General features: G+C 63.9%; 60 protein-coding genes. 44 read left to right on the top strand and 16 right to left on the bottom strand.

Annotated elements, in window-relative coordinates; all coding sequences use genetic code 11:
• The first annotated feature begins 95 nt into the window (after window positions 1–95).
• From rpsJ to B3446_RS24255, 12 genes are all read left to right on the top strand, one after another.
• The gene (gene rpsJ, locus B3446_RS24310; RefSeq protein ID WP_003806903.1) at window positions 96–407 is read left to right on the top strand and encodes a 30S ribosomal protein S10; all 312 of its coding nucleotides are present in this window, start codon (window positions 96–98) and stop codon (window positions 405–407) included.
• 411 nt (window positions 408–818) lie between these two features.
• Window positions 819–1508, top strand: coding sequence for a 50S ribosomal protein L3 (gene rplC, locus B3446_RS24305; RefSeq protein WP_008168945.1), 690 nt, complete (start codon window positions 819–821; stop codon window positions 1506–1508).
• A 4-nt stretch (window positions 1509–1512) separates the two neighbouring features.
• On the top strand, window positions 1513–2133 hold the full coding sequence (gene rplD / locus B3446_RS24300; protein WP_008168948.1) for a 50S ribosomal protein L4: 621 nt from the start codon (window positions 1513–1515) through the stop codon (window positions 2131–2133).
• Entirely contained in the window at window positions 2130–2426 is a 297-nt protein-coding gene (rplW, locus tag B3446_RS24295) for a 50S ribosomal protein L23 (protein ID WP_006216557.1), read from the top strand. Before rplD ends, rplW begins: the two co-directional genes overlap by 4 nt.
• Window positions 2427–3254 (top strand): 50S ribosomal protein L2, encoded by an 828-nt coding sequence (rplB, locus tag B3446_RS24290; RefSeq protein WP_056327037.1) that lies wholly within the window; start codon window positions 2427–2429, stop codon window positions 3252–3254. It abuts the gene before it with no gap.
• Window positions 3255–3266: 12 nt separating this feature from the next.
• Window positions 3267–3542 (top strand): 30S ribosomal protein S19, encoded by a 276-nt coding sequence (rpsS, locus tag B3446_RS24285; RefSeq protein ID WP_006216555.1) that lies wholly within the window; start codon window positions 3267–3269, stop codon window positions 3540–3542.
• A 3-nt stretch (window positions 3543–3545) separates the two neighbouring features.
• Window positions 3546–3875: a 50S ribosomal protein L22 gene (rplV, locus tag B3446_RS24280; protein ID WP_006227021.1), complete on the top strand. Its 330-nt coding sequence runs from the start codon at window positions 3546–3548 to the stop codon at window positions 3873–3875.
• Window positions 3876–3884: 9 nt separating this feature from the next.
• Complete coding sequence (gene rpsC / locus B3446_RS24275) at window positions 3885–4676, top strand: 30S ribosomal protein S3 (protein WP_008168950.1); 792 nt, start codon at window positions 3885–3887, stop codon at window positions 4674–4676.
• A 2-nt stretch (window positions 4677–4678) separates the two neighbouring features.
• Window positions 4679–5095: a 50S ribosomal protein L16 gene (gene rplP, locus B3446_RS24270; protein ID WP_006389610.1), complete on the top strand. Its 417-nt coding sequence runs from the start codon at window positions 4679–4681 to the stop codon at window positions 5093–5095.
• Window positions 5096–5106: 11 nt separating this feature from the next.
• Window positions 5107–5298: a 50S ribosomal protein L29 gene (rpmC, locus tag B3446_RS24265; protein WP_003806912.1), complete on the top strand. Its 192-nt coding sequence runs from the start codon at window positions 5107–5109 to the stop codon at window positions 5296–5298.
• Window positions 5299–5300: 2 nt separating this feature from the next.
• Window positions 5301–5582, top strand: a complete 282-nt coding sequence (rpsQ, locus tag B3446_RS24260; RefSeq protein WP_006216549.1) for a 30S ribosomal protein S17 — start codon at window positions 5301–5303, stop codon at window positions 5580–5582.
• A 352-nt stretch (window positions 5583–5934) separates the two neighbouring features.
• Window positions 5935–6348, top strand: a complete 414-nt coding sequence (locus B3446_RS24255) for a hypothetical protein (RefSeq protein WP_291386211.1) — start codon at window positions 5935–5937, stop codon at window positions 6346–6348.
• Between the two features lie 56 nt (window positions 6349–6404).
• Here B3446_RS24255 and B3446_RS24250 read toward each other — a convergent pair whose 3' ends face one another.
• The 6 genes from B3446_RS24250 to B3446_RS24225 are packed head-to-tail and all read right to left on the bottom strand — an operon-like array spanning window position 6405 to window position 12101.
• Window positions 6405–7472: a branched-chain amino acid ABC transporter permease gene (locus B3446_RS24250; protein ID WP_291386209.1), complete on the bottom strand. Its 1068-nt coding sequence runs from the start codon at window positions 7470–7472 to the stop codon at window positions 6405–6407.
• 11 nt (window positions 7473–7483) lie between these two features.
• Window positions 7484–8494 carry a branched-chain amino acid ABC transporter permease gene (locus B3446_RS24245; RefSeq protein WP_191577524.1) on the bottom strand — a complete coding sequence of 337 codons (1011 nt, stop codon included), beginning with the start codon at window positions 8492–8494 and terminating at the stop codon, window positions 7484–7486.
• Window positions 8491–9243, bottom strand: a complete 753-nt coding sequence (locus tag B3446_RS24240) for an ABC transporter ATP-binding protein (protein ID WP_191577525.1) — start codon at window positions 9241–9243, stop codon at window positions 8491–8493. Before B3446_RS24240 ends, B3446_RS24245 begins: the two co-directional genes overlap by 4 nt.
• Window positions 9240–10007, bottom strand: coding sequence for an ABC transporter ATP-binding protein (locus B3446_RS24235; protein ID WP_291386205.1), 768 nt, complete (start codon window positions 10005–10007; stop codon window positions 9240–9242). The genes B3446_RS24240 and B3446_RS24235 overlap by 4 nt, the downstream gene beginning before the upstream one ends.
• Window positions 10008–10019: 12 nt before the next feature.
• A complete protein-coding gene (locus B3446_RS24230; RefSeq protein ID WP_056571020.1) occupies window positions 10020–11192 on the bottom strand; it encodes a substrate-binding domain-containing protein in 1173 nt (390 codons plus the stop codon).
• 15 nt (window positions 11193–11207) lie between these two features.
• The gene (locus tag B3446_RS24225; RefSeq protein ID WP_291386202.1) at window positions 11208–12101 is read right to left on the bottom strand and encodes an alpha/beta fold hydrolase; all 894 of its coding nucleotides are present in this window, start codon (window positions 12099–12101) and stop codon (window positions 11208–11210) included.
• A 155-nt stretch (window positions 12102–12256) separates the two neighbouring features.
• On the opposite strand from B3446_RS24225, the gene B3446_RS24220 reads away from it, so the two are divergent.
• Window positions 12257–13225, top strand: coding sequence for a helix-turn-helix domain-containing protein (locus B3446_RS24220; protein WP_291386200.1), 969 nt, complete (start codon window positions 12257–12259; stop codon window positions 13223–13225).
• 100 nt (window positions 13226–13325) lie between these two features.
• Here B3446_RS24220 and B3446_RS24215 read toward each other — a convergent pair whose 3' ends face one another.
• Window positions 13326–15497, bottom strand: a complete 2172-nt coding sequence (locus B3446_RS24215; protein ID WP_291386198.1) for a metallophosphoesterase — start codon at window positions 15495–15497, stop codon at window positions 13326–13328.
• A gap of 240 nt (window positions 15498–15737) precedes the next feature.
• Window positions 15738–17165 carry an NAD-dependent succinate-semialdehyde dehydrogenase gene (locus B3446_RS24210; RefSeq protein WP_175124782.1) on the bottom strand — a complete coding sequence of 476 codons (1428 nt, stop codon included), beginning with the start codon at window positions 17163–17165 and terminating at the stop codon, window positions 15738–15740.
• 220 nt (window positions 17166–17385) lie between these two features.
• On the opposite strand from B3446_RS24210, the gene B3446_RS24205 reads away from it, so the two are divergent.
• The 19 genes from B3446_RS24205 to rplQ all read left to right on the top strand — a co-directional run bounded on the left by B3446_RS24205 (window position 17386) and on the right by rplQ (window position 27534).
• Window positions 17386–18138: an aspartyl/asparaginyl beta-hydroxylase domain-containing protein gene (locus B3446_RS24205; RefSeq protein ID WP_291386253.1), complete on the top strand. Its 753-nt coding sequence runs from the start codon at window positions 17386–17388 to the stop codon at window positions 18136–18138.
• Between the two features lie 340 nt (window positions 18139–18478).
• Window positions 18479–18847: a 50S ribosomal protein L14 gene (rplN, locus tag B3446_RS24200; protein WP_006216531.1), complete on the top strand. Its 369-nt coding sequence runs from the start codon at window positions 18479–18481 to the stop codon at window positions 18845–18847.
• Window positions 18848–18858: 11 nt separating this feature from the next.
• Window positions 18859–19179: a 50S ribosomal protein L24 gene (rplX, locus tag B3446_RS24195; RefSeq protein ID WP_008168975.1), complete on the top strand. Its 321-nt coding sequence runs from the start codon at window positions 18859–18861 to the stop codon at window positions 19177–19179.
• Window positions 19180–19191: 12 nt separating this feature from the next.
• Entirely contained in the window at window positions 19192–19731 is a 540-nt protein-coding gene (gene rplE, locus B3446_RS24190; protein WP_008168978.1) for a 50S ribosomal protein L5, read from the top strand.
• A gap of 12 nt (window positions 19732–19743) precedes the next feature.
• The gene (gene rpsN, locus B3446_RS24185; protein WP_006216527.1) at window positions 19744–20049 is read left to right on the top strand and encodes a 30S ribosomal protein S14; all 306 of its coding nucleotides are present in this window, start codon (window positions 19744–19746) and stop codon (window positions 20047–20049) included.
• A gap of 10 nt (window positions 20050–20059) precedes the next feature.
• The gene (rpsH, locus tag B3446_RS24180; protein WP_006216525.1) at window positions 20060–20455 is read left to right on the top strand and encodes a 30S ribosomal protein S8; all 396 of its coding nucleotides are present in this window, start codon (window positions 20060–20062) and stop codon (window positions 20453–20455) included.
• A gap of 12 nt (window positions 20456–20467) precedes the next feature.
• Window positions 20468–21001: a 50S ribosomal protein L6 gene (gene rplF, locus B3446_RS24175; RefSeq protein ID WP_063953645.1), complete on the top strand. Its 534-nt coding sequence runs from the start codon at window positions 20468–20470 to the stop codon at window positions 20999–21001.
• Window positions 21002–21022: 21 nt separating this feature from the next.
• Window positions 21023–21388, top strand: coding sequence for a 50S ribosomal protein L18 (gene rplR, locus B3446_RS24170; RefSeq protein WP_008168985.1), 366 nt, complete (start codon window positions 21023–21025; stop codon window positions 21386–21388).
• A 15-nt stretch (window positions 21389–21403) separates the two neighbouring features.
• A complete protein-coding gene (rpsE, locus tag B3446_RS24165; RefSeq protein WP_008168987.1) occupies window positions 21404–21925 on the top strand; it encodes a 30S ribosomal protein S5 in 522 nt (173 codons plus the stop codon).
• Window positions 21926–21928: 3 nt separating this feature from the next.
• Entirely contained in the window at window positions 21929–22114 is a 186-nt protein-coding gene (gene rpmD / locus B3446_RS24160) for a 50S ribosomal protein L30 (protein ID WP_006216520.1), read from the top strand.
• 9 nt (window positions 22115–22123) lie between these two features.
• Window positions 22124–22564: a 50S ribosomal protein L15 gene (rplO, locus tag B3446_RS24155; protein ID WP_291386188.1), complete on the top strand. Its 441-nt coding sequence runs from the start codon at window positions 22124–22126 to the stop codon at window positions 22562–22564.
• Between the two features lie 13 nt (window positions 22565–22577).
• Complete coding sequence (gene secY / locus B3446_RS24150; RefSeq protein WP_056327063.1) at window positions 22578–23903, top strand: preprotein translocase subunit SecY; 1326 nt, start codon at window positions 22578–22580, stop codon at window positions 23901–23903.
• An 8-nt stretch (window positions 23904–23911) separates the two neighbouring features.
• The gene (infA, locus tag B3446_RS24145) at window positions 23912–24130 is read left to right on the top strand and encodes a translation initiation factor IF-1 (protein WP_003806927.1); all 219 of its coding nucleotides are present in this window, start codon (window positions 23912–23914) and stop codon (window positions 24128–24130) included.
• Between the two features lie 34 nt (window positions 24131–24164).
• Window positions 24165–24278, top strand: coding sequence for a 50S ribosomal protein L36 (rpmJ, locus tag B3446_RS24140; RefSeq protein WP_003806928.1), 114 nt, complete (start codon window positions 24165–24167; stop codon window positions 24276–24278).
• Window positions 24279–24321: 43 nt separating this feature from the next.
• Window positions 24322–24687: a 30S ribosomal protein S13 gene (gene rpsM / locus B3446_RS24135; RefSeq protein WP_008168996.1), complete on the top strand. Its 366-nt coding sequence runs from the start codon at window positions 24322–24324 to the stop codon at window positions 24685–24687.
• 15 nt (window positions 24688–24702) lie between these two features.
• On the top strand, window positions 24703–25104 hold the full coding sequence (rpsK, locus tag B3446_RS24130) for a 30S ribosomal protein S11 (protein ID WP_006216516.1): 402 nt from the start codon (window positions 24703–24705) through the stop codon (window positions 25102–25104).
• Window positions 25105–25115: 11 nt separating this feature from the next.
• Entirely contained in the window at window positions 25116–25739 is a 624-nt protein-coding gene (rpsD, locus tag B3446_RS24125) for a 30S ribosomal protein S4 (RefSeq protein ID WP_175124780.1), read from the top strand.
• A 229-nt stretch (window positions 25740–25968) separates the two neighbouring features.
• A complete protein-coding gene (locus tag B3446_RS24120; protein WP_008169002.1) occupies window positions 25969–26955 on the top strand; it encodes a DNA-directed RNA polymerase subunit alpha in 987 nt (328 codons plus the stop codon).
• Between the two features lie 186 nt (window positions 26956–27141).
• Complete coding sequence (gene rplQ / locus B3446_RS24115) at window positions 27142–27534, top strand: 50S ribosomal protein L17 (protein ID WP_006389635.1); 393 nt, start codon at window positions 27142–27144, stop codon at window positions 27532–27534.
• A gap of 106 nt (window positions 27535–27640) precedes the next feature.
• On the opposite strand, the gene B3446_RS24110 is transcribed toward rplQ, so the two are convergent.
• The gene (locus B3446_RS24110) at window positions 27641–28105 is read right to left on the bottom strand and encodes an HIT family protein (RefSeq protein ID WP_175124779.1); all 465 of its coding nucleotides are present in this window, start codon (window positions 28103–28105) and stop codon (window positions 27641–27643) included.
• Between the two features lie 122 nt (window positions 28106–28227).
• Between B3446_RS24110 and cutA the strand changes: the two genes are divergently transcribed.
• The 3 genes from cutA to B3446_RS24095 all read left to right on the top strand — a co-directional run bounded on the left by cutA (window position 28228) and on the right by B3446_RS24095 (window position 31557).
• Entirely contained in the window at window positions 28228–28575 is a 348-nt protein-coding gene (gene cutA, locus B3446_RS24105; RefSeq protein WP_175136921.1) for a divalent-cation tolerance protein CutA, read from the top strand.
• Window positions 28575–30470 (top strand): protein-disulfide reductase DsbD, encoded by a 1896-nt coding sequence (gene dsbD, locus B3446_RS24100; RefSeq protein WP_409558278.1) that lies wholly within the window; start codon window positions 28575–28577, stop codon window positions 30468–30470. The genes cutA and dsbD overlap by 1 nt, the downstream gene beginning before the upstream one ends.
• 205 nt (window positions 30471–30675) lie before the next feature.
• Window positions 30676–31557 (top strand): DMT family transporter, encoded by an 882-nt coding sequence (locus tag B3446_RS24095; RefSeq protein WP_291386250.1) that lies wholly within the window; start codon window positions 30676–30678, stop codon window positions 31555–31557.
• Between the two features lie 79 nt (window positions 31558–31636).
• Here the strand turns inward: B3446_RS24095 and hemB are convergent, their stop codons facing one another.
• The gene (hemB, locus tag B3446_RS24090; protein WP_175124776.1) at window positions 31637–32653 is read right to left on the bottom strand and encodes a porphobilinogen synthase; all 1017 of its coding nucleotides are present in this window, start codon (window positions 32651–32653) and stop codon (window positions 31637–31639) included.
• Complete coding sequence (yihA, locus tag B3446_RS24085) at window positions 32650–33273, bottom strand: ribosome biogenesis GTP-binding protein YihA/YsxC (protein WP_056571052.1); 624 nt, start codon at window positions 33271–33273, stop codon at window positions 32650–32652. The genes hemB and yihA overlap by 4 nt, the downstream gene beginning before the upstream one ends.
• Before the next feature lie 264 nt (window positions 33274–33537).
• On the opposite strand from yihA, the gene B3446_RS24080 reads away from it, so the two are divergent.
• From B3446_RS24080 to ccsB, 3 genes are all read left to right on the top strand, one after another.
• Complete coding sequence (locus B3446_RS24080; RefSeq protein WP_175124857.1) at window positions 33538–34239, top strand: c-type cytochrome; 702 nt, start codon at window positions 33538–33540, stop codon at window positions 34237–34239.
• A gap of 120 nt (window positions 34240–34359) precedes the next feature.
• Complete coding sequence (locus tag B3446_RS24075) at window positions 34360–36441, top strand: cytochrome c biogenesis protein ResB (RefSeq protein ID WP_291385972.1); 2082 nt, start codon at window positions 34360–34362, stop codon at window positions 36439–36441.
• Window positions 36442–36449: 8 nt separating this feature from the next.
• Window positions 36450–37796, top strand: coding sequence for a c-type cytochrome biogenesis protein CcsB (gene ccsB, locus B3446_RS24070; protein WP_191577534.1), 1347 nt, complete (start codon window positions 36450–36452; stop codon window positions 37794–37796).
• 72 nt (window positions 37797–37868) lie between these two features.
• On the opposite strand, the gene lysA is transcribed toward ccsB, so the two are convergent.
• The gene (gene lysA / locus B3446_RS24065; protein ID WP_291385968.1) at window positions 37869–39161 is read right to left on the bottom strand and encodes a diaminopimelate decarboxylase; all 1293 of its coding nucleotides are present in this window, start codon (window positions 39159–39161) and stop codon (window positions 37869–37871) included.
• The gene (lptM, locus tag B3446_RS24060) at window positions 39158–39325 is read right to left on the bottom strand and encodes an LPS translocon maturation chaperone LptM (RefSeq protein WP_291385966.1); all 168 of its coding nucleotides are present in this window, start codon (window positions 39323–39325) and stop codon (window positions 39158–39160) included. Before lptM ends, lysA begins: the two co-directional genes overlap by 4 nt.
• A 55-nt stretch (window positions 39326–39380) precedes the next feature.
• Here lptM and cyaY point away from each other — a divergent pair, with 55 nt between their 5' ends.
• Window positions 39381–39710 carry an iron donor protein CyaY gene (cyaY, locus tag B3446_RS24055; RefSeq protein WP_175124771.1) on the top strand — a complete coding sequence of 110 codons (330 nt, stop codon included), beginning with the start codon at window positions 39381–39383 and terminating at the stop codon, window positions 39708–39710.
• Between the two features lie 35 nt (window positions 39711–39745).
• Here the strand turns inward: cyaY and B3446_RS24050 are convergent, their stop codons facing one another.
• A complete protein-coding gene (locus B3446_RS24050; protein WP_291385964.1) occupies window positions 39746–42193 on the bottom strand; it encodes a penicillin-binding protein 1A in 2448 nt (815 codons plus the stop codon).
• A 113-nt stretch (window positions 42194–42306) separates the two neighbouring features.
• On the opposite strand from B3446_RS24050, the gene B3446_RS24045 reads away from it, so the two are divergent.
• From B3446_RS24045 to B3446_RS24035, 3 genes are read left to right on the top strand one after another with little or no spacing between them, the layout of a single operon-like run.
• Window positions 42307–42948 (top strand): shikimate kinase, encoded by a 642-nt coding sequence (locus tag B3446_RS24045; RefSeq protein ID WP_175124769.1) that lies wholly within the window; start codon window positions 42307–42309, stop codon window positions 42946–42948.
• Entirely contained in the window at window positions 42945–44021 is a 1077-nt protein-coding gene (aroB, locus tag B3446_RS24040) for a 3-dehydroquinate synthase (RefSeq protein ID WP_291385961.1), read from the top strand. The genes B3446_RS24045 and aroB overlap by 4 nt, the downstream gene beginning before the upstream one ends.
• 24 nt (window positions 44022–44045) lie before the next feature.
• Complete coding sequence (locus B3446_RS24035) at window positions 44046–45173, top strand: deoxyguanosinetriphosphate triphosphohydrolase (RefSeq protein ID WP_175124767.1); 1128 nt, start codon at window positions 44046–44048, stop codon at window positions 45171–45173.
• Window positions 45174–45183: 10 nt separating this feature from the next.
• Here B3446_RS24035 and B3446_RS24030 read toward each other — a convergent pair whose 3' ends face one another.
• Together B3446_RS24030 and uvrA are read right to left on the bottom strand one after the other, a co-directional pair.
• Window positions 45184–45846 carry a glutathione S-transferase family protein gene (locus tag B3446_RS24030; RefSeq protein ID WP_291385959.1) on the bottom strand — a complete coding sequence of 221 codons (663 nt, stop codon included), beginning with the start codon at window positions 45844–45846 and terminating at the stop codon, window positions 45184–45186.
• Between the two features lie 32 nt (window positions 45847–45878).
• Entirely contained in the window at window positions 45879–48734 is a 2856-nt protein-coding gene (gene uvrA, locus B3446_RS24025; protein ID WP_291385957.1) for an excinuclease ABC subunit UvrA, read from the bottom strand.
• 240 nt (window positions 48735–48974) lie between these two features.
• Between uvrA and B3446_RS24020 the strand changes: the two genes are divergently transcribed.
• On the top strand, window positions 48975–50159 hold the full coding sequence (locus tag B3446_RS24020; protein WP_191577540.1) for an MFS transporter: 1185 nt from the start codon (window positions 48975–48977) through the stop codon (window positions 50157–50159).
• A gap of 295 nt (window positions 50160–50454) precedes the next feature.
• Window positions 50455–50870: single-stranded DNA-binding protein (gene ssb / locus B3446_RS24015; protein WP_291385954.1), on the top strand; the 416-nt coding region annotated here is incomplete at its 3' end.

The following is a 50870-nucleotide window of genomic DNA, read 5'->3' as shown; positions in this document are numbered from 1 at the left end:
GTCGCCAAGATCCTGAAGTAATTCGGATCTACTAAGCAGCACCCAACCAGCGAGGGCGTGATCCCGCCCTCGCATCTCGTTCTTTAGGAAACGCCATGAAAAACCAAAAGATCCGCATCCGCTTGAAAGCCTTCGATTACAAGCTGATCGATCAATCGGCCGCCGAAATCGTCGACACCGCCAAGCGCACGGGCGCTGTCGTCCGCGGTCCGGTGCCACTGCCCACGCGTATCCGTCGCTATGACGTCCTGCGTTCGCCGCACGTCAACAAGACGTCGCGTGACCAGTTCGAAATCCGTACCCATCAGCGCCTGATGGACATCGTTGATCCCACCGACAAGACTGTTGACGCCCTGATGCGTCTGGACCTGCCGGCCGGCGTCGACGTCGAAATCGCGCTGCAGTAAGACGCTCCGGGCCTGCTACCTTCGCCGGCAGGTTCGTAAAGAATGGCCGCACTCCCTCGGGATTGCGGCCATTTTGTTTTGGCGTCCCGGCCCGAACGAGCATGTAAGCATGTGCTCACTACCTGCTCAAACGTCGCTGGAAGGCGGCATGCCTGCCAGGCCGCGCAAACCGTGGCAAAAATGCCCACCAAGGCATGGCCCGGATCCGCTAAGTGCTTGTGCCGCTTAGAAAAAACATGCTAATATGCGAAGCTTGCCATTTTGTGGCAAGTCTAACTATGGACAAAGCCCAGACCGCCTTGCTGTTTGAGGGCGCTGCGCCCAGTCCAGGTTGAACATAGTCGTAGGGCAAAGGCCGTTACCTTTTGCCTGATTAGCCCCGACCAATCGCAGTCGGGAATGGAGAAAACGATGTCGAATTCGACACCCACGCCCGCCGCTCACCGGCTGGGGCTGGTGGGTCGCAAGGTCGGCATGACCCGCATTTTTACCGAGGAAGGTGAATCCATCCCGGTGACCGTGCTGGACGTGTCCAACAACCGCGTGACCCAAGTTAAGTCGCTGGAAACCGACGGCTACGCCGCTATCCAGGTGGCTTATGGCACTCGTCGTGCCTCGCGTGTGGCTCAGCCGCAAACGGGCCACTACGCCAAGGCCGGCGCTGAAGCCGGTAGCATCCTCAAAGAATTCCGCCTTGATCCCGCTCGCGCCGCTGAATTTGCGGCCGGTTCCGTGATCGCCGTGGAATCCGTGTTCGAAGCCGGCCAACAGGTCGACGTCACAGGCACGACCATTGGTAAAGGCTTCGCCGGTACCATCAAGCGTCACAACTTCGGTTCGCAGCGCGCGTCGCACGGTAACTCCCGTTCGCACCGCGTTCCCGGCTCGATTGGTCAAGCACAAGATCCGGGCCGCATTTTCCCGGGTAAGCGCATGGCCGGTCACCTGGGTGACGTCACCCGCACCGTTCAAAACCTCGACGTCGTTCGCGTTGACGTCGAGCGCGGCCTGCTGCTGGTCAAGGGCGCTGTCCCCGGCCACGCTGGCGCCGACATCGTTGTGCGCCCGGCCATCAAGGCCCCGGCCAAGAAGGGAGCGTAAGTAAATGGATCTCAAGCTCCTGAACGACCAAGGTCAGGCCGCTGCTACGTTCAGCGCGCCGGACACGATCTTCGGCCGTGACTTCAACGAAGCGCTGATTCACCAGATCGTCGTGGCTTTCCAAGCCAACGCGCGTTCCGGCAATCGTGCTCAGAAGGACCGTACGGAAGTCAAGCACTCCACCAAGAAGCCCTGGCGTCAAAAGGGTACCGGCCGCGCTCGCGCTGGTATGACTTCGTCGCCGCTGTGGCGTGGTGGTGGTCGGACTTTCCCGAACTCGCCCGAAGAGAACTTCAGCCAGAAGGTCAACAAGAAGATGTACCGCGCCGGGATCCGTTCGATCCTGTCGCAGCTCGCTCGCGAAGACCGCATCGCCGTCGTTGAATCGTTTGATCTGGAATCGCCCAAGACCAAGGCTGCTGCTGCAAAGCTGAAGAGCCTGGGCCTGGACTCGGTCCTGATCATCACCGACAGCGTCGATGAAAATGTTTACCTCGCCACCCGCAACCTGCCGCACGTTGCCGTTGTCGAGCCCCGTTATGCCGATCCGTTGTCGCTGGTCCACTACAAGAAAGTGCTGATCACCAAGCCGGCCATCGCTCAACTCGAGGAGATGCTGGGATGAACGCTGAACGCTTGATGCAAGTCATTCTGGCTCCGATCGTGACCGAAAAGGCCACGTTCGTCGCTGAGAAGAATCAGCAAGTCGCTTTCCGTGTCGTGGCTGACGCTACCAAGCCGGAAATCAAGGCTGCCGTCGAACTGCTCTTCAAGGTGCAGGTCGAGTCCGTGCAGGTCCTCAACCGTAAGGGCAAAGTCAAGCGCTTTGGCCGATTCGTTGGCCGTCGCCGTAATGAGCGCAAGGCTTACGTCTCGCTCAAGGACGGCCAGGAAATCGACTTTGCGGAGGTGAAGTAAATGGCCCTCGTAAAAGTTAAGCCGACTTCGGCTGGCCGCCGTGGCATGGTGAAGGTTGTCAGCCCGAACCTGCACAAGGGTGAGCCCTACGCGCCGCTGCTCGAAAAGAAGACCCGTGGTTCTGGCCGTAACAACAACGGTCACATCACGATCCGTCATCGTGGCGGTGGTCACAAGCAGCACTACCGTATCGTCGACTTCCGTCGCGATAAGGACGGCATCCCGGCAAAGGTCGAGCGTCTGGAATATGACCCCAACCGTACGGCGCACATCGCTCTGCTGTGCTACGCCGACGGCGAACGTCGTTACATCATCGCTCCCCGTGGCCTGGAAGTTGGTGCGACCGTGCTGTCGGGCACCGATGCTCCGATCCGCGCTGGCAACACGCTGCCGATCCGCAACATCCCGGTCGGTACGACGATCCACTGCGTCGAAATGCTCCCCGGCAAGGGTGCCCAGATGGTCCGCTCGGCTGGCGCTTCCGCCGTCCTGCTGGCTCGCGAAGGCATCTACGCTCAGGTGCGTCTGCGCTCGGGTGAAGTCCGCCGTGTGCACATCGAATGCCGCGCCACCATCGGTGAAGTCGGTAACGAAGAACACAGCCTGCGCCAAATCGGCAAGGCCGGTGCAATGCGTTGGCGCGGTGTCCGCCCGACCGTTCGTGGCGTTGCCATGAACCCGGTGGATCACCCGCACGGTGGCGGCGAAGGCCGTACCGGTGAAGCACGCGAGCCGGTCAGCCCGTGGGGCACTCCGTCGAAGGGTTACAAGACCCGTCGCAACAAGCGGACGAACAATATGATCGTCCAACGGCGCAAGCGCAAGTAAGAGGCGAACACTATGTCACGTTCGATCAAGAAAGGCCCGTTTGTCGATGCTCACCTGATCAAAAAGGTGGACACGGCCGTCGCGGGCAAAGACAAGAAGCCGATCAAGACCTGGTCGCGTCGTTCCACGATCCTGCCCGAGTTCATCGGTCTGACGATCGCTGTGCACAACGGCAAGCAGCATGTTCCCGTTTATATCAACGAGAACATGGTCGGTCACAAGCTGGGCGAGTTCGCGCTGACCCGTACGTTCAAGGGTCACGCCGCGGACAAGAAGGCGAAGAGGTAAGCGATGGAAACTACTGCCATTATCCGTGGGGTTCACATCTCCGCTCAGAAGACCCGTTTGGTTGCGGACCTGATCCGTGGCCAGAAGGTCGGCCGTGCGCTGGAAATCCTCACCTTCTCGCCGAAGAAGGCTGCCGTCATCCTGAAGAAGGCTGTCGAGTCCGCCATCGCCAACGCCGAGCACAACGACGGCGCCGACATCGACGAACTGAAAGTCACCACGATCTTCGTGGACAAGGCTCAGTCGATGAAGCGCTTCTCCGCTCGCGCCAAGGGCCGCGGCAACCGTATCGAGAAGCAGACCTGCCACATCACGGTCAAGGTCGGAGCTTAAGGAGTCACGATGGGTCAGAAAATTCACCCCACTGGGTTCCGTCTCGCGGTCACCCGTAATTGGTCCTCGCGTTGGTTCGCCGACGACAAGGCCTTCGGCTCGATGCTGGCCGAAGACATTCGCGTTCGCGAGTACCTGAAGAAGAAGCTCAAGAGCGCCTCCGTTGGTCGCGTGATCATCGAGCGTCCCGCCAAGAATGCCCGCATCACCGTCTACTCGGCTCGTCCGGGCGTGGTGATCGGCAAGCGCGGCGAAGACATCGAAAGCCTGAAGGCTGATCTGCAGCGTCTGATGGGCGTGCCCGTGCACGTCAACATCGAAGAAATCCGCAAGCCGGAAACCGATGCTCAACTGATCGCCGACTCGATCTCGCAACAGCTCGAGAAGCGCATCATGTTCCGCCGCGCCATGAAGCGCGCGATGCAGAACGCGATGCGTCTGGGTGCCCAAGGCATCAAGATCATGAGCTCGGGCCGTCTGAACGGTATCGAAATTGCTCGCACCGAGTGGTATCGCGAAGGCCGTGTGCCGCTGCACACCCTCAAGGCCAACATCGACTACGGCACCTCCGAAGCCCACACCACGTACGGCGTGATCGGCATCAAGGTCTGGGTCTACAAGGGCGACATGCTGGCTAACGGCGAATTGCCGCCGGAAACCGCAGCCCCGCGTGAAGAAGAACGTCGTCCGCGCCGCGCTCCGCGTGGTGATCGTCCGGACGGTGCTCGCACCGGTCGTCCGGGTGGTCGTGGCCGCGCTCCCCGCAAGGCGGACGCTGCTCCGGCGCCTGAAGGAGAATAACCATGCTGCAACCCTCCCGCAGAAAGTATCGCAAAGAGCAGAAGGGCCGCAACACCGGTCTGGCGACTCGTGGCACCCACGTGTCGTTCGGCGAGTTCGGCCTGAAGGCTACCGGCCGTGGCCGTCTGACCGCCCGTCAGATCGAAGCTGCTCGTCGCGCCATCAATCGTCACATCAAGCGTGGCGGCCGTATCTGGATTCGCATTTTCCCGGATAAGCCCATCTCGCAGAAGCCTGCCGAAGTCCGTATGGGTAACGGTAAGGGCAACCCGGAGTACTGGGTTGCTGAAATCCAGCCCGGCAAGGTGCTCTACGAAATGGAAGGGGTTAGCGAAGAGCTCGCGCGTGAAGCTTTCCGCCTGGCCGCTGCCAAGCTGCCGATTTCGACCACGTTCGTCGCGCGTCATATCGGTGCTTAAGGAGTACTAACATGAAAGCTAGCGAACTCCGTTCGAAAGACGCCGCCGAGCTCGGCAAAGAGCTCGAAAGCCTGCTGAAGGCCCAATTCGGTCTGCGCATGCAGAAAGCCACGCAGCAACTGGCCAACACCAGCCAGCTGCGCAACGTGCGCCGCGACATCGCTCGCGTCCGCACCTTGCTGACCGAGAAGGCAGGGAAATAAAGATGAGCGAAACTCAAAACACCCAAGTGGCCAAGCGCCAGCGCACGCTGGTTGGCAAGGTCGTCAGCAACAAGATGGACAAGACTGTCGTCGTTCTGGTTGAGCGCCGCGTCAAGCACCCCATCTTTGGCAAGATCATCATGCGTTCCGCGAAGTACAAGGCGCACGACGAATCGAACCAGTACAACGAAGGCGATACGGTTGAAATCGCTGAAGGCCGTCCCATCTCGCGCTCGAAGTCGTGGCGTGTGGTGCGTCTGGTTGAAGCCGCACGTATCATCTAAGTGAAAGCTGCACCTCGGAACGGTTCGCCGTTCTGATATAAAACGGCAAGGGCCAAAACCCTTGCCGTTTTTTTATGTCTTGCATGTGGAAATTCTGTAGGGAAGCATGGTCATCGTCCGCAAATCAGCCGGGCTCGCGATCGCCGCAACGTGCTGGATGGCAATGGCCGCCGGCGCCGCGTTTGCACAGGAGCGAGGCGCGCCCATGCCGTCCGCCGCCAGCGGCGCTCCTGGAGCGCGCGAGGCAGCCGTTCCTGGCACGTTTCCCGCTCCGATGCCGCCAGCAGGCTCTGCTACCGGCGTATCTGGCGCGGGCGCAACCGAGGGTTCACCGCCTGCGGCAGCCGGTTCCATGTCACCGCCGATCGATGCTACGACGCTCGGCAAGCAATTGCTGAACGCCGGGCCGGATCCGCGGGTTCAATTGGATGGAAGATCCAAAGATCATGCCGCCATCTTCGGCACCGAAGACGAGGACGAGCAGGGCTTGCTGGACCAGGAACGCGCACTGCAGGCGCAGCGAGACCAGCTGAAGGTGTTGGAGCGCGTGCTGAACGCCCCGCCGCGGAATGCGGATCCGCACCCACCCGCCATGATTCCGCTGACCCCCGGCGGTCAGATGACCATGCCGCCCTTGATGCCCACGCCGTCGGGTTCTCAACTGGATCGCACCAGAAGTCAGACGCAGCGCAGCGTGGACGACATGCAGCGGCGCGTCGATGAGTTGAGGCGTGGTGCCGATACGCTCAGGCAGGGCGGACGCTAGCCCAGGGCCTTAGGCCGGACGACAGAGGCGCAGCACGCGGTGTTGTCCCGGTCCGCCTATGAGCGCCGAGCAAATTCTCGCAGCCGTCCGGCGACACCGGTCGGAAAGTAATACACCGACAGCACGAACAGAATCCCGAGCCAGAGCAGCCAGCGGTCCGGCTCGAACAGCAGGGCCAGCGGGGGGATTCCTGCCACGACCTCATGCACGGCATGCAGGCCGTCCTGCAGATAGCTCTGCGCGAACACGAACAGGCTCGCACCGACCACTGCGCCGTACATGGTGCCCATCCCGCCGATCACGACCATCAGCAGGATGTTGAGCATGATCTCGAACGACAACGTCGTGTCCGGCCCGTTGTAGCGAAGCCAAAGCGCGTACAGCGCGCCCGCCAGGGTCGCGAACGCCGCCGCGAGGAGGTTCGACAGGCTGCGGTAAAGCACCGTGCGATAGCCGATCGCTTCGGCGCGGAAAGGATTCTCGCGAATCGCCTGCAGCACGCGGCCGAATGGTGAATTCACGATGCGCAGCAGCATCAGGAAGAGCACCACGCAGACCGCCGCGATCAGGTAGTAAGTGATGATCCGTCCGTCGACTGTGACGCCAAACAGGGGCTCGGAAAGCGGACGGAACGCCGGCCGCAACATCTGCGGAACCTTGAAGTTCAACCCGTCCTCGCCACCGGTCAATTCCGACAACTGCGACACCAGTGTCTGAAATGCCGCGGCGACGGCCAAGGTGATCATCGCGTAGAAGATGGCGCGCACGCGCAGGCTGGCCAAGCCGATCAGCAAGGCGAAGGCGAGCGACACGGCCAGTCCGGCCGCGGTGCCCGCAAACACCGCCGTCCAGCCGGGTTCCATGCGTATGCTGGCGATCGCCACGCCGTACGCGCCGATGCCAAAGAACATGGTGTGCGCGAAGCTGACGATGCCGGTGTATCCCAGCAGCAGGTCATAGCTGGCAACCAGGACGATGAAGACGAGGATCTTCGCCGCGACGGCCAATGCCTTGGGGCCGGGAAACAGGAAGGGCGCCGCAGCCAGCGCGGCCACGATTGCCATGAGCAGTAGCGCCAGGACTGCGCTGCGCGGGGGATCGCCGGAAAGCAGGCGAAACGACATGTCGGCGGCTCCTAGCGGTTCGTGACGGGGTACACGCCTTGCGGGCGCCACAGCAGAATGGCGACCATCAGCGCGATGTTCGAGAAGAGGGCGGCCTTGGGCATCAGAAAGCCGGTGTAATTGGCCATCAGCCCGACCAGCAGCGCGCCGATCAGGCAGCCCACGGTGGAACCCAGGCCGCCGATCATGATGACGATGAAGATCAGCACGTTCACTTGTGCGCCAAGCTGCGGCACGATCGATTGCTGGTACATCCCCCACAACACACCGCCCAGTCCGGCCAACATGGACCCGGCGACAAACACCCCGACAAAGAGATGCCGGATCCGGTATCCGAGGCTTTCGACCATCTCGCGGTCTTCGACGCCGGCGCGGATCAGGAGGCCAAGCTTCGTGCGGTTCAACACCCACAGCATGCCACCCAGCACGATCAGGCCGACCACCAGCGCCACCACGCGATACTTCTCGATGGCGGCGTCGCCCAGCAGGAACGCGCCGCGCAGGGATTCGGGCAACGGCAGGGTGATCGTCTGCGGTCCCCACATCATCTTGATGATCTCTTCGCCGATGATCATGCCGCCCATGGTGATGAGGATCTGCTTCAGATGCTGGCCGTAGACCGGCCGCACAATCACGCGCTCAAACGCCAGGCCCACGGCGCCCGCCACCAGCATTCCCACGATCATGGCTGGCAGCACGGCGACCAGATTGGTCCACAGGCTGCCGGACTGCGTCCAGTCCGCCATGGAACCCAGCACGGTGGCCGCCATGTATGCGCCGATGGCAATGAACAGGCCGTGGCCGAAATTGAGCACGTCCATCAGGCCAAATACGAGCGTCATGCCCGACGCGACGATGAAGATGATCATGCCCATCGCCAGCCCGGCGAAGGTCAGCGTGACCCAGGTGGAAAACGACCCGACCAGGGGCAGGGCGATGATGGCCAGCGCCAGCACCAGCAGCACAGGCATAAGATCGGCGCGTGCGCGCGGCAGCGGCGCTTCGATGTCCAGCGTGCTCATTGATGGCTTCCCAGTGACAGGCCCAACAGGCGGGTCTGCAGCGCCTCGTCCGCGGCCAGGTCGGCCATGGCGCCCGCGTGCACGACCTGGCCGTTGTCCATGATCGCCGCGTAGTCGCCAACGCGGCGGGCAAAGTTGAAGTTCTGTTCGACCAGCAGGATGGTGGTGCTGGACTGCTTGAGTTCGATGAACGCGTCGATCATGTTCTGGATGATGGCCGGCGCCAGACCCTTGCTGGGTTCGTCGACCAGCAGCAGGCGCCGCGGCTCGATGATCGCGCGCGCCATCGCCAGCATCTGCTTTTGGCCGCCCGACAGTTTGCCGGCGGGGTGCAGCCAGAACTTCTTCAACGCGGGAAAGAACCCGAAGATCCATTCCAGCCGGGCGGTGTCCAGTTGCGCGGCATTTCTGGCAAGGCGTGCCGCGAGCAGGATGTTCTCCTTCACGGACAGGTCGCCGAAAATGCCCATGTTCTCGGGCACGTAGGCCATGCCCATGCGCGCCATGTCGGGCGGGGAGGTGCGCGTGCCGGGTCCGCCGATCGGCTTGGCGTCCAGGCAGACCTGGCCCCGCGATGCGCGCCACAATCCCATGATGGTGCGCAGCGTCGTCGTCTTGCCCGCGCCATTGCGCCCGAGCAGCATGGTGACCGCCGATGCGGGCACCGACAGGTTCACGCCGTGCAGGATGTGATACGCGCCGATGTGCGTGTGCACGTCCTTCAGTTCCAGCAGCGGTTGCGCCGTCATGCCGCCTCCTGCGCGCTGATGCCCAGGTAGGCCTGCTGCACGATGGGCGATGCGATTACCGTGGCCGGATCGCCGTCTGCCATCAGCCGCCCGTTGTGCAGCACGACGATGCGGTCGGCCAGTTCACGCACGACATCCATCTTGTGCTCGACGAGCAGGATGGTCTTGGAGGCGTCGGCCTTCAGTTCGCGGATGAGGTCCAGCACGATGGGCACGTCGTCCACGCTCATGCCGGCGGTAGGTTCGTCGAACATGAACACCGAAGGCTCAAGCGCGATGAGCATGGCGATCTCCAGTTTGCGCTGGTCGCCGTGGGGCAGGTCGGCGGCGGGTTGGTCGCGGCGCGCGGTCAGCCGCGTGCGTGCGAGCAGGGCATCGGCACGCTCCATGAGATTGCGATCGTCGCGCCACGTGCGCCAGAATCGGATGTGGCGCCAACCCATGCCCTGTTGCCGAGATTGCAGGGCAAGCCGCACGTTTTCGTGAACGCTCAGCCGGGGAAACAGCTGCGTCAGCTGGAATGCGCGCCCTAGCCCCGCGTGCATGCGGGCAGGCGCTGAGAGCGTGGTCAGATCGCGTCCGTTCAACGTCACGGTGCCAGCGCTGGCGCGCAACTGCCCCGAAATCAGATTGAAGTACGTCGTCTTTCCGGCGCCGTTCGGGCCGACGATGGCGGTCAAGGTGCCGGGCGCGTAGGCGCAACTGACGTCATTGACCGCCACGTGGCCGCCGAAGCGCACGGTGAGCGATTGGGTCTCAAGCATGAGCGGCGGAAATCAGCGCTTGTTCTGGATCGGCACGGCCATCTGGTCCGGCGTGATCTCCTTGACCAGGTCCTGGACCGCCCACGGCACCGAGGGATCGTTCTTGATCCGGAAGTGGTACATCGACTGCATGGCCTGGTGATCTTCGGGCCGGAAGGTCATCTTGCCTTTGGGCGTATCGAAGCTCATGCCTTCCATCGCCTTGATGAGCTTGTCGGTATCCGAATCGCCACCGGTCTTGTTCAACGCGGCAACGATCGCAATGCCCGACGCCATGCCGCCCGCGGTGAAGAAATCAGGCGGCTGGCCGAAACGCTTCTGATGCTCGGCCACGAGCCAGTCGTTGACCGGGTTCTTGGGGATGCCGTAGTAGTAATACGTGGCGCCTTCCATGCCCGCCAGGGACTTGAGCGGCGTCATCGCGGTCAGCGTGTTGCCGCCCGTGGCGATTTCGATGCCGTAGCGCTTGGGGTCCAGGTCGGCGATCTTAAACGGATTGCCGGCGCCTGCCCACAGGATGAAGATGATCTTGCGGCCCGGCTTGTCCTTCAGTGCATCGAACAGCCGCTGCGCGCCGGCCGTGAAGTCGGTCGCGTTGGCCGGCAGGTATTCCTCGTGCACGATCTTGGCATTCTTGAGCGCGCCCTTGAAGGCTTTGACGCCGTCGCGCCCAAACGCGTAGTCCTGCGCCAGCATGGCGATCGACGTGCCTTCCTGGTCGAACGCCACGGCGTTCGCGATGGCGTCCTGCGAGGAGTTGCGGCCGGTGCGGAAGATGTACTTGTTCCACTTCTCGCCGGTGATGGAATCGGCCACCGCCGGCTCCACCAGCAGGATCTTTTCGTACTCTTCCGCGATCGGCAGCATGGCGAGCGCCACGCCCGACGACGTGGGACCGACGGCGATGTCGGCGTTGTCGTCGGCATAGGCGGACGCGAGCTGCGCGCGGGCGACGTCGGGCTTGCCTTGATTGTCCTTCTCGATGACACGTATCTTGCGCCCGGCCACCGTCATGGTGCCCTGCGTGGCGTATTCCAGCCCCAGCATCAACCCGTTCTGGGTCTGCTTGGCGTAAGCCTCAAGTGGGCCGGTCTTGTCATAGACATGGGCGACGACGAAGTCCTTTGCCGCCAGCGCGGAACTCATGCACAGGCTGGCCATGGCGGCGAGCAGAATGCGTTTCATGGAAGTCTCCTGGTGTCAGTGGGCGCGCGCGGCCGTGTCGACCGGCCTGGCAAGAAATTGACGGATGGGTTCGATCTGGGCGGGCACGTTCAGCGCAGGGGCGTGCCCGCAATCGGGAAAGTCGATGCGCTGCGCGCGGGGGCCGCGCTGCGTCATGGCGTGGGCAACCTCGGGCAGCAGCAGGTCCGAATCGGCGCCGCGCAAGAGCAGGGTCGGCATGCGCAGCGTGTCGTAACCGGCCCACCGGTCATAGTCGTTCGGGTGATGGCTGAACTGCCCGACGATGGCCGGATCGTAATGGGCGGTGACGCGGCCGTCGGGCAGCCGGCGCACCGACGTTTCCGCCATCCGGCGCCACTGATCGTCGCTCTGCCAGCCATAGGGTTTGTAGGCGGCGCGCAGCCAGGCTTCGAGTTCCGTCACCGTGTCGAATGCCGGCGGGTTGCCGGCATAGGCCAGGATGCGCTCGATGGCGGGCTGCGGCAGTTCCGGTCCGATGTCGTTGACGACCAGGTGCGAAATGCGATCGCGCAACGTGGTCGCGGCCGCGTGCATGCCGGTCGCGCCGCCCATGGACGTTCCCACCCAGCGCACGCGCGCCAGCGACAGGCCGTCCACCAGGGCGCGCGCCAACGTGGCGTAGAAGTCGAGCCGGTACTCGGCGACCGGATCGGGGCTCCATTGCGACAGGCCGCGCCCGATCGCATCGGGACAGATCACGCGGTAGTCGCCGGCCAGTGCCTGCGCCAGTTCGTCAAAGTCTCGGCCGGTTCGGGCCAGGCCATGCCACATGATGATGGGGGGCGCGTCAGAAGCGCCCCAGTCCGTGTAGTGCAACTCGCGTCCCGCGCAGCGCAGATAGCGCGACGCCGGCGTATGGCGCGCGGTTGCCGCCCCTGCCTCGTCCATACGTCTCCTCCCGGTTTGTCCAGGTTGTGTGCTTATCGGGCTGAATATAGACTTGCGGCAAGCGCGCCCACAATGCGCCGGCCACCCCACAGCAGGGTGAGTCAACAATATGTAGACGCAAGATCAATTTGCGCAGCCCCCCAGGAGACCGTGCCATGCCAGATACGGAATTCGCCATTTCGGCCAGCGCCGGCGCCGACCGGCGCGATGCGTGGCGCGCCGCGCTGGCCGATGCTTTCGGGCCGTTCGAGGTGCATGGCGGCAAACCCGGTCACTTCGCGGGCCATGTCCGCTACGCGCGCCGCGCCAGCCTTCAATTCAACGATCTGCATTACCAGGGCCAGCGATTGGAACGCACGCCGGGCAACGTCTCGCGGCTGGATCAGGAGTTCTACACCTTCGGCCTGCCGCTGGCCGGTCCGCTGGCGGTGCGACAAGCGGGCCGGGAATTCCAGGTGGAACCGGGTTGCGTGTACCTGATGAACCAGAGCCTGCCGTATCAGGCGACCGCGAACGGCGCGTCGGGCTACCGCAGCCTGAGCGTCTCGTTTCCGCGCAGCGCGCTGTCGCAGCGGGATTCACGCATCGGCGCCTTCTACAAGCTACGTACTGACGACGGGTCGCCGCGCGGGGCGCTGTTGGCCGGCTACATGGATCACCTGTTCAAAGGCATGGAGGGCTGGTCCGAGACTGAGGCCGCCGAGCTGGGCGAGCGCCTGATCGACCTCATCGTGCTCTTCCTGGTGCAGCCGGGACAGGGACAGGTCTCGGAGGCGGACAGCAGCGTCACCGTGGCGCACAGAGCGCGCGTGCTGGCCTATATCCGCCAGCATCTCGCCGACCCGGATCTGTCGCCCGCGCGGGTGGCGCAGGGCTGCGGTGTGTCGGTCGCCTATCTGCACCGCATCCTGCGCGCGGGCGGTTTGTCGGTGGAGTCGTTCATCTTCGAGCAGCGGCTGGACCGGTGCCGCGAACTGCTGCTGGACGCGCGCCACCGGCATCGCGGCATCGCCGAGCTGGCGTACCAGGTGGGTTTCTCTCATCCTTCGCATTTCAGCCGGCTGTTCAAGCAGCGCTTTGGGGTGACGCCGCGGGACCTGCGCGCGGGCGGGCGCGCCGCCTAGCGGAGCGCGTCCGGACCCTCGCCCCGCATGTCGTGCCACCCACGAAAAACGGCCCGCTCGATCAGCGGGCCGTTGGCCATTCACGGCGCGCGATACCGGTTTAGAACGGCGAAGGCTGGTTGGACAGGTTGACGATGCTGTTGGTCGTCAGGTCCAGGCGGATGTGCTCGGACGGCGCACCGTTGGCCAGCTTCAGCATGATCGCCATCAGCGGCTTGAAGCGCGCCTTGAACAGGTCGGCGGGCGTGTTGGCGTCGCTGACATTGTTGCCGTTCATCTGCACGGCGGCGTGGGTCTGGTTCAGTGCTTGAGCCAGCAGCTTGTACTGGCTGGCGCGCTGCGCCGGGATGTCGGTGAACGCGAGGTCGCCGGCATTGGCCAGGCGCACGAAGTCGCCGGCCATTTCCAGCGCCGTCCACTGCGCGAAGTCCGCCAGTTGCATGCCGTTGGCCTGGGCCAGCGCTTGCGCGCGCGATTGCGCGTTGGCGGCATCCGCGGCATGGGCCGGATTGCTGGCGCCGCTGCCGCCGCCGTCAGACAGGCACGCAAAGAACGCGGGCGTCAGGTTGTTCTGGTTACCGGTGTTCGCCAGTTCCTTGAGCGTGACCGTCGTCTGCAGTTGCGACAACATCAGCAGGTCGGCACCCGTCAGCGGGCTCTTGACCAGTTCGCGCATCTCGCAACGCCAGTCGTCGTTCAGCAGACGCAGGCGCACCAGTTCGCTCATGTAGCGGTAGGTGAAGTCGCCGTAGTCCTTGGCGTCCAGGATGGAGACGTCCCAGCGCGGCGGCACGGTATAGGCGTTTTCCGCGCGGTAGAGATCGAACAATTCATCGAAGCGCGGCACCTTGTCCAGGCGGATGGTCTGCACTTCGATCTCATCGGCGCTCTGCAGCGTCATGAGCTTGTACGCGGGCACATAGGCGGCCATGGAGGGCGCCTGGATGTTGAAGAGCGCGTGGTCGCCGCCGTAGTTGCGCAGCGCCATGTCGTTGAAGTGCATGTGGCCGCCCACGTGCACCTTCAAACCGGTCTCGGCCAGCGCGCGCGTGGTGTTCTCGGCGGGACGGCGGATCATCTGCATCTTGTTCGCGCCCAGCAGCGCTTCGATGTCGTCGGACGCGCCATTGAAGAACTCGGACATCGGGAAGTGGCTGAAGGCAATGACCTGCTTGCCCTGCGCCTTGCCGCGCGCCACCACGTCGGCCAGCCACGTGATGACGTGCGCCTTGTGGGTCAGCATTTTGTTGTAGCCCTGGTCACCCGACCCGGTGAAGTCGTTGGCGCCCGGACCCGTCGGCACGTAGACGTTGGCATCCAGGCCCACCAGCCACACGCCGTCGACGGGCTCGACCACGTACGACGTGTCGGGCACCATCTTGCACAGCGTGTAGTTCTGCGGCTTGTTCGGTCCGCCGGTGCCTTCGGCGCAGATCTCGTACTGACGGTTGATCCAGTTGGCTTGCGAGACCGCCGTCGCGTAATCGTAGTCTTCGTACTTGTAGGTGCTGTACGGGGTTTCGTAATACACGTTCTGCGGCTGCGGCATGAAGCCATGCTGCTCGAGCGCGGTCGTGATGCCCGAATAGCCCATGTGCAGGACTTCCTCGGTGCAATACGTGTTGCCGATGCGCGTCCAGTCGCCGCTGTAGGCGGTGTTGCACACGTTGGCGCCGCGGCTGTAGATCGGCTGCGAGAAACCGATTGCGCCCGTCACGGGATCCAGGCCAAGGTAGTCGCCCTTGCCCGCGGGCTGGTTGAAGGGGCGGTTGGGGTCATGGTTGCCTGGCGCGGCAAAGAACTGGATGCCGTGCTTCTTCGAATAGTCGTCCATGATCTTGACCAGGCCGCGCATGTGCACAGGCTGGCCGTCGTCCGAAAAGTCGCCCGGCAGCGCGATGTACTTCACGCCTCGCTTCACGGCGTCGTCCAGCGCGGCCAGGAAGGCGAAGTAGTTCTCGTTGAAGAGGCGCGTGGACGTCAGCTGCGCGTACATCGTGCGGATGGTCGCGTTGTCACCGGCCTTCGGATTGGGGATGCCGGGGAACGAGCCGTCCTTGAAGTCCGCGTAGACGTCGTGAAAGTGGATGTCGGGCATGAACGCAACCTGCACGGGCGCGGGCGGCTGCGCGGGCGTTTCGGCCGGGGGCGGCGTCTCGGCGACAGGCGGGGGCGTGTTGTCGTCGTCCTTGTCGCCGCCGCAGGCGGCGAGCAGGGCAACGAGCAGCAGGGAGGCTGCGGCGCGGACGGGGCGGGAAGGGCGAAGCGTCATTGGGGGGCGGGATCCTGGATTCAGTGCGGCGGCGGTCGCGCATGGGCGTTGGCCATGCCGAAGCGGCAGCCGCGGGTCAGCTAATTGGGTCAGCTGCCTGGGTCAGCTGCTTGTAAGCGGGCCCAATGCTCACTGAGCCGCATGACAGCGTCATGAATCCCGAAGCGGCCCGCGTCACGCGACGGCAAAAAAAAACCCCGCACGCGAGGTGCGAGGCTTTGCGACGCGATGGGCGCCGGATCAGACGTGCGTGATGAACTTGGTGACCAGATAACCCTCGAAGGTCTCTGTGCCGCCTTCGCTGCCGATGCCGCTGTCCTTGATGCCGCCAAAGGGCGTCTCGGCCAGGGCGCTGCCGAAGTGGTTGATGTTGACCATGCCGGCTTCCAGGCCGTTGGAGACCTTGGTCGCGGTCTTCAGCGAATTCGTGAACACGTACGAGGACAGGCCGAAGGGCAGGCTGTTGGCGCGGCGCAGCACCTCGTCGGTGTCCTTGAAGCGGACGACGGGCGCCACGGGGCCGAACGGCTCTTCGGTCATCAGCATGGCGTTGTCGGGCAGTTCCGTGACCACGGTAGGCGCAAAGAAGAAGCCCTTGCGGTCCAGCGGACCGCCGCCCACCACCACTTTGGCGCCGTGCTTCTTGGCGTCGTCGATGAAAGCGCTCATGGCGGGCACGCGGCGTTCATGCGCCAGCGGCCCCATCTCGGTGCCGGCTTCCAGGCCATCGCCAACCTTGATGTTCTTGAGGACCTCGGAGAAGCGCGCCAGGAACTGCTCGTACGCGCCGTCCTGCACGTAGAAGCGGGTGGGCGACACGCAGACCTGGCCGGCGTTGCGCACCTTGAACTTGGCCAGCATCTCGGCGGCGCGGTCGATGTCCGCGTCGTCGAACACCAGCACGGGCGAGTGGCCGCCCAGTTCCATGGTGACGCGTTTCATGTGCGCGCCTGCCAGCGCCGCAAGCTGCTTGCCGACCGGAACGGAGCCGGTGAACGACACCTTGCGCACGATCGGCGAACGGATCAGGTAATCGGAGATGGTGGCGGGTTCACCCCAGACGATGTTCAGGCAGCCCTTGGGCAGGCCGGCGTCATGGAACATGCGCGCAATCGCCATGACCGCGCTGGGCGAATCTTCAGGGCCCTTGAGCACGACCGTGCAGCCGGCGCCGATGGCGGCGGCGATCTTGCGGATGGCCTGGTTGTACGGGAAGTTCCAGGGCGTGAAGGCGGCGCAGACGCCGATGGGCTCGCGCACTACGATCTGGCGCACGTCGGGATTGCGCGGCTGGATGACCCGGCCGTAGATGCGGCGGCATTCCTCGGCGTGCCAGTCGGCATGTTCCGCGCAGGAGGTGACTTCGCCCACGGCTTCGGCCAGCGGCTTGCCTTGGTCCAGCGTCATGTTGCGGCCGATCTCCTGGGCGCGCTCTCGCGACAGCGTGGCGACCTTGCGCAGGATCGCCGAGCGGTCCATGGGCGAGGACTTCTTCCACGATTCGAAGGCGCGCTGGGCAGCGGCAAGGGCGCGGTCCAGATCGGCTTGCGTGGCGTGAGGCAGCTGGCCCAGCACCTCGAGCGTGGCCGGGTTGATGACGTCCTGGGTGCGCCTGCCCTCGCCGGCGACGAATTCGCCGTCGATATACAGCGCCAACTGTTCATACATGCCTGTCGTTCCTTGCGTAATAGGAATGGGTAGCCAAGGGCGAGAGCGACCGCTGTCGCCCACGGCAGTCTAAACCAGCTTCCCCGCAGCGGAAGGAGCCAATCCCCGCCGCGGGCTTGGGTCCATTGGCCCGCCAAGTGCCGGCATGCGTGCCACCGTGGACAAGCGCATCGCCGTGGACAAAAATGAGGAATCTTCGGCTGTCATCCGTATATCCATCGTGCAACCCGTCGATGCGCGTCCGGCCGCCAAGCCCAGCCTCTATTCGCGGATTGTTTTCCGCTTCATTGACTGGCTGCGTCAGCGCATTGCGCAGGCCTCGCTGGTCGGCGACAAGCCGATATTCCAGAACAGCCAGTTCCCGTGGGTTGCCACCCTCGAAGCGCGGGCTCCTGCCATTCGCGCCGAATTGGTGGACCTGCTGGCCGACCGCTACGCGTTACCGGCCTTCCACGAACTCTCCCCGGATGTTGGCATGATCACGTCCGACGACAAATGGAAGACGTTCGTCTTTCTGGGCTACGGCCTGCGCTCTGAACGCAACCTTGCCCGTTGTCCGTCCACCGCGCGCGCCCTGCAGGACATCCCGGGCCTGCGCACCGCCTTCTTCTCCATCCTGGAAGCCGGCAAGCGCATTCCGCTGCACACGGGGCCGTACAACGGCGTGCTGCGCCTGCATCTCGGCCTGGTCGTCCCCGACCCGCCCGAACGCTGCTGGATAGAGGTCGGCGGCCAGCGCTATAGCTGGCGCGAGGGAAAAGCCGTGGTTTTTGACGACCTGTATCCCCACGAAGTGCACAACGACACGGGCGGCGTCAGAGCCGTGCTTTTCGTGGATTTCGAACGCCCCTGCCGAGCTCCTGTAAAATGGCTAAATCGCCTTGTGCTCATGGCCGCGCCGTTCACGGACGAAATCCGTCGCGGCAAGGCAAATCATGACGCCTGGGAGAAGGGCTACTACCGTCAGAAATAGGGGCGGATGGCCCGCCAAACCAACCCCCTTGACAGGGGGCGTGGTCTTTTGTGCGCAATCCCAACAAAGTGCTTGCGCTCAAAAATTAACCACGTTAGAATTATCAGCTTTCCCAGATTGTCGATTCACTTAGCCGAAGGTTAGGTGAGCGCGTCGGGGGGAATACCCGCAGGATTTCAACCCAGGGTCGTTGCGTTGCCACCAGTTGCTGGTCCAGATAGTACGGACTTGCCGACAAAAAAGCAGGGCGGCTGACCTGACGGGACCAAAACTGGCAGGAATTGCAGTGTTCCCTTGTTGGGAAAACCGTATTTCCAGTTAAGTTGGAACAGGAAAAATCATGATCCAAATGCAGACCACGCTGGACGTGGCCGATAACACTGGTGCGCGTCATGTCATGTGCATTAAGGTGCTCGGTGGCTCCAAGCGCCGTTATGCCGGTATCGGCGACATCATCAAGGTGAGCGTCAAAGATGCGGCTCCGCGCGGACGCGTCAAGAAAGGCGAAATTTACAATGCCGTGGTGGTTCGTACCGCCAAGGGCGTGCGCCGTAAAGACGGTTCGCTGATTCGTTTCGGTGGCAATGCCGCCGTGTTGCTCAACGCCAAGCTGGAGCCTATCGGCACCCGCATCTTCGGACCCGTTACGCGTGAACTGCGTACCGAGAAGTTCATGAAGATCGTGTCGCTGGCCCCGGAAGTGCTGTAAGGAGCCCTACGATGAACAACATTCGTAAAGGCGACGAAGTCATCGTCCTGACCGGCCGCGACAAGAAGCGTCGTGGCACGGTGCTGGCCCGCGTTGGCGCCGACCACGTTCTGGTCGAAGGCGTCAACGTTGCCAAGAAGCACGTGAAAGCCAACCCGATGGCTAACAACCCGGGCGGGATTGTCGAAAAGACCATGCCGATCCACATCTCGAATGTGGCGCTCTTCAACCCCGCAACCGGTCGTGGCGACCGCGTGGGCGTTCAAGAAGTCGAAGGTCGCAAGGTCCGCGTGTTCCGTTCCAATGGTGCCGTTGTCGGCGCCAAGGCGTAAGGGGCGATAGACATGTCTCGTTTGCAAGATTTCTACAAGAGCAAGGTCGCTGGCGACCTGCAAGCCAAGTTTGGCTACAAGAGCGCAATGGAAGTGCCGCGCATCACCAAGATCACCCTGAACATGGGTGTCTCGGAAGCGGTCTCCGACAAGAAAGTCATCGAGCACGCTGTGTCGGATCTGACCAAGATCGCCGGCCAGAAGCCCGTCGTGACGAAGACCAAGAAGGCTATCGCCGGTTTCAAGATCCGCGAAAACTACCCGATTGGTTGCATGGTCACGCTGCGTGGTCAACGCATGTACGAATTCCTGGATCGCCTGGTGGCGGTTGCGCTGCCTCGCGTGCGCGACTTCCGCGGTATCTCGGGTCGTGCGTTCGACGGCCGTGGCAACTACAACATCGGGGTGAAAGAGCAGATCATTTTCCCCGAAATCGAGTACGACAAGATCGACGCGCTGCGTGGGCTGAACATCAGCATCACCACCTCCGCCAAGACCGACGAAGAAGCCAAGGCGCTGTTGACGGCCTTCAGCTTCCCGTTCCGTAACTAAGGGGCTGATGACGTGGCTAAACTTTCCCTCATCAATCGCGACATCAAGCGCGCCAAGCTGGCTGACAAGTTCGCTGCCAAGCGCGCTGAGTTGAAGGCGATCATCGACGACCAGTCGAAGACCGACGAAGAACGTTACCAAGCTCGGCTCAAGCTGCAACAGCTGCCGCGCAATGCCAACCCGACGCGTCAACGCAACCGTTGCGTGGTCACCGGTCGTCCTCGCGGCGTGTTCCGCAAGTTCGGCCTGACGCGCCACAAACTGCGTGAAATGGCGATGAAGGGTGAAATCCCCGGCATCACCAAGGCCAGCTGGTAGGAGAAACAATATGAGCATGAGCGATCCCATCGCCGATATGCTGACCCGCATTCGCAATGCGCAGCAAGTGGACAAAGTTACGGTGAGCATGCCTTCCTCGAAGCTGAAGGCGGCAATTGCCGCTGTGCTGAAAGACGAAGGCTACATCGACAGCTTTGAAATCAAGGGCACCCAGGCCAAGCCTGAGCTCGAGATCACCCTGAAGTACTACGCTGGCCGTCCGGTCATCGAGCGCATCGAACGCGTCTCGCGTCCTGGTCTGCGTATCTACAAGGGCCGTACCAGCATTCCTCAGGTCATGAACGGCCTGGGCGTGGCTATCGTTTCGACCTCGCGCGGCGTCATGACCGACCGTAAGGCTCGCGCCAACGGCGTCGGCGGCGAAGTGCTGTGCTACGTGGCCTAAGGAGAAATTCGAATGTCACGTATCGCTAAGTATCCGGTCGAACTGCCCAAGGGTGTCGAAGCTGACATCAAGCAGGATCAGATCACTGTCAAGGGCCCGCTGGGCTCCCTGACCCAACCCCTGACTGGCGACGTCACGATCTCGCTGGACGGTGGCAAGCTCACGTTTGTCGCTGCCAACGATTCCCGTCACGCCAACGCCATGTCGGGCACCGTGCGCGCGCTCGTGGCCAACATGGTCAACGGCGTGAGCAAGGGATTCGAGCGCAAGCTGAACCTGGTCGGCGTGGGTTACCGCGCCTCGGTTCAAGGCGACGCCGTTAAGCTGCAGCTCGGTTTCTCGCACGACGTTTTGCATCAGTTGCCGGCCGGTATCAAGGCCGAATGCCCCACCCAGACGGAAATCGTCATCAAGGGCTCCAACAAGCAAGTCGTCGGTCAGGTGGCCGCTGAAATCCGCGCGTACCGCGAACCCGAACCCTACAAGGGCAAGGGCGTGCGTTACTCGGACGAACGCGTCGTCATCAAAGAAACCAAGAAGAAATAACGGCGCACGCAAGGACGAATCATGGACAAAAAAGTTTCCCGTTTGCGTCGTGCGGTTCCGACTCGCCGGAAGATCAACGAGCTGCGCGTTCATCGCCTCTCGATTTTCCGCTCGAACCAGCACATCTACGCCAACATCATTTCGCCGGAAGGCGATCGCGTTCTGGTCAGCGCCTCGACGGTGGAAGCCGAAGTGCGTGCGCAACTGGCCGGCCAAACCGGTCAGGGTGGCAACAAAGCCGCTGCGACGCTGGTTGGCAAGCGCGTGGCCGAAAAGGCCAAGGCTGCCGGTATCGAACTGGTCGCTTTCGATCGCTCGGGCTTTCGTTACCATGGCCGCGTCAAGGCGCTGGCCGATGCCGCGCGTGAAGCCGGCCTGAAGTTCTAAGCGAGGATCTGTCAAATGGCTAAAGTACAAGGCAAGAACGCCGCGGAAAAAGAGAACGATGACGGCCTCCGCGAAAAGATGATCGCGGTCAACCGCGTGAGCAAAGTGGTCAAGGGTGGTCGCACCATGAGCTTTGCCGCGCTGACCGTGGTTGGCGATGGCGATGGCCGCATCGGCATGGGTAAGGGCAAGGCGCGTGAAGTGCCGGTGTCCGTTCAGAAGGCTATGGAACAGGCCCGTCGCGGCATGTTCAAGGTCGCTCTGAAGAACGGCACGCTGCACCACACCGTGGTCGGCAAGCATGGCGCCGCTACCGTGCTGATTTCGCCCGCTGCTGAAGGTACTGGCGTTATCGCCGGCGGCCCGATGCGCGCTATTTTCGAAGTGATGGGTGTGCGTAACGTGGTTGCCAAGAGCCTGGGCTCGAGCAACCCCTACAACATGGTTCGCGCCACGTTGAACGGCCTGCGCGCCTCCCTGACCCCGGCCGATGTTGCTGCCAAGCGCGGCAAGACGGTCGAAGAGATCCTGGGGTAAATCATGGCTCAGAAGCAGATCAAAGTGACCCTCGTGCGCTCGGTGATCGGTACCAAGCAATCGCACCGTGATACGGTTCGCGGTTTGGGCTTGGGCCGCATCAACAGCAGCCGCGTGCTGGTCGATACGCCCGAGGTGCGTGGGATGATCCGTAAGGTGGATTATCTCGTTTCCGTCTCGGAAGCCTAAGGAATCACCATGTCGGATATGCAACTTAATACGCTGAAGCCCGCCGAGGGCTCCAAGCACGCCAAGCGCCGCGTCGGCCGTGGCATCGGTTCGGGTCTGGGTAAGACCGCCGGCCGTGGTCACAAGGGTCAGAAGTCGCGCTCGGGCGGTTTCCACAAGGTTGGCTTCGAAGGCGGTCAAATGCCGCTGCAACGTCGCCTGCCCAAGCGTGGTTTCACCCCGCTGGGTCAACACCTGTATGCACAAGTTCTCTTGTCGGACCTCCAGGCCCTGCCCCTCGATGATATCGATGTGCAAGCGCTGAAGGCGGCCGGCGTGATTGGCCAGGCGGTTCGTTACGCCAAGGTCATCAAGTCTGGTGAACTCTCGCGCAAGGTCGTGCTCAAGGGCATTACCGCGACGGCCGGCGCTCGCGCCGCCATCGAAGCCGCGGGCGGCTCGCTTGCTTGATCAGAGGTGACGAGTGGCTAACGCGCAGGCATTGGGCAAATCCGGAGCACGATACGGCGATCTGAAGCGCCGTCTGGTGTTCCTGGTGCTCGCCCTGGTGGTTTACCGTTTGGGTACACACATCCCGGTTCCGGGTATCAACCCGGACGCGCTGGCGGACTTGTTCCGTCAGAACCAGGGCGGGATCCTGGGCCTGTTCAACATGTTCTCGGGCGGAGCGCTCTCGCGTTTCTCGATTTTTGCCCTGGGGATCATGCCGTACATTTCGGCATCCATCATCATGCAGTTGATGTCGGTGGTGGTGCCGTCGCTGGAAGCGCTCAAGAAAGAGGGCGAATCCGGCCGTCGGAAGATTACCCAATACACCCGCTACGGCACGGTCGTGCTGGCGCTGGTGCAAGCCGTGGGCATTTCGGTGGCGTTGGAGTCTCAGCAGGGACTGGTGATCGATCCGGGCATGCTGTTCCGCTTCACGACCGTCGTAACTTTGGTCACTGGCACCATGTTCGTCATGTGGCTGGGTGAGCAGATTACGGAACGCGGTCTGGGCAACGGGATTTCCATCCTGATCTTCGCAGGTATCGTGGCGGGTCTTCCCGCGGCGCTGGCTGCACTGTTGGACCTGGTCCGCACCAACGCGATGTCTGTGCTTTCGGCGCTGTTCATCGTGGCTCTGGTGGTGCTGGTTACCGCTTTTGTGGTGTTCGTGGAACGCGGACAGCGCAAGATCACGGTGAACTACGCCAAGCGTCAGGTCGGCAACAAGGTCTACGGTGGTCAAAGCTCGCATTTGCCGCTGAAGCTGAACATGGCAGGGGTGATTCCGCCGATCTTCGCGTCGTCGATCATTCTGTTCCCGGCCACGATCACGAGCTGGTTCTCCAGCAGCGAGAACATGCGCTGGCTTAGCGACCTGGCTGCGGCCCTGTCGCCTCGTCAACCGCTCTACATCACGCTGTACTCGGTCGCGATTATTTTCTTCTGCTTTTTCTACACGGCTCTGGTTTTCAACAGCCGCGAAACGGCGGACAACCTGAAGAAGAGTGGTGCGTTTGTTCCGGGCATCCGTCCGGGCGAGCAAACGGCGCGCTACATCGACAAGATCCTGATGCGTTTGACGCTCGCAGGTGCCATCTACATCACGTTGGTGTGCCTGTTGCCGGAATTCTTGGTGATGCGCTGGAACGTTCCCTTCTACTTCGGTGGTACGTCTCTGTTGATCATTGTGGTGGTGACGATGGATTTCATGGCGCAGGTTCAGGCCTACATGATGTCTCACCAGTACGACTCGTTGCTCAAGAAGGCCAACTTCAAGGGCGCGGGTTTGCCGATGCGGTAAGCAAAAGAATGTCCAAGGACGACGTCATTCAGATGCAAGGTGAGGTTCTTGAGAACCTCCCGAACGCGACATTTCGCGTCAAGCTCGAAAACGGCCACGTGGTGTTGGGCCATATTTCCGGCAAGATGCGTATGCATTACATCCGGATCCTGCCGGGTGACAAGGTCACAGTGGAGCTCACGCCCTATGACCTGACGCGAGCCAGGATTGTTTTCCGCTCCAAGTGAGCGAAACCGGATTACGGAAAATTAGGAGTCAACCATGAAAGTAATGGCATCGGTTAAGCGGATCTGCCGCAACTGCAAAGTTATCAAACGTCACGGCGTGGTGCGCGTTATCTGCACCGACCCGCGTCACAAGCAGCGTCAAGGCTAACTCGGGTTAGCGACTACGCAACGGATTTATTCAAGGAACAGTCATGGCCCGTATTGCTGGCATTAACATTCCGCCGCAACAGCACGCCGAGATCGGCCTGACCGCCATTTTTGGCATCGGTCGTACGCGCGCTCGCAAGATTTGCGAAGCGGCAAACGTACCCTTTGACAAAAAGGTCAAGGATCTGAGCGACGCTGAATTGGAACGCGTCCGCGAACATGTTGGTTTGTTCACGGTTGAAGGCGACCTGCGTCGTGAAGTACAGCTCTCGATCAAGCGTTTGATCGACCTGGGAACCTACCGCGGTATGCGTCACAAGCGCGGTTTGCCCGTGCGCGGCCAGCGCACTCGCACCAACGCCCGGACCCGTAAGGGCCCGCGTCGTGCTGCTGCGTCCCTGAAGAAATAATCGAGGAACAGGATTATGGCGAAAGCTTCCACCAGCGGCGCTTCGCGCGTGCGCAAAAAGGTCAAGAAGAACGTCTCGGACGGCATCGCGCACGTTCACGCTTCGTTCAACAACACCATCATCACCATCACCGATCGTCAGGGCAACGCACTGTCGTGGGCCACGTCGGGCGGTGCTGGCTTCAAGGGTTCGCGCAAGTCGACCCCGTTTGCCGCGCAGGTTGCCGCTGAAACGGCTGGCCGCGTTGCGCTCGAGTACGGCATCAAGACGCTGGAAGTCCGCATCAAGGGCCCCGGTCCTGGCCGCGAGTCGTCGGTCCGTGCGCTGAACGCGCTGGGCATCAAGATTTCGTCCATCGCCGACATCACGCCCGTTCCGCACAACGGCTGCCGTCCGCCGAAGCGTCGTCGTATCTAAAGGGAATCCACATGGCACGTTATATTGGACCCAAATGCAAGCTCTCGCGCCGCGAGGGTACTGACCTGTTCCTGAAGAGCGCCCGCCGCTCGCTGGATTCCAAGTGCAAGCTGGATTCCAAGCCTGGCCAACACGGCCGCACTTCGGGTGCCCGCACTTCCGACTACGGCCTGCAGCTGCGCGAAAAGCAAAAGCTGAAGCGCATGTACGGCGTGCTGGAAAAGCAATTCCGCAAGTACTTCGCTGAAGCCGAGCGTCGCCGTGGCAACACCGGCGAAACGCTGATCCAGCTGCTGGAATCGCGTCTGGACAACGTCGTCTACCGCATGGGCTTCGGCTCGACGCGCGCCGAAGCTCGCCAGCTGGTGAGCCACCGCGCCATCGAACTGAACGGCCACACGGCTGACATCGCTTCGATGCTGGTCAAGGCTGGCGACGTCGTCTCGGTTCGTGAAAAGGCCAAGAAGCAAGGCCGTATCAAGGAATCGCTCGACCTGGCCACCAGCATCGGCATCCCCCAGTGGGTGGAAGTCGACGCGGCCAAGCTGACCGGCACGTTCAAGTCGGCCCCCGATCGCGCTGACGTCGCTCGCGACATCAACGAATCGATGGTCGTCGAACTGTACTCGCGTTAATCACGCCTGCCGGCGCCTCCTTCGCAAGGTGCTGGCAAGCTGGTCACGCGACCCGGTTGACCCGTTAGCAAGTCCCGCAGCAGCCCGCTTTCGCCATTTGGTGGAGCGGGCTTTGCGGTAAGTATCGGGCAGCGTTTTTGCGCCGCCCATGGTTTGAGCATCACGTCTCACCCTGTCCATCAGCCTTATCGGTGTAACGAGCCGAGGGTATTGAAAAGGAACACAGTAAATGTCCACTCAAGGTTTCCTGAAGCCGCGCTCCATTGAAGTCGAACCGGTCGGCACGCACCATGCCAAGATCGTGATGGAGCCGTTCGAGCGTGGCTACGGTCACACGCTGGGCAACGCCCTGCGCCGCATCCTGCTGTCTTCGATGACCGGCTACGCGCCGACCGAAGTCCAGATGACGGGCGTGGTGCATGAATACTCGACCATCCCGGGCGTTCGCGAAGATGTCGTCGACATCCTGCTGAACCTGAAGGGCGTGGTCTTCAAGCTGCACAACCGCGACGAAGTGACGCTGGTTCTGCGCAAGTCCGGCGCCGGCACGGTGCTGGCCAGCGACATCGAACTGCCGCACGACGTCGAGATCATCAACCCCGGCCACGCCATCTGCAACCTGACGGAAGCAGGCAAGCTGGAAATGCAGATCAAGGTCGAAAAGGGCCGCGGCTACGTGCCGGGCAACGTGCGCGCGCTGTCGGAAGACCGCACCCACACGATCGGCCGCATCGTTCTGGACGCTTCGTTCAGCCCGGTCCGCCGCGTGAGCTACGCCGTTGAAAGCGCCCGCGTTGAACAACGCACCGACCTGGACAAGCTGGTCCTGGACATCGAAACCAACGGCGTGATCTCGCCCGAGGAAGCGGTGCGCCAGTCGGCCCGCATCCTGATGGACCAGATCTCGGTCTTCGCCGCCCTGGAAGGCGCTGGCGATTCGTACGAAGCCCCGGTCCGCGGCACGCCGCAGATCGACCCGGTGCTGCTGCGTCCGGTCGACGACCTGGAGCTGACGGTGCGTTCGGCCAACTGCCTGAAGGCCGAAAACATCTACTACATCGGCGACCTGATCCAGCGTACCGAAAACGAGCTGCTCAAGACCCCGAACCTGGGTCGCAAGTCGCTCAACGAGATCAAGGAAGTGCTGGCTGCACGTGGCCTGACCCTCGGCATGAAGCTCGAGAACTGGCCGCCCCTGGGCCTGGAGCGTCCGTAAGTCTTGAAAGGGTGCCGCCCCTGAATAGGGGCGTCTCCCGCAGCGCCCGGCCTCACCGCCGGGCAGTTTGCGAAATCGTCGTAAAATGCCCCGTTTTCTACCGGACCGCAGCCTGATTGCAGGCTGATAGAAGAGCCGGCAACCCGATGGCGGAAACGCCTTCTTTAGATTCAAAGGAAACTTATCATGCGTCACGGTAATGGCTTGCGTAAGCTCAACCGCACCAGCAGTCACCGTCTTGCCATGTTCCGCAACATGGCCGTTTCGTTGATCACCCACGAAGCCATCAAGACCACGCTGCCGAAGGCGAAAGAATTGCGCCGCGTCATCGAACCCCTGATCACGCTGGGCAAGGAGCCCACGCTCGCGAACAAGCGTCTGGCTTTTGCCCGTCTGCGCGATCGCGATGCGGTTGTGAAGCTGTTTGCCGAAATCGGCCCGCGCTACGCGGCCCGTAACGGCGGCTACACCCGCGTGCTGAAGATGGGCTTCCGTCAAGGCGACAACGCTCCCATGGCTTTCATGGAACTGGTTGACCGTCCGGAAGTCGATGAAGCCGCTGAGGACAGCGCCGAGTAATTTCGGCAGCTAGATAAGCGACAAGGGCGGGTCTTCGGACCCGCCCTTGTTTTTTTGGGTAGCACGATCGGGCGCTGCGATTCACGATGGGACGCGAATGCACCGATCAGGCGTTGCCCGCATCCTCGCGTTCGCGCCCGCCGCGCAACTGCCCCCGCAGCTCCGCGGCCGTGGCGGCCAACACATCCTGGGGCGGCTGAGGCGGCATCCTGAAAGTCAGGTCCTGCTGCTCGATGTACTGCGTCGAAGTCACGTCCTGCGGGTGATGCATCGGAACGACATGGGCATGCGCATGCGCGACGTGGATGCCCGTGAACGCAAACCCCACGCGCTCGACGCCGTAGAGGCGTTTCATCTGGCGGCCCAGCCGCTGGCCCAGGTTGACGATACTGGCGGCCAGGTCGGCCGGCATGTCTTCGTAGTAGGGATAGTGCTGCTTGGGAATGATGAGCGTGTGCCCGGGGCGCACGGGCTGGATGTCGAGGAAGGCCAGCAGACGATCGTCTTCGTGGATGACGTGCGCGGGAATCTCGTGACGGGCGATGCGGCAGAACAGGCAGTTGTCGGACATGCTTGCCTCGGCGTGTAAGAGGGCGGCGCGGCGGCCTGGCGCGCGGCGGTTCCGGGAAGGTGGCCGCAATACCGATAAAATACCGCGAGTTACATCCCACGCGGGTATCCCAAGGAGGCTCCATGTTGCGCGATGACGACGTCGTGCTGGTCATCAGCAATGCGCCGGACCTGTTGCTGGCCAAGCGCATTGCGCACGTGCTCGTCGAAGACGGACTGGCCGCGTGCGTGAACCTCGGCGCGCCCGGGTTGTCCATCTACCTGTGGAACGGAGAGGTCGAAGGAACGGAAGAAATCCCCATCCAGATCAAGACGACCTATGCGCGGCATGCCGCCGTCGTGCAGGCCTTGTCGAAAATGCATCCCTACGACGTTCCCGAGATCATCGTGCTGCCGGTCATCGCCGGCGCGGCGCCATACCTGGACTGGGTGCGAGAGCAGACGGCCATTACGCAGAACAAGAGAAACTGATGTTGCAACTTGCCGGTACGGTCGGCGCGCCCGGGCGCGCCGAGAGCGCGACCTCCCCCTTTGTCAGACACTGCCTGATGCTGCTGGCGATGGCCATCCTGCTGTTCGGATGGCAGACTGCCGCGCGCGCGGATACCGAGTTCCTGGAGCCTGAAAAGGCGTTCGTGTTCAGCGCCAACATGGCGTCGCCGGACACGCTGGCGCTGCACTACAAGGTCGCGCCCGGCTATTACATGTACCGCGAGCGCTTCGCCATTGCCATCAGCCCCGCCGACGCCACCACGCTGGGCGAGGCCGTTTATCCCAAGGGCGAGGTCAAGTACGACCCGACCTTTGAAAAGGACATGGAAGTCTTCCACAAGGACGTGACGATCCGCGTCCCGGTGGGAGCCGGCGGACAGCCGTTCACGCTCACGCTGACGGGCCAGGGCTGCGCGGATGCCGGCCTTTGCTATCCGCCGATGGACAGCACCGTGAAGCTCACGCCCGTGGCAGGCGGATACGCCGTGGCGGGCACGGGACTTGGCGGGGCGTTGGCGCCGCAAGCGGCTTCCGGCGGCTTGTCTGCGCTGGTCAATGCCGGTGACACGGGCCTGGCCGACGCGCTGGGCGGTCTGGGATGGATCAAGACGGCGGGCGTGTTTCTGGTGCTGGGCCTGTTGCTGGCCTTCACGCCCTGCGTGCTGCCCATGATCCCCATCCTGTCGTCCATCGTGCTGGGCGGCGCCCAGCAGGAGCGACCCAGCCGCGGCCGCGGATTGGCGCTGGCTGCCACCTACGTGCTGGGCATGTCGGTGGTGTACACCGCGCTGGGCGTGGCCGCCGGCCTGAGCGGCGCGGGGCTTGCGGCCTGGTTGCAGACGCCGTGGATCCTGACCCTCTTTGCCATTCTGCTGACCGTGCTGGCGCTGGCGATGTTTGATGTCTTCACGTTCCAGATGCCGTCGGGTGTGCAGGCGATGCTGTCCGAGCGCTCGTCACGCGTGCCGGGCGGACGCTACACCGGCGCCCTGGTCATGGGCGCGTTGTCGGCCCTGATCGTCGGCCCGTGCGTGGCCGCGCCGCTGGCCGGCGCCTTGCTGTATATCTCGCAGACCGGGGACGTGCTCCTCGGCGGATCGGCGCTGTTTGCGATGGCATGGGGGATGGGCGTGCCGCTGTTGATCGTCGGCGCGTCGTCGTCCGCCTTGCTGCCCAAGGCCGGAGCGTGGATGGACGGCGTGAAGCGGTTGTTCGGCATGCTGCTGCTGGCGACCGCCTGGTGGATGCTGATTCCCGTCGTGCCCACGTGGGTCCAGATGACGGGTTGGGCGTTCCTGGCTGTCGTGTCGGCCGTAATGCTGCGCGCCTTCGATGCCTTGCCGCAAAACGCGGGCGCCGGGCGCATGTTCGGCAAGGGCCTGGGCTTGTTGCTCGCCCTGGCGGCCGCGGCGTGGCTCGTCGGTGCGGCCAGTGGCGGGCGCGACGTGCTGCAGCCGCTGTCGCACCTGGCCGCGCGCGGCGATGCGCCGGCTGCCGGGTCCGCCGCCCCGGGCGAGGTCCATTTCACGCGTGTGCGCAGCAATGCCGAGCTGGACGCGCTGCTGGCGCAAAGCACCCGGCCGGTGATGCTGGACTTCTATGCGGACTGGTGCGTGTCGTGCCGCGAAATGGAGCGCTTCACCTTCACGGATCCGGGCGTCGCGCAGCGCATGGCGGGTATGGTGCTGGTGCAGGCGGATGTGACTGCAAACAATGCCGACGACCGCGCGCTGCTCAAGCGCTTCCGGCTGTTCGGCCCGCCGGGCATCATGTTCTTTGAGCCGGGCGGCAAGGAAATCGCGGATGCGCGCGTGGTGGGCTTTCAGGACGCAAAGCGCTTTACGGAATCGCTGGACCGCGTGCTCGTGCGTTGAGGGACGGGCGGGCTGGCGGTAGGGAGGGCGCCATCGTCTGATGCGCGCAACGGGGCGATGCTTGCGTTGAATCAAGAAAGGGCGCGATATACCATGATCGCTTCGCCGCCCGCGCGGCGCATCCCACTCCCTCCAGGCCGGCGCCGTGACGTCCCCCACCGTTGATGCAAGTCAGGACCGGAACGGTCTGATTTATCTTCAATTGATGTTCGTCATGGCCACATGGGGCCTGAACATCGTCTCCATCAAGTATCTAACCCAGCACATGGACATCCAGGCGCTCGCCGCCGTTCGGATCGTCATTGCGTTCATCACTGTCACCCTCATCATCAAGGCGCGCGGCGGCCGTATCCCGAAGTTGGGTAGCGCGCAGCTGGGCTGGGTGGCGCTTGCCGGCTTTCTGGTGGTGTACGCGCACCAGGTGGCGTTGGTGTCGGGCTTGCGCGTGTCGTCGGCGGCCAACGGCACGCTGATCATGGCCACCAGCCCATTGCTGTCCGCCTTCCTGGCCGCGATCTTCTACCGCGAAAAGCTCACCACGACGCGCATCGCCGGCGCGCTGCTCGGCCTCCTGGGCGTCGGCATGGTGGTGGTGGGCAGCGGCGCGCAGCTCGGGTTGACTGGCTGGGGTGACGCGGTGGTGTTCGTGGCCGTGCTGGTGTTCGTGTTTGGCGGCCTCGTCATCCAGCGGATGTCGCGCATGATGGACCCCCTGGGAATGCTCTGGTACATGTACCTGGCCGGCGGCGTGATGCTGGTGGGACATGCCGCGTTGACGCCTTCCTCGTATTACGCGGAAACGTGGCAGATGGCATGGTGGCCGTGGGCGGTGCTGATGTTTTCGGCGGTGGTCGCATCCGGTGTCAGCAACATCGTGTGGAACGCGGGCATCGCGCGGCTGGGGATCAGCCGCGCCGCGCTGTTCGTGAACTGGCTGCCGATCTTCGGGCTGCTGTTCGCGGCCGTGTTCCTGGACGAGCACGTCACGCTGACGCACGTCGTCGGTCTGGGCTGCGTGCTGGGCGGGACGTGGCTGGGACTGCGCCGCGGCGCGCAGCCGGCGCGGGCTGCCGCCGCAAAGGCTTGATGGCGGGGGATTGCCGGCGTCCTGGCCAGCGGGAGGCGCCGAGCGCAGACGGCCAAAGCCGCCGCGCCCGGAGGTCTTGCTAGCGCTGGCTTTTCAGCAGCTTGGCCGCTTCGATGGCGAAGTACGTCAGGATGCCGTCGGCGCCGGCGCGCTTGAAGGCCAGCAGCGCTTCCATCATGACCTTGTCGTGATCCAGCCAGCCATTGGCGGCGGCCGCCTTGATCATGGCGTATTCGCCGCTGACCTGGTAAGCGAAGGTCGGCACGCGGAACGTGTCCTTGACCCGGCGCAGCACGTCCAGATAAGGCATGCCCGGCTTGACCATGACCATGTCGGCGCCTTCCTGCAGGTCGCCGGCCACTTCGCGCAGCGCCTCGTCGATGTTGCCCGGATCCATCTGGTAGGCCATCTTGTTGGACTTGCCCAGATTGGTGGCCGAACCTACGGCGTCGCGGAAGGGACCGTAGAACGCGCTGGCGTACTTGGCCGAATACGCCATGATGCGCGTATGGATGTGGCCATTGGCCTCGAGCGCGCGACGCACCGCACCGATGCGGCCGTCCATCATGTCGCTGGGGGCGACCATGTCGACGCCGGCTTCAGCCTGCGTGAGCGCCTGCTTGACCAGGATCTCGACGGTGGGTTCGTTGACCACGTAGCCGTCCGCGTCGATGACGCCGTCCTGGCCGTGGCTGGTGTACGGGTCCAAGGCCACATCGCACAGCACGCCCAGTTCCGGGAAACGCGACTTCAGCTCGCGGACCACGCGCGGGATCAGACCGTCGGGATTGGTGGCTTCGATGCCGTCCGGGGTCTTCAGCGACGGGTCGATGGCGGGAAACAGCGACAGCACGGGGATGCCCAGCGCCACGCATTCTTCGGCCACGGGCAGCAGCGTGTCCAGCGAATAGCGGACCACGCCGGGCAGCGAGGCCACAGCCTGCCGCAGGCCGGAGCCTTCAGCGACGAAGACGGGGTAGATCAGGTCATTGACCGTCAGTGCGTTCTCGCGCACCAGACGGCGGGTGAAGTCGTCCCGGCGCAGGCGGCGGGGGCGGGAAACCGGAAACTCAGGGGTGATGATCTGCGGGTTCATGGTACGACCTTGGGGGAAATCCAATTTTCGATGTGGGCGCCGGCTTCTTCCAGGCCGATGCGCTCGGGCGCCGAGAAGGGAATCGTGTGCAGCGCGCCGATGTCGGCCAGATCCTTGCGGACCGAGAACACGGTGCGCATGCGCTGTCCGTACGGCAGCTTGTCGGCCTTGGTCAGCAGCGCCAGCACCGGGCGGCCGGTGGGGGCAATGAAGTTCGCCAGACGCCGGTCCAGTTCGGTCACGCCGCGACGGATGTCGATGAGGAGCACGATGCCGACGAGCGACTCACGGTCGCGCAGGTAGCCGCCCAGGATGTCCGCCCACTTTTCCTTCTCGTTGCGGGCCACGGACGCATAGCCGTAGCCGGGCAGGTCGACCAGATAGCCGATGTGGGCTTCCGGGTCCAGCGGGTCCGGCAGGCCGAACATGTTGATCAGACGCGTGCGGCCCGGCGTCTTGCTGGAGAACGCAAGACGGCGCTGGTTGCACAGCACGTTGATGGACGTGGACTTGCCGGCGTTGGAGCGGCCGACAAAGCAGACCTCGGGAGCGCCGGCGGGCGGCAACTGGTCGAGGCGAGCCGCGGAAGTGAGGAAGGAGGCGCGATGTAGGAGGGACACGGATGGCTTTCGATACGGTTGGTTTCGAGCCCTATTGTATAATCCGGCGTTTGCTACAGTGGTCCCCGTGCGCGGAGCCGTCTTTTTTGCTTACTGTTTAGCTGCCATCCAGCCAATAAAAGCCCCTTTCGGGCAGCGCTGATGCAGCTTCGCAGAAAGATCGCAAGCAGGACAAGCAAAACAGGTTCGATACGGTTTTACTGCGAGTGCGGGCAGGCGTGGGCGCCTTTTTGCGCCTTGATCGATGTGATCGTCGAGGTCTTCATGAAGCGTGTGCTGTCCCGGATGTTGGTTGCGAGCGGGCTGTTGCTCGGCGCCTCCGCCCTCTCTGCTACGAGTTTCGCCGCCAATGGCGCTGCGGGCCCGGCCAAACCAGATGCCGCCAAGGGCGGTCAGCTGTTTGACCAAGGCGACGCGGCCCGCGGCATCATTGCCTGTGCCTCCTGTCACGGCGCGGCGGGTAACAGCACCATTCCGGTGAACCCGAACCTGGCCGCGCAGCCGCACGAATACCTGGCCAAGCAGCTTGCCGACTTCAAGGTGAAGGAAGGCGCCAAAGCGCCTGTTCGCAATGGTCCGGGCGGCAATCCCAGCCCCATGACGGTCATGGTGCAAAACCTGACGCCGGCCGACATGCAGAACATCGCGCTGTACCTGGCAACGCAGCCGCTCAAAGAGCCCGCCACGGCTGGCCATGAGAACCTGGTTGAGCTAGGTCAAAAGATCTGGCGTGGCGGTTTGCCAGACCGCAACGTCCCGGCTTGCGCGGCATGCCATTCTGCCAATGGCGCCGGGATTCCCGGTCAGTACCCCCGTCTGTCGGGCCAGTTCCCCGTGTACATCGAAGAGCAACTGAAGCTTTTCCGTAGCGGCGACCGCAAGAACGACGTCATGCATGCCATCGCGGACCGCATGTCGGACGCCGACATCAAGGCGGTGTCGGATTACGCGGCCGGCCTTCGGTAAAACGATCGGCCGCAACGTGCGCGGCCGGTCCGCGTTGATGCAACTTGCGCGCGCCGGAACCTCGTTCCGTCACGCACTGTCTATGAGGGGGGTAGCCGATAGCGCGGCCCCCCTTTTTTCATGAATTCGACTCGAACCCACTCCCGCCCCTCTCTGCGCAGCCTGCCAGGCGATCTCTTTGAACTTCTGGGTTCGATGCGTTTTGCCGTCAGCCTGCTGATGTTCATCTGCGTGGCCAGCCTCGTGGGAACGGTGCTGCAGCAGAACCGCTCGTCCAACAACTACATCGACCAGTTCGGCCCGTTCTGGTTTGAAGTGTTCGACAAGTTCTCCATCTGGCACGTCTACAACAGCTGGTGGTTCCTGCTGATCATGGGCTTTCTGGTCGTGTCGACCTCGGTGTGCCTGATCCGCAATGCGCCCAAGATGCTGCGCGACGCCCGCTCGTTCCGCGAGCATGTGCGCGAAGGCAGCCTGCGCGCGTTTCCGCACCGCGTGGAAACCAACGAGCCCACCGGCGTGCCGCAGACCGTGACCGGCTTGAAGGCGCTGCTTGGCCGCATGGGGTATGCGGTGCGCGTGCGCGAGGACCAGGATGGCGTCCTGCTGGCGGCCAAGAAGGGCAGCGCAAACCGACTGGGTTATGTGTTTGCCCACGCGGCCATGGTCATCATCTGTATCGGCGGCCTGCTCGACAGCGAGTTGCCGGTGCGCCTGCAGGTCATGTTTGGCGGCAAGCAGCCCATCGTCGACAACATGCTGATTTCCGAAGTGCCGGACAGCGGGCGCCTGTCGGTCAACAATCCGAGCTTTCGCGCAAGCGTCCTCGTGCCCGAGGGCGGCCAGGCCAGCACCGCGGTCGTGATGGTGGGCGACGGCGCCCTGGTGCAGCCGATGCCCTTCACGCTCAAGCTCAAGAAGTTCGTCGTCGACTACTACTCCACCGGCATGCCCAGCCGCTTCGCCAGCGAAGTCGAGGTCACGGACCCGGACACCGGCAAGACCTTCGATTCCACCATCGAGGTCAACGAACCGCTGCGCTTCAAGGGCATGACGGTCTATCAATCCAGCTTTGACGATGGCGGCAGCACGGTCGCGCTCAAGGGTTATCCGCTGGTGGGCGCCAACGACGCCACGTTCTCGGTCGATGGTACCGTCGGCAAGACCAGCGAGCTCACCGCGCAGACGGCCAAGGGGCTGCGCAGCATGGGCATCGAGATCACGGCCATGCGTCCCATCAACGTCGAGGACCTGACCCGCGGCGACCCCAAGGGCGCCGACCAGAGCTTTGCGGATCATGTGGCGTCGGTTGCCGGCAGCGCGGCCGGCAAGAAGAACGAGAACCTGCGCAACGTGGGGCCCAGCGTCGAGTACAAGCTGATCGACGATGCGGGCCAGGCGCACGAATTCCAGAACTACATGCTGCCCGTCGAGCTGGACGGCGCGGCCGTGTTCCTGGCCGGCGTGCGCAACAACGCGTCCGAGCCGTTCCGCTATCTGCGCATTCCGGCCGACGACGACAGCACCATCGCTGAATTCATGCGGCTGCGCGCCACCCTGGCCGATCCGGCCGCGCGCAAGGAAGCCGCCCGCCGCTTTGCCGAACGCAACAGCCCATCGGGCGCGGACCGCCAACCGCTGGAGACCGCGGCAGAGCGCGCGCTTGACACCTTTTCCGCCGGCGGCCTGCAGGCCGTTGCGTCTTTCCTGCAAGCCAATACGCCCGCCCAGGATCTTGAGCGCGCGGCCGATGTCGTGATCCGCCTGATCGGCGCCAGCATGAACGAATTGCGCGCCATCGCGCGCGAACGCGCGGGCCAGCCGCCCGTCCCCGTCGAAGGCCAGGAGGGCGAACGCGCGGCGGTGTGGTCGCGCCTGGCAGTGGCGGCGCTGTCCGACCTGACCGTCTACCCCGCGCCGGTGTTCCTGTCGCTGGCCGACTTCAATCACGTGCAGGCCAGCGTGTTCCAGGTCAGCCGCACGCCGGGCAAGAACACGGTCTATCTGGGCAGCCTGCTGCTGGTCCTGGGCGTGTTCTCCATGTTCTACATTCGCGATCGTCGTGTCTGGATCTGGGTCAAGCCGCAAGGCGGCGGCAGCAGCGTCCTGGCGGCCATGACGTCTCAGAAGCGTACACTTGACTTCAATCAAGAGTTTGAACGCTTCAAGCAGGCGCTGCTGCGCCAGAAAAAAGGGTCCTGAGGTTATTTATGTCCACGACGACCACCACGCAACCCCCGTCGCCTGACACGCTCTGGCAGGACGCCTTATCCGAAACCGGCGACAACCGCGCGCAACGCGGCAAGCCCGACTGGACCGACATCGTCTTCTTTTTGCTGCTGGCAGCGGGCGCGGGATTCGCGTTGACCCGCTACGGGCACGCGATGGACTACTACGAGAAGATCATCCTGTGCGGCACGGTGCCGGCAGTCGCCTGGCTGGGCTGGCTGTGGCGGCCGCTGCGCCGATTGATGATCGCCTGTGCGATCTCGTCGGGTCTGGCGCTGATGCTCTATGGCACCGATCTCGCCCGCGCCGAGCAGGTGTTCTTCCTGAAGTTTCTGTTTTCTTCGCAGTCAGCCATTCTTTGGATGAGTGCGCTGTTTGCGCTGTCGATGGTGTGCTACTGGATCGGCCTTTTCAGTCCGACGGCCGCCTGGCTGGGCACGGCGCTGAACTGGGGTGCGGTGTTTGCCGGCGTCACGGGTCTGCTCGTGCGCTGGCGCGAGGGCCATCTGATGGGTCCGGACCTGGGTCATATCCCGGTCAGCAACCTGTATGAAGTCTTCGTGCTGTTTTGCCTCATCACGGCGCTGTTCTATCTGTACTACGAACGCAAGTACGCCACGCGCGCGCTGGGCGGCTTCGTGATGCTGGTGGTCACCTCGGCCGTCGTGTTCCTGCTCTGGTATTCGTTCACGCGCGACGCGGGACAGATCCAGCCGCTGGTGCCCGCGCTCAAGAGCTGGTGGATGAAACTGCACGTGCCTGCCAATTTCATCGGCTACGGCACGTTCTCGCTGGCGGCGATGGTGGGCTTTGCGTACCTGGTCAAGCAGCACGGCCAGACCACCTCGTGGGCCAAGCTTGCGCCGCTGTTCATCCTGGGCGTGTTGCTGTGCGCCGAGCCGATGGTGTTCCGCACCGATGGCCTGTCGGCCACCTGGATGCTGTACTTCGGCGTGGGCGCGGTGATCGTGGGCGCCATTCTTCTGGGCCGCCGCCGCATCGCGGAGGCGCTACCCTCGTTGGAAGTGCTGGACGACATCATGTATCGCGCCATCGCGATCGGGTTCGCCTTCTTCACGGTGGCCACCATTTTGGGGGCGCTGTGGGCGGCCGACGCGTGGGGCGCTTACTGGCAGTGGGACCCGAAGGAAACCTGGGCGCTGATCGTCTGGCTGAATTACGCGGCCTGGCTGCACATGCGGCTTATCAAGGGCCTGCGTGGCGCGATGGCTGCCTACTGGGCGCTGATAGGCCTGTTGATCACGGGGTTTGCGTTCCTGGGCGTGAACATGTTCCTGTCGGGCCTGCATTCGTACGGACAGCTTTAACGCCGCAAGTTTCCCGGCAGACGAACGAAGGCCCCTGCATGCAGGGGCCTTTGCCTTTTGCGCGACGTCCGTTCAGGGTAGCAGCGATTCGCCGCGAAGCTGGTCCGCCAGGGTTTCGCGCTGGCGCACGACATGGTATTTGTCGCCGTCGACCATGACCTCGGCCGGGCGCCCGCGCGAGTTGTAGTTGCTGGCCATGGTCATGCCGTAGGCGCCGGCCGATTCCACCGCCAGCACGTCGCCCTGGCGGATGGTCAGCAGGCGCTGCTTGGCGAGCCAGTCGGCGCTTTCGCACACGGGGCCGACGAGGTCGTATTCAGCAGGATCGCCGGCGCGCGGGTGCAGCGGCTGCACGCCATGGAACGCGTCATAGAGCGCCGGGCGCAGCAGGTCGTTCATGGCTGCGTCGACGATGGCGAAATTGCGGGCTTCGGCGTGCTTGATGTACTGGACGGTGGTGAGCAGCACGCCGGCATTGCCAACGAGCGAGCGGCCCGGTTCCAGCACCAGTTGCAGATGACCTTGGCCCCGCGCGTTCAACCGTTCAAAAACGCGGTCGAGCAGGGCGCGGGGGGAAGGCGGCGTCTCGTCCAGGTAGCGGATGCCCAGTCCACCGCCCAGGTCCAGGTGTTCGATAGGGATGCCCGCCTGTTGCAGGCTTTCGATCAGGTCCAGCAGCTTTTCGAGGGCATCGAAGTAGGGACTGATGTCGGTAAGCTGCGAGCCGATGTGGCAGTCCACGCCGACGATCCGAAGACCGGGCAGCGACTGCGTGGTGCGGTAGGCCTCGAGCGCGTCGTCGATGGCGATGCCGAATTTGTTTTCCTTCAGGCCGGTCGAGATGTACGGGTGCGTGCGGGCGTCGACGTCGGGGTTCACGCGCAGCGACACGGGGGCGCGCAGGCCCATGTGCGCCGCGACGTCGGACAGGCGGTGCAGTTCGTCGACCGATTCGACGTTGAAGCACTTTACGCCAGCGCGCAGCGCATCGCGCATCTCCCAGGCCTGCTTGCCCACGCCTGAGAACACGATGCGGGAAGCATCGGCGCCCGCGGTAAGCGCGCGATGCAGTTCGCCGCCGGACACGATGTCAAAGCCGGCGCCCAACCGCGCAAACTCGCCGAGCACTGCCAGATTGGAGTTGGCCTTCATGCCATAGCAGACGAGCACCGGACGCGGTCCGATGGCGCTGCAATAGGATTGCCACGCGGCTTTCAGCGCCGCGCGGGAGTAGACGTAAAGGGGTGTTCCCAACCGTTCGGCCAGATGGTCAAGCGGCACATCTTCGGCGTACAACACATTATTGCGGTACTGGAAGTAGGGATGGCCGGCCAATTCTGGCGGAGTGGGGAACGGGGGCGTCATGGCAGGGTCGGTGCGGGAGGGATCTGCACCGCCGGCGTGGTCTGCTGCGTACTGGCCGGCGCCTTGCTGCCTGCAGGGGGCGGGGGCATGGAGAGCGGCCCCTTGTACCCGCAGGCCGCCACGATGCCGGTCGCCATGAGCGTGGCTACAATGCGAAGAGCCATGCGGCTATATGCCAATTGGAACACTGGGAACTCCGTAATTCTTGCAGGCTCGATTATGACCGAAACCGAATTTCTTGCGTTGATCGACCAGGTGCTGGACAGCATCGAAAGCCAGGCCGATGACTGGGCGGCTTCGCTCGACGTCGACGTCGAAACCAGCCGCAGCGGCAATGTGCTGACCATGGTTTTCGAGGACAACACCCACGTCGTGGTGAACAGCCAGGCCGCCATGCAGGAGCTGTGGGTCGCTGCGCGCAGCGGCGGCTTCCACTACCGCTTTGATGGCCAGCATTGGAACGATACCCGGGGCGGGCCGCAGCTGCCGGACGCCCTGTCTCAGATCTGCTCCGCTGCCGCCGGCGTCCCCGTGACGATCCGGCTGTAAAAAAAAGGCCGGCCCAATGGGCCGGCCTTTTTGCATCAGAACGGAATCTTCTGCGACCAGGGCGTGGTGGTTTGCGTCCCCACGCCAGGCGCGACCTTGATCCGGGTGTCCTCGCTGGAGCTGCTGCTCAGACCATTCAGGAATTCACCCAGGGTATCGGCCTCGGGCAGTCCGAGGCGCGCCACAGCCTGTCCCGGCGGAAACTCCGAGAAGTAGAACTCGCCGTTCTCGACGAGCAGGCCGTCCGGACGCGGACGCTGCTTTTCTTCCGGTACGCCCTTCAGCACGCTCTGCATGTAGTCCACCCAGATCGGCATGGCGACGCCACCGCCGGTTTCGCGCGAACCCAGCGACTTGGGCTGGTCAAAGCCCAGCCAGGCGGTTGCCGCCAGCGTCGGCGTGTAGCCCGAGAACCAGGCGTCCACGGATTCGTTGGTCGTGCCCGTCTTGCCGGCGATGTCGCCGCGCTTGAGGAGCGCCCGGGCGCGCGCCGCGGTGCCGTACGTGGTGACGCCGCGCAGGATGTCGTCCATGACCCAGGCGGTGCGCGGGTCGATGGCGCGGGCTGCCGCGTCGCCGGCGACGACCGGCTTGGATTGCATGATGACCTTGCCGTTGCTGTCGGTGACGCGGTCGATGAGATAAGGCGTGACGCGGTAGCCGCCGTTGGCGAACACCGAGAAGGCGCCGGCCAGTTGCAGCGGCGTGACCGAACCGGCGCCCAGCGCCAGCGGCAGCACGGCGGGCTGGCGCGCCTTGTCAAAGCCGAAGCGGGTCAGGTAGTCCTGCGCGTACTGCGGGCCGATGGCCTGCAGGATGCGGATCGACACCATGTTCTTGGACTTGTACAGGCCTTGGCGTAGCGTCAGCATGGGCTCGTACTGGTTGCCGTAGTTCTTGGGATTCCAGGCCTTCGAGCCGGTTTGCGCGGCGGTCAGTTCAAACGGCTGGTCCGAGATCTGCGTGCCCGGCGTCAGGCCGCGTTCCAGCGAGGCGGCGTAGATGAAGGGCTTGATGTTCGAGCCCGGCTGGCGCCACGCCTGCGTCACGCGGTTGAAGTTGCCGCGGTAGAAATCGAAGCCGCCGACCATGGCACGGATGGCGCCGTCCTGCGGCGACAGCGCCACGAAGGCTGCCTGCACCGACGGCAAGTTGATGATTTCCCAGTTGTCGCCGAACTTGCGGATGTAGACCACGGAGCCGCGCTTGATGCGCTGTTCCGGCTTGGCCTTGTCGTTCAGTGCGCGGGCCACAACACCCAGCACCTTCTTGTCCGTGACGGTGATGACTTCGCGCGAGCTGCGCGCCAGCTTCACTTCGGTGGGGCTGGCCGACAGCACTACGGCGGTCAGCAGGTCGCCGCTATCCGGGAACTTGTCGAACACGCCATCCAGGAACTCGTCCAGCGCGGCGGGATTGTTCTCGGTGCCGGCGGGCAGATCCAGCTGTTCTTCCGGGCCGGGGTAGGGCGCGCGGCGCGTGTATTCCAGCACGCCCTCGCGCACGGCGCGGTAGGCGGCTTCCTGGTCCTTGGACTGCACGGTCGTATAGATGTTGATGCCGCGCGAATAGACGTTGTCCTGGTACACGTTGTAGAGGAGCTGGCGCGCCAGCTCGGCCACGTATTCGCCATGGATGGAATAGCCGCCGGCCGGGGTGCCTTCAGCGGATTTCATGACGATGGGCTGCGCCATCGCCTGCTTGTATTCGGGTTCGGTCAGGTAGCCCAGCGAGTGCATGCGGCCCAGCACGTAGCGCTGGCGGAGTTCGGCGCGGGGGCGGTTGGCGATGGGGTTGAAGCGCGAGGGGGCCTTGGGGATGCCGGCCAGCATGGCGGCTTCGGCGGGCGTGATTTCGGACAGCGGCTTGCCGAAATACGTGCGGGACGCGGCCGCAAATCCGTAAGCGCGATGGCCCAGGTAGATCTGGTTCATGTAGAGCTCGAGGATCTGGTCCTTGGTGAGCTCGGATTCAATCTTGAAGGTCAGCAGCAGTTCGTAGAACTTGCGTGAATAGGTCTTTTCGGACGACAGGTAGAAGTTGCGCGCGACCTGCATCGTGATCGTGCTGGCGCCCTGCGTCTTGGACATGTTGATCAGGTTGGTCAGGCCGGCCCGCACCACGCCCATCCAGTCGATCCCGCCGTGCTGGTAGAAGCGGTCGTCCTCGGCCGCCAGGACCGCCGATTTCATGACGTCCGGGATTTCGTTGAAGCGCAGCACGTTGCGGCGTTCTTCGCCGAACTCGCCGATCAGAACGCGGTCTGCGGTGTACACGCGCAGCGGCACCCGCGGACGGTAGTCCGTCATGGCGTTCAGGTCGGGCAGGTTGGGCCACGCGAGCGCCAGCGCCATGCCCGCGAGCAGGACGCCGCACAGGAACAGGCCGGCGAAAAGGATGCCGGTTTTAACGAAGAACCGCAGTATCGGGGAGCCGCTGCTGGCGGGCTTGTCTTTTTTGGAGGAATTCTGGGGCTTGCTCATCGCGGCGATTTTACGGGTATCTCCGGTCCCGCCTCATCGTGGCGGATCGGTTTCTGTAACAAAATAGGTCAGTGTGGTGCGCGGGCAACTGCGGCAAATGTGATAATGCCGCCATGAACTTTGCCGCTAACTCATGTCCGGAGGCAGCCCCGGACCCGGCGCGCGCCGACGCCGCGCCTGAAAGCCAGCCCTGCGCCGTCGAGTGCACGGGCAAGACCGCGTCGTTGCCGCACGACCTGCCGGTATTTTTGGTCGGAATGATGGGCGCGGGCAAGACAACCATAGGCCGTAGCCTGGCGCGCGCGCTGGGGCGCGACTTTATGGATCTGGATCATGAGCTCGAGGCGCGTTGCGGCGTGCGGGTGCCGGTAATCTTCGAAATCGAGGGCGAAGCCGGTTTTCGTCGCCGAGAGTCCGCCGCCTTGGAAGAGTGTACCCAACGGCGCAACATAATTCTTGCAACGGGGGGCGGCGCCATCCTGGACGCCGGGAACCGGCAGCTTCTGCACGAGCGCGGCATCGTCGTCTATCTGCGCGCCAGTGTGGACGAATTGTTCCGCCGGACCTGCCGCGACCGAAACCGGCCCCTCCTGGCCACCGCCGACCCGCGCGGCACCCTTCGCGACCTGATGACCCGGCGCGAGCCCCTATACAAGGAAGTCGCCGACCTGGTGGTGGAAACGGGGTCAATGCCCATCCACACCCTGGTCAAGGCGCTGCTGCCGCAATTACAAGCATTCGAGAAGCGCATATGAACGTTGTTGACGTTGAAACCCCGGGGGGAAGCTATCCGATCCACATCGGACCGGGCCGCCTGGATTCCCTGGATCAATGCATTCCCGCGGACGCCACCGCGGTTGCCGTCGTCACGAATCCGACCGTGGCGGCCCTGTATGCCGAACGCGCCGAAGCCGCGCTGGCGCGCACGGGCAAGCGGGTGCTGCGCATCGAGCTGCCCGATGGCGAGGCCTACAAGGACTGGCAGTCGCTCAACCTGATCTTCGACGCGCTGCTGGGCAATCGCCTGGACCGGCGCTGCGTCCTGGTGGCGCTGGGCGGCGGCGTCATCGGCGACATGACGGGGTTTGCCGCGGCCGTGTACATGCGCGGCGTGCGTTTCCTGCAGGTGCCCACCACGCTGCTGGCGCAGGTCGACTCCTCGGTGGGCGGCAAGACGGCCGTGAACCATCCGCTGGGCAAGAACATGATCGGCGCCTTCTACCAGCCGATCGCAGTCGAGATCGATACCGACGTGCTGGGCACCCTGCCGGCGCGCGAGGTCTCGGCGGGCCTGGCCGAGGTCATCAAGTACGGCCTCATACTGGATCCGGAATTCTGGCGCTGGTGCGAGGACAATGCGCAAAAACTGCGCGCCCTGGACCCCGAGGCCGTCACGTATGCCATCCGCCGCTCGTGCGAGCTGAAGGCGCAGGTGGTGGGCAAGGACGAGCGGGAATCCGGGCTGCGCGCCATCCTGAACCTGGGCCATACGTTCGGCCACGCCATCGAATCCGGCCTGGGCTACGGTGCCTGGCTGCACGGCGAGGCCGTGGGCTGCGGCATGGTGCAGGCGGCCGAGCTGTCGGCCGATGTGGCCGGCTTTGCTCGCGCTGACGTCGAACGCGTGCGCGCGCTGGTCCAGGGCATCGGCTGCCCGACTGTCGCGCCGGACCTGGGCGCCGACCGCTGGCTGGACCTGATGCAGGTGGACAAGAAGACCGAAGGCGGCTCGATCCGCTACGTGCTCATGACACGCATCGGTGAAGCCCTGATGCGGCCGGCCCCCGACGACGCCGTGCGCGCCGTGCTGGCACGAACCACCCAGTAAACGTAGTGAAGGACGGTGTTGCAGATGAATGAACTGGCTTCCTATGCTTCTCACCCGTCCCGATCGCGCGGCCGGGCGCATGCCGAGCCGCCACCCGAGAACCGCACGGAATTCCAGCGCGACCGGGATCGCATCGTCCATTCCAGCGCCTTCCGGCGGCTGGAATACAAGACGCAGGTCTTCGTCAATCACGAGGGTGATCTATTCCGCACACGCCTCACGCACAGCCTGGAAGTGGCGCAGATCGCGCGCACGCTGGCGCGCAGCATGGGGCTGTCCGAAGACCTGACCGAAGCCATTTCTCTGGCCCACGACCTGGGGCACACGCCGTTCGGCCATGCCGGCCAGGACGAGCTGAACGCCTGCATGCGCGAACTGGCGCCGGAGGCGGGCGGCTTTGAACACAACCTGCAAAGCCTGCGGGTGGTGGATGAGCTTGAAGAGCGCTATGCCGACTTCAATGGCTTGAACCTGTGCTTCGAGACGCGCGAGGGCATTCTCAAGCATTGCTCCGTGGCCCATGCACGGGTGCTGGGAGATGTCGGCGAACGGTTTCTGAACCGCACGCAGCCGTCGCTGGAGGCGCAGCTTGCCAACCTGGCCGACGAGATCGCCTATAACAACCACGACGTGGACGACGGCCTGCGGTCCGGGCTCATCACGCTGGATCAGTTGAAGGAAGTGTCGATCTTCGAGCGCCACCATGCGTACGTGGTGGACCGCTATCCCGGTCTGGCGCCGCGGCGCGCAGTCGCTGAAACGATACGCCGCATGATCAACACGCTGATCGTCGACCTGACCCACACGTCGCTGGCGCGCATCCGCGACGCGGCGCCGGCCAGCGCGGACGACGTGCGCCGCTCGCCGCCGCTGGCGGGGTTTTCCGACGAGATCCGCCGCGAAGCCGACACGCTGAAGAAATTCCTGTTCGACAATCTGTACCGCCACTATCGCGTGCTGCGCATGACGCGGAAGGCGCGGCGTATCGTACGCGAGCTCTTTGCGGTGTTCCTGGATGATCCGCGTCTGCTGCCGCCCGATTACCGGCGCGCGCAGTTCAACGAACAGGCGCGTGCCATTTCGGACTACATCGCCGGTATGACCGACCGCTACGCCATCCGCGAACACAAGCGGCTGTTCGACATGGCGTAGGGTTCAGCTGTCAGCGGTGCTTGCGGTAGGGCTCGTCGGCCTCGACGAAGGTCGCTTCGGCCAGCGCGTCCCGCGTCCATTCCTGCATAGCCGGCAGCGCCAGTACCGCGTCCATGTACTCGCGCACCGGACCTTCCGCGGCGATGTTGTAGGTCTTGAAACGCGAGACCACCGGCGCAAAGAAGGCGTCGGCAATGGAAAACCCGCCAAAAAGAAACGGGCCGCCCTGGCCGAATTGCACACGCGTTTCCTGCCAGATGGTCTGCACGCGGGCGACATCGGCGCGTGCCGCTTCGGGGAAGTCGATGCCCGGCAAGTCGGCTTCGGCATTCATCGGCATGGCTTGGCGCAGCGCGCCGAAACCGCTGTGCATTTGCGCAGCCAGCGAGCGGGCTCGCGCGCGGGCCTTTGCGTCTTTCGGCCACAAGGCGGCCTCCGGATGACGCTCGGCGGCGTACTCGCAGATGGCCAGCGAATCCCACACGGCGAAATCGCCGTCCAGCAGCACGGGCACCAGGCCGGCGGGCGACACCGCCGCGACACGCTTGGAAAATTCCTCGGTGAACAGGCCGACCTTCTGCTCCGTGAACGCGATGCCCGCGGCGCGCAGCGCGATCCACGGACGCATGGACCAGGACGAGTAGTTCTTGTTGCCGATGATCAGGGTGTACATGCTGGCTTTCCCATTGGATGGAGTGGGGGGGTTCAGTCGCCCGGCTTGCGGCGCAAAAGCTTGCCCAGATACTGGCCGGTGTGGCTTGCCTCCGTTGCCGCCACGATTTCCGGCGTGCCCTGCGCCACGACCCGGCCACCGCCGTCGCCGCCTTCAGGACCCATGTCGATAAGCCAGTCGGCCGTCTTGATGACGTCCAGGTTGTGCTCGATGATGAGCACCGTATTGCCGGCGTCCACCAACTGATTGAGCACCTGAAGCAGCAGTTCGATGTCGCGGAAATGCAGGCCGGTCGTCGGCTCGTCCAGGATGTACAGCGTGCGCCCGGTGCTGCGGCGCGACAGCTCCTGCGAAAGCTTCACGCGCTGCGCCTCGCCGCCGGACAGCGTGGTCGCGCTTTGCCCCAGGCGGATGTACGACAGACCCACGTCGATCAGCGTATGCAGCTTGCGCGAGATGGCGGGCACCGATTCGAAATATTCGAGCGCCTGCTCCACCGTCAGGTCCAGCACTTCGCTGATGTTGCGGCCGCGGTAGCGGATCTCGAGCGTCTCGCGGTTGTAGCGCTTGCCGTGACAGACGTCGCAGGGCACGTACATGTCGGGCAGAAAGTGCATCTCGACCTTGACCACGCCGTCGCCCTGGCAGGCTTCGCAGCGGCCGCCCTTTACGTTGAAACTGAACCGCCCCGGGTCGTAGCCGCGCGTGCGCGCTTCCGGCACGCCGGCGAAGAGTTCGCGGATCGGCGTGAACAGCCCCGTGTACGTGGCGGGATTGCTGCGCGGGGTGCGCCCGATGGGGCTTTGATCCACGCTGATGATCTTGTCGAAGTTCTCCAGCCCCTGCATCGACACGTAGGGGGCGGGCTCGCTCTGCGCGTGATGCAGCTGGCGCGACACGGCTACCGCCAGCGTGTCGTTGATGAGCGTGGACTTGCCCGAACCGGACACGCCGGTCACGCAGACGAGGCGGCCGGCGGGCACGTGCAGGTCAACGTTCTTGAGGTTGTTGCCGGTGGCGCCGGTGAGCGTCAGCCACGGCAGTTCGTCGTCGACGGGGCGGCGCTTCGGGATGGCGATGGCGCGCGCGCCGCTCAGGTATTGGCCGGTCAGCGAATTGGGATCGCGCTGCACGGTCTCGGGATCGCCTTGAGCGACGACTTCGCCGCCGTGCTCGCCCGCGCCCGGTCCCATGTCCACGACCCAGTCGGCCATGCGGATCATGTCCTCGTCATGTTCGACCACAATGACGCTGTTGCCGAGATCGCGCAGGTGCTGCAGCGTGCCGATCAGGCGGTCGTTGTCGCGCTGGTGCAGGCCAATGGAGGGCTCGTCCAGCACGTACATCACGCCCGTCAGGCCCGAGCCGATCTGGCTGGCCAGCCGGATGCGCTGCGCCTCGCCGCCGGAAATGGTGTCCGCGCTGCGGTCCAGCGACAGGTAGTTCAAGCCGACGTTGTTCAGGAAGCTCAACCGGGCCTCGATCTCGCGCACGATGCGCTGCGCGATCTCCTGCTTGGCGCCCGTCAGGTTCAGATTGCGGAACCAGTCCAGGCAGCTGGACAGCGGCATGGCCTCGACTTCGTAGATGGCCTGGCCGTGGCGTTCGCCGCCGCGCGGGTCATGGCCGATCAGCACATTGCGCGCTTCGGGTCGCAGGCGCGAGCCGGCGCAGTCCGGGCAGGTCTTGATGTTGCGGTACTTGCCCAGTTCTTCGCGCACCGTGGCCGAGTCCGTTTCGCGCCAGCGGCGCTCCAGATTCGGGATGACGCCCTCGAAGGTGTGGCGCTTGACGGTGCTGCGGCCCTTTTCGTTCAAGTACAGGAACGAGATCTCTTCTTCGCCGGACCCGTACAGGACCTTGTCGCGCAACGCTTCGGGCAGGTCCTCGAAGGGCGCCTCGATGTCGAATTCGTAATGCGCGGCCAGGCTGGTCAGCAGCGAGTGCGTGAAGGCATTGCGGCGGTCCCAGCCGCGGATCGCGCCGGCGGCCAGGCTGAGTTCCGGAAAGGCGACGACCCGCTTGGGATCGAAGAAGCCGACCTGTCCGATGCCGTCGCAACTGGGGCAGGCGCCCATCGGGTTGTTGAAGCTGAACAGGCGCGGTTCGAGTTCGGGCAGGCTGTGGCTGCACACCGGGCAGGCGTAGCGGCTGGAGAAGACCTGTTCGCGCTCGCTGTCCATGTCCAGCGCCAAGGCGCGGCCTTCGGCCAGCTGCAGCGCTGTCTCGAAGCTTTCGGCCAGGCGCTGCTTGCTTTCGGGCTTGATGCGCAGGCGGTCGATGACGACGTCGATATCGTGCTTCTCGGTCTTCTTCAGCGGCGCCATGCCGTCGATTTCCACCAATTGGCCGTCAATGCGCAGGCGCACGTAGCCCTGCGCCTGCAGGCTGGCGCATTCGTCCTCGAAGCTGCCTTTCTTGCCGCGCGCAATGGGCGCCAGCACCGCCAGCCGCGTCTCGGGCGTCCAGCCCAGCACCGCGTCCACCATCTGGCTGACGCTCTGGGCCTGCAACGGCAGGCCGTGGTCGGGGCAGTAGGGCGTGCCGACCCGCGCGTAGAGCAGGCGCAGGTAGTCGTGGATCTCGGTGATGGTGCCGACCGTGGAGCGCGGGTTGTGTCCCGCGGCCTTCTGTTCGATCGAGATGGCCGGAGACAGACCCTCGATGAGATCCACATCCGGCTTGTCCATCAGTTGCAGGAACTGGCGGGCGTAGGCCGACAGGCTTTCCACGTAGCGCCGCTGGCCTTCTGCGTACAGCGTGTCAAATGCCAGCGAGGATTTGCCGGACCCGGACAGGCCAGTGACGACCACCAGTTTGTGGCGCGGCAGGTCCAGCGAGACGTTCTTGAGATTGTGGGTGCGAGCACCCCGGATGCGTATGGTCACGTCGGTATGGGTAACGTCCAGTTGCGTCGTCGATGACGCCTTTGATCCCGCGCACCCTTTGGGCGCATTTAAGCGATTTCAAAGGCCAACTTGGTACTATAGCGCGCCGAATCCTCTCGCGTTCAAGGCCGTTCATCCGGTTGGACTGGCCCGAGGCCGGCGCCGCACCGCAAGCATCAGACCGTGAGCGTATGACATGAGAAGCATGCGCGCCGCCCTAGTCATCGTTGAAATTTCCGCATGCCGGCAGATAAAAAACTGAAATTGACCCCCTCCGAGCGCCGCGCCAGCGTGGCCCTGGCCGGCCTGTTCGCCGCGCGGATGCTGGGGCTGTTCCTGTTGCTGCCGGTTTTTGCCGTTGCCGCAAGCGGCATGCCGGGCGGCGACGATCCTGCCCGCGTGGGGCTGGCGCTGGGCATGTACGGCCTGACCCAGGCGTTCATGCAGATTCCCTTCGGTCTGGCGTCCGACCGCTGGGGGCGCCGTCCGGTGGTGATCTTCGGGTTGTTGCTGTTTATCGCCGGCAGCATCGTCTGTGCGCAGGCCACGGACGTGTTCTGGATCACCATAGGCCGCGCCATCCAGGGCGCCGGCGCCATTTCCGCCGCGGTCACCGCCTGGCTGGCCGACGCCACCCGCGACGAGGTGCGCACGCGCGCCATGGCGATGGTGGGCGCATCGATCGGATTGTCATTCGCCGTGTCGCTGGTGCTGTCGCCGGTGCTGGTGGGCTGGTGGGGGCTGTCGGGCCTGTTCTGGACCATCGCCTGCCTGGGCGTCGTCTGCCTGGCCGTGGCGCGGTTCGTGGTGCCCGTGGTGCCTCGCACGCAGGCCCGCACGATGCAGGCGGCCAAGCCGCGCGAGGTCCTGACCCATCGCGACCTGCTGCGGCTGAATTTTGGCGTCTTTGTCCTGCATCTGATCCAGGTGTCGCTGTTTGTCGTGGTGCCGGCGCTGCTGGCCAAGGTCGGCGGACTGGACGCGCGCGATCTGTGGAAGGTCTACCTGCCGGTCATCCTGGTGTCGTTCGTGCTGATGGTGCCGGTGGTCTTCGTGGCCGAAAAGCGCCGGGCGCACCGCGGCGCGCTGCGCGCGTCGGTGGCCGGCCTGGTGCTCGTGTGTGCGCTGCTGCCGGCGGCCAGCCACGGCTTTTACACGCTGGCCATCGCGCTGACCGGATTCTTCGTCGTCTTCAATGTGCTGGAGGCGCTGCAACCGTCGCTGGTCTCGCGCGTGGCGCCGCAGGCCTACAAGGGATTGGCGCTGGGCTTCTACAACACTGCACAGGCCGCGGGCCTGTTCGCCGGGGGCGCGCTGGGCGGCTGGCTGGCGGGGCATTCGGGCGCCAGCGCCGTGTTCATCGGCGCGGCAATCCTGTCGGCCGTGTGGCTGGCGGTCACCTGGGCGCTGCGGCCCCTGGCCTGACCGTTGCGGGCTTTCCCGCAGGCTTTGGAAAGTCGCGGATCTGGCCCCGAACGGCGTCCAACAGCGCCGAAATGGTTTGCCTGCGGTGACCGATTTGTCACCGATCCCGTTTGGCGCGGCGGGCGCTTTCGTCGATAATACGCATCAACACAGGCTTCACCTGGGCATCGCCGGTCATCGCTTCGATGACCGGCGAGTTTCATGAAGCCGGTCTTCAACATCGCTTTTTTATGTTGTTGCCGGCGCGCTCGCGGCAACGCAAGTCGCAGGCTGTCAACAACAGAGGGACATCGGCATGGCATCGGTTAACAAAGTCATACTCGTGGGCAATCTGGGTCGCGACCCGGAAGTCCGCTACAGCCCCGACGGGGCGGCAATCTGCAACATGTCGATCGCCACGACCTCGTCCTGGAAGGACAAGGCCAGCGGCGAAAAGCGCGAAGAAACGGAATGGCACCGCGTCGTCATGTACAACCGCCTGGCTGAAATCGCCGGCGAATATCTGAAGAAGGGCCGCTCGGTCTACATCGAAGGCCGCCTCAAGACGCGCAAGTGGCAAGACAAGGACACCGGCGCCGACCGCTACAGCACCGAAGTCGTCGCTGACCAGATGCAAATGCTGGGCGGCCGCGAAGACGGCGGCGGCGGTGGTGGCGGCAACTACGGTGGCGGCGGCTACGACGACGCGCCGCGCCAGCAGCGCGCCGCCCC

It is taken from the genome of Achromobacter sp. UBA5777, from assembly GCF_002418565.1.
In the GTDB taxonomy this organism is placed as follows: Bacteria; Pseudomonadota; Gammaproteobacteria; order Burkholderiales; family Burkholderiaceae_B; genus Achromobacter; species Achromobacter animicus.
The sequence above is the reverse complement of the archived record's forward strand: the minus strand, read 5'-3'. Positions and strand labels throughout refer to the sequence as shown.

Coding starts and splice junctions, on each gene's coding strand:
- rpsJ (WP_003806903.1), top strand. CDS start 96: ATGAAAAACCAAAAGATCCGCATCCGCTTGAAAGCCTTCGATTACAAG.
- rplC (WP_008168945.1), top strand. CDS start 819: ATGTCGAATTCGACACCCACGCCCGCCGCTCACCGGCTGGGGCTGGTG.
- rplD (WP_008168948.1), top strand. CDS start 1,513: ATGGATCTCAAGCTCCTGAACGACCAAGGTCAGGCCGCTGCTACGTTC.
- rplW (WP_006216557.1), top strand. CDS start 2,130: ATGAACGCTGAACGCTTGATGCAAGTCATTCTGGCTCCGATCGTGACC.
- rplB (WP_056327037.1), top strand. CDS start 2,427: ATGGCCCTCGTAAAAGTTAAGCCGACTTCGGCTGGCCGCCGTGGCATG.
- rpsS (WP_006216555.1), top strand. CDS start 3,267: ATGTCACGTTCGATCAAGAAAGGCCCGTTTGTCGATGCTCACCTGATC.
- rplV (WP_006227021.1), top strand. CDS start 3,546: ATGGAAACTACTGCCATTATCCGTGGGGTTCACATCTCCGCTCAGAAG.
- rpsC (WP_008168950.1), top strand. CDS start 3,885: ATGGGTCAGAAAATTCACCCCACTGGGTTCCGTCTCGCGGTCACCCGT.
- rplP (WP_006389610.1), top strand. CDS start 4,679: ATGCTGCAACCCTCCCGCAGAAAGTATCGCAAAGAGCAGAAGGGCCGC.
- rpmC (WP_003806912.1), top strand. CDS start 5,107: ATGAAAGCTAGCGAACTCCGTTCGAAAGACGCCGCCGAGCTCGGCAAA.
- rpsQ (WP_006216549.1), top strand. CDS start 5,301: ATGAGCGAAACTCAAAACACCCAAGTGGCCAAGCGCCAGCGCACGCTG.
- B3446_RS24255 (WP_291386211.1), top strand. CDS start 5,935: ATGTCACCGCCGATCGATGCTACGACGCTCGGCAAGCAATTGCTGAAC.
- B3446_RS24250 (WP_291386209.1), bottom strand. CDS start 7,472: ATGTCGTTTCGCCTGCTTTCCGGCGATCCCCCGCGCAGCGCAGTCCTG.
- B3446_RS24245 (WP_191577524.1), bottom strand. CDS start 8,494: ATGAGCACGCTGGACATCGAAGCGCCGCTGCCGCGCGCACGCGCCGAT.
- B3446_RS24240 (WP_191577525.1), bottom strand. CDS start 9,243: ATGACGGCGCAACCGCTGCTGGAACTGAAGGACGTGCACACGCACATC.
- B3446_RS24235 (WP_291386205.1), bottom strand. CDS start 10,007: ATGCTTGAGACCCAATCGCTCACCGTGCGCTTCGGCGGCCACGTGGCG.
- B3446_RS24230 (WP_056571020.1), bottom strand. CDS start 11,192: ATGAAACGCATTCTGCTCGCCGCCATGGCCAGCCTGTGCATGAGTTCC.
- B3446_RS24225 (WP_291386202.1), bottom strand. CDS start 12,101: ATGGACGAGGCAGGGGCGGCAACCGCGCGCCATACGCCGGCGTCGCGC.
- B3446_RS24220 (WP_291386200.1), top strand. CDS start 12,257: ATGCCAGATACGGAATTCGCCATTTCGGCCAGCGCCGGCGCCGACCGG.
- B3446_RS24215 (WP_291386198.1), bottom strand. CDS start 15,497: ATGACGCTTCGCCCTTCCCGCCCCGTCCGCGCCGCAGCCTCCCTGCTG.
- B3446_RS24210 (WP_175124782.1), bottom strand. CDS start 17,165: ATGTATGAACAGTTGGCGCTGTATATCGACGGCGAATTCGTCGCCGGC.
- rplN (WP_006216531.1), top strand. CDS start 18,479: ATGATCCAAATGCAGACCACGCTGGACGTGGCCGATAACACTGGTGCG.
- rplX (WP_008168975.1), top strand. CDS start 18,859: ATGAACAACATTCGTAAAGGCGACGAAGTCATCGTCCTGACCGGCCGC.
- rplE (WP_008168978.1), top strand. CDS start 19,192: ATGTCTCGTTTGCAAGATTTCTACAAGAGCAAGGTCGCTGGCGACCTG.
- rpsH (WP_006216525.1), top strand. CDS start 20,060: ATGAGCATGAGCGATCCCATCGCCGATATGCTGACCCGCATTCGCAAT.
- rplF (WP_063953645.1), top strand. CDS start 20,468: ATGTCACGTATCGCTAAGTATCCGGTCGAACTGCCCAAGGGTGTCGAA.
- rplR (WP_008168985.1), top strand. CDS start 21,023: ATGGACAAAAAAGTTTCCCGTTTGCGTCGTGCGGTTCCGACTCGCCGG.
- rpsE (WP_008168987.1), top strand. CDS start 21,404: ATGGCTAAAGTACAAGGCAAGAACGCCGCGGAAAAAGAGAACGATGAC.
- rpmD (WP_006216520.1), top strand. CDS start 21,929: ATGGCTCAGAAGCAGATCAAAGTGACCCTCGTGCGCTCGGTGATCGGT.
- rplO (WP_291386188.1), top strand. CDS start 22,124: ATGTCGGATATGCAACTTAATACGCTGAAGCCCGCCGAGGGCTCCAAG.
- infA (WP_003806927.1), top strand. CDS start 23,912: ATGTCCAAGGACGACGTCATTCAGATGCAAGGTGAGGTTCTTGAGAAC.
- rpmJ (WP_003806928.1), top strand. CDS start 24,165: ATGAAAGTAATGGCATCGGTTAAGCGGATCTGCCGCAACTGCAAAGTT.
- rpsM (WP_008168996.1), top strand. CDS start 24,322: ATGGCCCGTATTGCTGGCATTAACATTCCGCCGCAACAGCACGCCGAG.
- rpsK (WP_006216516.1), top strand. CDS start 24,703: ATGGCGAAAGCTTCCACCAGCGGCGCTTCGCGCGTGCGCAAAAAGGTC.
- rpsD (WP_175124780.1), top strand. CDS start 25,116: ATGGCACGTTATATTGGACCCAAATGCAAGCTCTCGCGCCGCGAGGGT.
- B3446_RS24120 (WP_008169002.1), top strand. CDS start 25,969: ATGTCCACTCAAGGTTTCCTGAAGCCGCGCTCCATTGAAGTCGAACCG.
- rplQ (WP_006389635.1), top strand. CDS start 27,142: ATGCGTCACGGTAATGGCTTGCGTAAGCTCAACCGCACCAGCAGTCAC.
- B3446_RS24110 (WP_175124779.1), bottom strand. CDS start 28,105: ATGTCCGACAACTGCCTGTTCTGCCGCATCGCCCGTCACGAGATTCCC.
- cutA (WP_175136921.1), top strand. CDS start 28,228: ATGTTGCGCGATGACGACGTCGTGCTGGTCATCAGCAATGCGCCGGAC.
- dsbD (WP_409558278.1), top strand. CDS start 28,575: ATGTTGCAACTTGCCGGTACGGTCGGCGCGCCCGGGCGCGCCGAGAGC.
- B3446_RS24095 (WP_291386250.1), top strand. CDS start 30,676: ATGTTCGTCATGGCCACATGGGGCCTGAACATCGTCTCCATCAAGTAT.
- hemB (WP_175124776.1), bottom strand. CDS start 32,653: ATGAACCCGCAGATCATCACCCCTGAGTTTCCGGTTTCCCGCCCCCGC.
- B3446_RS24080 (WP_175124857.1), top strand. CDS start 33,538: ATGAAGCGTGTGCTGTCCCGGATGTTGGTTGCGAGCGGGCTGTTGCTC.
- B3446_RS24075 (WP_291385972.1), top strand. CDS start 34,360: ATGAATTCGACTCGAACCCACTCCCGCCCCTCTCTGCGCAGCCTGCCA.
- ccsB (WP_191577534.1), top strand. CDS start 36,450: ATGTCCACGACGACCACCACGCAACCCCCGTCGCCTGACACGCTCTGG.
- lysA (WP_291385968.1), bottom strand. CDS start 39,161: ATGACGCCCCCGTTCCCCACTCCGCCAGAATTGGCCGGCCATCCCTAC.
- lptM (WP_291385966.1), bottom strand. CDS start 39,325: ATGGCTCTTCGCATTGTAGCCACGCTCATGGCGACCGGCATCGTGGCG.
- cyaY (WP_175124771.1), top strand. CDS start 39,381: ATGACCGAAACCGAATTTCTTGCGTTGATCGACCAGGTGCTGGACAGC.
- B3446_RS24050 (WP_291385964.1), bottom strand. CDS start 42,193: ATGAGCAAGCCCCAGAATTCCTCCAAAAAAGACAAGCCCGCCAGCAGC.
- B3446_RS24045 (WP_175124769.1), top strand. CDS start 42,307: ATGAACTTTGCCGCTAACTCATGTCCGGAGGCAGCCCCGGACCCGGCG.
- aroB (WP_291385961.1), top strand. CDS start 42,945: ATGAACGTTGTTGACGTTGAAACCCCGGGGGGAAGCTATCCGATCCAC.
- B3446_RS24035 (WP_175124767.1), top strand. CDS start 44,046: ATGAATGAACTGGCTTCCTATGCTTCTCACCCGTCCCGATCGCGCGGC.
- B3446_RS24030 (WP_291385959.1), bottom strand. CDS start 45,846: ATGTACACCCTGATCATCGGCAACAAGAACTACTCGTCCTGGTCCATG.
- B3446_RS24020 (WP_191577540.1), top strand. CDS start 48,975: ATGCCGGCAGATAAAAAACTGAAATTGACCCCCTCCGAGCGCCGCGCC.